Origin of the sequence: Candidatus Pelagibacter sp. HIMB1506 (genome assembly GCF_052047935.1) — a bacterium.
Lineage (GTDB): Bacteria > Pseudomonadota > Alphaproteobacteria > Pelagibacterales > Pelagibacteraceae > Pelagibacter.
The window spans coordinates 57,672-115,342 of record NZ_JBNAIS010000001.1 but is presented as its reverse complement, the minus strand read 5'-3'; the positions used below and the strand labels follow the sequence as shown (position 1 = coordinate 115,342).

52 protein-coding genes, 1 tRNA gene and 1 other RNA gene (2 of these 54 cut by a window edge) are annotated in these 57,671 nt (G+C 28.3%); 17 read left to right on the top strand and 37 right to left on the bottom strand.

Annotated elements, in window-relative coordinates; genetic code table 11:
- From ACTTA8_RS00590 to hflK, 19 genes are all read right to left on the bottom strand, one after another.
- On the bottom strand, positions 1–964 hold the 5' portion of the coding sequence (locus tag ACTTA8_RS00590; RefSeq protein ID WP_440647429.1) for an NAD(P)/FAD-dependent oxidoreductase. It extends 278 nt beyond the left edge of the window; only the first 964 of its 1,242 coding nucleotides appear in the window; its start codon is at positions 962–964; the stop codon falls past the left edge of the window.
- A 68-nt stretch (positions 965–1,032) separates the two neighbouring features.
- Positions 1,033–2,157 (bottom strand): rod shape-determining protein RodA, encoded by a 1,125-nt coding sequence (gene rodA / locus ACTTA8_RS00585; protein ID WP_440653761.1) that lies wholly within the window; start codon positions 2,155–2,157, stop codon positions 1,033–1,035.
- A complete protein-coding gene (gene mrdA / locus ACTTA8_RS00580) occupies positions 2,157–4,061 on the bottom strand; it encodes a penicillin-binding protein 2 (protein WP_440653759.1) in 1,905 nt (634 codons plus the stop codon). The genes rodA and mrdA overlap by 1 nt, the downstream gene beginning before the upstream one ends.
- Entirely contained in the window at positions 4,054–4,572 is a 519-nt protein-coding gene (gene mreD, locus ACTTA8_RS00575; protein ID WP_440653757.1) for a rod shape-determining protein MreD, read from the bottom strand. Before mreD ends, mrdA begins: the two co-directional genes overlap by 8 nt.
- Positions 4,572–5,417 carry a rod shape-determining protein MreC gene (gene mreC / locus ACTTA8_RS00570; RefSeq protein ID WP_440653756.1) on the bottom strand — a complete coding sequence of 282 codons (846 nt, stop codon included), beginning with the start codon at positions 5,415–5,417 and terminating at the stop codon, positions 4,572–4,574. The genes mreD and mreC overlap by 1 nt, the downstream gene beginning before the upstream one ends.
- A 3-nt stretch (positions 5,418–5,420) precedes the next feature.
- Positions 5,421–6,455 carry a rod shape-determining protein gene (locus ACTTA8_RS00565; RefSeq protein WP_440653754.1) on the bottom strand — a complete coding sequence of 345 codons (1,035 nt, stop codon included), beginning with the start codon at positions 6,453–6,455 and terminating at the stop codon, positions 5,421–5,423.
- Positions 6,455–8,026, bottom strand: coding sequence for a 2-isopropylmalate synthase (locus tag ACTTA8_RS00560; protein WP_440653752.1), 1,572 nt, complete (start codon positions 8,024–8,026; stop codon positions 6,455–6,457). Before ACTTA8_RS00560 ends, ACTTA8_RS00565 begins: the two co-directional genes overlap by 1 nt.
- Before the next feature lie 102 nt (positions 8,027–8,128).
- A complete protein-coding gene (locus tag ACTTA8_RS00555) occupies positions 8,129–9,808 on the bottom strand; it encodes a dipeptide ABC transporter ATP-binding protein (RefSeq protein WP_440653751.1) in 1,680 nt (559 codons plus the stop codon).
- Positions 9,805–10,737: an ABC transporter permease gene (locus ACTTA8_RS00550; protein ID WP_425321972.1), complete on the bottom strand. Its 933-nt coding sequence runs from the start codon at positions 10,735–10,737 to the stop codon at positions 9,805–9,807. Before ACTTA8_RS00550 ends, ACTTA8_RS00555 begins: the two co-directional genes overlap by 4 nt.
- On the bottom strand, positions 10,730–11,713 hold the full coding sequence (locus ACTTA8_RS00545; protein WP_440653749.1) for an ABC transporter permease: 984 nt from the start codon (positions 11,711–11,713) through the stop codon (positions 10,730–10,732). The genes ACTTA8_RS00550 and ACTTA8_RS00545 overlap by 8 nt, the downstream gene beginning before the upstream one ends.
- Before the next feature lie 62 nt (positions 11,714–11,775).
- Positions 11,776–13,338 (bottom strand): ABC transporter substrate-binding protein, encoded by a 1,563-nt coding sequence (locus tag ACTTA8_RS00540; RefSeq protein ID WP_440653747.1) that lies wholly within the window; start codon positions 13,336–13,338, stop codon positions 11,776–11,778.
- 80 nt (positions 13,339–13,418) lie between these two features.
- Positions 13,419–14,441 (bottom strand): ketol-acid reductoisomerase, encoded by a 1,023-nt coding sequence (gene ilvC / locus ACTTA8_RS00535; protein WP_075506263.1) that lies wholly within the window; start codon positions 14,439–14,441, stop codon positions 13,419–13,421.
- Between the two features lie 17 nt (positions 14,442–14,458).
- Complete coding sequence (gene ilvN, locus ACTTA8_RS00530) at positions 14,459–15,007, bottom strand: acetolactate synthase small subunit (RefSeq protein ID WP_440653745.1); 549 nt, start codon at positions 15,005–15,007, stop codon at positions 14,459–14,461.
- A 5-nt stretch (positions 15,008–15,012) separates the two neighbouring features.
- Entirely contained in the window at positions 15,013–16,779 is a 1,767-nt protein-coding gene (locus tag ACTTA8_RS00525) for an acetolactate synthase 3 large subunit (protein WP_440653744.1), read from the bottom strand.
- A 52-nt stretch (positions 16,780–16,831) separates the two neighbouring features.
- Positions 16,832–17,740 (bottom strand): tRNA (adenosine(37)-N6)-dimethylallyltransferase MiaA, encoded by a 909-nt coding sequence (gene miaA / locus ACTTA8_RS00520; protein WP_440653742.1) that lies wholly within the window; start codon positions 17,738–17,740, stop codon positions 16,832–16,834.
- 2 nt (positions 17,741–17,742) lie between these two features.
- A complete protein-coding gene (locus ACTTA8_RS00515) occupies positions 17,743–19,158 on the bottom strand; it encodes a Do family serine endopeptidase (RefSeq protein WP_440653740.1) in 1,416 nt (471 codons plus the stop codon).
- 1 nt (position 19,159) lies between these two features.
- On the bottom strand, positions 19,160–19,345 hold the full coding sequence (locus ACTTA8_RS00510) for a DUF2065 domain-containing protein (protein ID WP_440653738.1): 186 nt from the start codon (positions 19,343–19,345) through the stop codon (positions 19,160–19,162).
- Between the two features lie 7 nt (positions 19,346–19,352).
- The gene (gene hflC / locus ACTTA8_RS00505; protein ID WP_440653736.1) at positions 19,353–20,225 is read right to left on the bottom strand and encodes a protease modulator HflC; all 873 of its coding nucleotides are present in this window, start codon (positions 20,223–20,225) and stop codon (positions 19,353–19,355) included.
- Positions 20,226–21,332, bottom strand: coding sequence for an FtsH protease activity modulator HflK (gene hflK, locus ACTTA8_RS00500; protein WP_440653734.1), 1,107 nt, complete (start codon positions 21,330–21,332; stop codon positions 20,226–20,228). It abuts the gene before it with no gap.
- Positions 21,333–21,383: 51 nt separating this feature from the next.
- Here hflK and ACTTA8_RS00495 point away from each other — a divergent pair, with 51 nt between their 5' ends.
- Entirely contained in the window at positions 21,384–22,208 is an 825-nt protein-coding gene (locus ACTTA8_RS00495; protein ID WP_440653732.1) for an Mrp/NBP35 family ATP-binding protein, read from the top strand.
- Here the strand turns inward: ACTTA8_RS00495 and thyX are convergent.
- Complete coding sequence (gene thyX / locus ACTTA8_RS00490) at positions 22,189–23,136, bottom strand: FAD-dependent thymidylate synthase (protein ID WP_440653730.1); 948 nt, start codon at positions 23,134–23,136, stop codon at positions 22,189–22,191. The two genes, ACTTA8_RS00495 and thyX, sit on opposite strands and share 20 nt — an antisense overlap.
- A 128-nt stretch (positions 23,137–23,264) precedes the next feature.
- Between thyX and ACTTA8_RS00485 the strand changes: the two genes are divergently transcribed.
- The 3 genes from ACTTA8_RS00485 (at position 23,265) to ACTTA8_RS00475 (ending at position 26,963) form a co-directional block, all read left to right on the top strand.
- Entirely contained in the window at positions 23,265–24,662 is a 1,398-nt protein-coding gene (locus ACTTA8_RS00485; protein ID WP_440653728.1) for an oligosaccharide flippase family protein, read from the top strand.
- Positions 24,663–24,940: 278 nt separating this feature from the next.
- Complete coding sequence (locus ACTTA8_RS00480) at positions 24,941–25,888, top strand: O-antigen ligase family protein (RefSeq protein ID WP_440653726.1); 948 nt, start codon at positions 24,941–24,943, stop codon at positions 25,886–25,888.
- Positions 25,878–26,963 carry a glycosyltransferase gene (locus tag ACTTA8_RS00475; RefSeq protein ID WP_440653725.1) on the top strand — a complete coding sequence of 362 codons (1,086 nt, stop codon included), beginning with the start codon at positions 25,878–25,880 and terminating at the stop codon, positions 26,961–26,963. Before ACTTA8_RS00480 ends, ACTTA8_RS00475 begins: the two co-directional genes overlap by 11 nt.
- Here the strand turns inward: ACTTA8_RS00475 and ACTTA8_RS00470 are convergent.
- Both ACTTA8_RS00470 and ACTTA8_RS00465 read right to left on the bottom strand, forming a co-directional pair.
- Complete coding sequence (locus ACTTA8_RS00470; RefSeq protein WP_440653723.1) at positions 26,955–28,403, bottom strand: glycosyltransferase; 1,449 nt, start codon at positions 28,401–28,403, stop codon at positions 26,955–26,957. The two genes, ACTTA8_RS00475 and ACTTA8_RS00470, sit on opposite strands and share 9 nt — an antisense overlap.
- Positions 28,393–29,373 (bottom strand): NAD-dependent epimerase/dehydratase family protein, encoded by a 981-nt coding sequence (locus ACTTA8_RS00465; RefSeq protein ID WP_440653721.1) that lies wholly within the window; start codon positions 29,371–29,373, stop codon positions 28,393–28,395. The genes ACTTA8_RS00470 and ACTTA8_RS00465 overlap by 11 nt, the downstream gene beginning before the upstream one ends.
- Positions 29,374–29,964: 591 nt before the next feature.
- Here ACTTA8_RS00465 and ACTTA8_RS00460 point away from each other — a divergent pair.
- Both ACTTA8_RS00460 and ACTTA8_RS00455 read left to right on the top strand, forming a co-directional pair.
- The gene (locus tag ACTTA8_RS00460) at positions 29,965–30,903 is read left to right on the top strand and encodes a hypothetical protein (protein ID WP_440653720.1); all 939 of its coding nucleotides are present in this window, start codon (positions 29,965–29,967) and stop codon (positions 30,901–30,903) included.
- Positions 30,900–31,895 (top strand): hypothetical protein, encoded by a 996-nt coding sequence (locus ACTTA8_RS00455; RefSeq protein ID WP_440653718.1) that lies wholly within the window; start codon positions 30,900–30,902, stop codon positions 31,893–31,895. The genes ACTTA8_RS00460 and ACTTA8_RS00455 overlap by 4 nt, the downstream gene beginning before the upstream one ends.
- On the opposite strand, the gene ACTTA8_RS00450 is transcribed toward ACTTA8_RS00455, so the two are convergent.
- Both ACTTA8_RS00450 and ACTTA8_RS00445 read right to left on the bottom strand, forming a co-directional pair.
- On the bottom strand, positions 31,885–33,195 hold the full coding sequence (locus tag ACTTA8_RS00450; RefSeq protein ID WP_440653717.1) for a hypothetical protein: 1,311 nt from the start codon (positions 33,193–33,195) through the stop codon (positions 31,885–31,887). The genes ACTTA8_RS00455 and ACTTA8_RS00450 overlap by 11 nt on opposite strands.
- Positions 33,188–33,562 carry a hypothetical protein gene (locus ACTTA8_RS00445; RefSeq protein ID WP_440653715.1) on the bottom strand — a complete coding sequence of 125 codons (375 nt, stop codon included), beginning with the start codon at positions 33,560–33,562 and terminating at the stop codon, positions 33,188–33,190. The genes ACTTA8_RS00450 and ACTTA8_RS00445 overlap by 8 nt, the downstream gene beginning before the upstream one ends.
- Before the next feature lie 23 nt (positions 33,563–33,585).
- On the opposite strand from ACTTA8_RS00445, the gene ssrA reads away from it, so the two are divergent.
- Positions 33,586–33,881, top strand: a transfer-messenger RNA (tmRNA) gene (gene ssrA, locus ACTTA8_RS00440).
- A 214-nt stretch (positions 33,882–34,095) separates the two neighbouring features.
- Here ssrA and ACTTA8_RS00435 read toward each other — a convergent pair.
- Positions 34,096–34,818 carry an SDR family NAD(P)-dependent oxidoreductase gene (locus ACTTA8_RS00435; RefSeq protein ID WP_440653714.1) on the bottom strand — a complete coding sequence of 241 codons (723 nt, stop codon included), beginning with the start codon at positions 34,816–34,818 and terminating at the stop codon, positions 34,096–34,098.
- Positions 34,819–34,823: 5 nt separating this feature from the next.
- Entirely contained in the window at positions 34,824–36,092 is a 1,269-nt protein-coding gene (locus ACTTA8_RS00430; protein ID WP_440653712.1) for an FAD-binding oxidoreductase, read from the bottom strand.
- Positions 36,093–36,172: 80 nt separating this feature from the next.
- On the opposite strand from ACTTA8_RS00430, the gene ACTTA8_RS00425 reads away from it, so the two are divergent.
- The 3 genes from ACTTA8_RS00425 to ACTTA8_RS00415 are packed head-to-tail and all read left to right on the top strand — an operon-like array spanning position 36,173 to position 39,349.
- On the top strand, positions 36,173–37,375 hold the full coding sequence (locus ACTTA8_RS00425) for a glycosyltransferase 87 family protein (RefSeq protein ID WP_440653710.1): 1,203 nt from the start codon (positions 36,173–36,175) through the stop codon (positions 37,373–37,375).
- Positions 37,368–38,633, top strand: coding sequence for a hypothetical protein (locus ACTTA8_RS00420; protein ID WP_440653708.1), 1,266 nt, complete (start codon positions 37,368–37,370; stop codon positions 38,631–38,633). Before ACTTA8_RS00425 ends, ACTTA8_RS00420 begins: the two co-directional genes overlap by 8 nt.
- Before the next feature lie 23 nt (positions 38,634–38,656).
- Positions 38,657–39,349 (top strand): glycosyltransferase family 2 protein, encoded by a 693-nt coding sequence (locus tag ACTTA8_RS00415; RefSeq protein WP_440653706.1) that lies wholly within the window; start codon positions 38,657–38,659, stop codon positions 39,347–39,349.
- A gap of 8 nt (positions 39,350–39,357) precedes the next feature.
- Here ACTTA8_RS00415 and ppdK read toward each other — a convergent pair whose 3' ends face one another.
- From ppdK to ACTTA8_RS00395, 4 genes are read right to left on the bottom strand one after another with little or no spacing between them, the layout of a single operon-like run.
- Positions 39,358–42,015, bottom strand: coding sequence for a pyruvate, phosphate dikinase (gene ppdK, locus ACTTA8_RS00410; RefSeq protein WP_440653704.1), 2,658 nt, complete (start codon positions 42,013–42,015; stop codon positions 39,358–39,360).
- Positions 42,015–44,081 (bottom strand): glycine--tRNA ligase subunit beta, encoded by a 2,067-nt coding sequence (gene glyS, locus ACTTA8_RS00405; RefSeq protein WP_440653702.1) that lies wholly within the window; start codon positions 44,079–44,081, stop codon positions 42,015–42,017. Before glyS ends, ppdK begins: the two co-directional genes overlap by 1 nt.
- On the bottom strand, positions 44,081–44,977 hold the full coding sequence (locus ACTTA8_RS00400; protein WP_440653700.1) for a glycine--tRNA ligase subunit alpha: 897 nt from the start codon (positions 44,975–44,977) through the stop codon (positions 44,081–44,083). Before ACTTA8_RS00400 ends, glyS begins: the two co-directional genes overlap by 1 nt.
- Complete coding sequence (locus tag ACTTA8_RS00395) at positions 44,943–45,746, bottom strand: S49 family peptidase (protein WP_440653698.1); 804 nt, start codon at positions 45,744–45,746, stop codon at positions 44,943–44,945. Before ACTTA8_RS00395 ends, ACTTA8_RS00400 begins: the two co-directional genes overlap by 35 nt.
- 114 nt (positions 45,747–45,860) lie before the next feature.
- On the opposite strand from ACTTA8_RS00395, the gene ACTTA8_RS00390 reads away from it, so the two are divergent.
- Positions 45,861–46,874 carry a polyprenyl synthetase family protein gene (locus tag ACTTA8_RS00390; protein WP_440653696.1) on the top strand — a complete coding sequence of 338 codons (1,014 nt, stop codon included), beginning with the start codon at positions 45,861–45,863 and terminating at the stop codon, positions 46,872–46,874.
- Here the strand turns inward: ACTTA8_RS00390 and pdxH are convergent.
- Positions 46,871–47,497, bottom strand: coding sequence for a pyridoxamine 5'-phosphate oxidase (gene pdxH, locus ACTTA8_RS00385; RefSeq protein WP_440653694.1), 627 nt, complete (start codon positions 47,495–47,497; stop codon positions 46,871–46,873). The genes ACTTA8_RS00390 and pdxH overlap by 4 nt on opposite strands.
- 33 nt (positions 47,498–47,530) lie before the next feature.
- Here pdxH and aroC point away from each other — a divergent pair, with 33 nt between their 5' ends.
- Entirely contained in the window at positions 47,531–48,613 is a 1,083-nt protein-coding gene (aroC, locus tag ACTTA8_RS00380; protein WP_440653693.1) for a chorismate synthase, read from the top strand.
- Positions 48,614–48,617: 4 nt separating this feature from the next.
- Here the strand turns inward: aroC and dxs are convergent, their stop codons facing one another.
- Genes dxs through ACTTA8_RS00365 form a run of 3 tightly spaced genes read right to left on the bottom strand, consistent with a single transcriptional unit; the run spans position 48,618 to position 51,636 of the window.
- The gene (gene dxs, locus ACTTA8_RS00375) at positions 48,618–50,534 is read right to left on the bottom strand and encodes a 1-deoxy-D-xylulose-5-phosphate synthase (RefSeq protein ID WP_440653691.1); all 1,917 of its coding nucleotides are present in this window, start codon (positions 50,532–50,534) and stop codon (positions 48,618–48,620) included.
- Positions 50,531–51,403: a polyprenyl synthetase family protein gene (locus tag ACTTA8_RS00370; protein WP_440653690.1), complete on the bottom strand. Its 873-nt coding sequence runs from the start codon at positions 51,401–51,403 to the stop codon at positions 50,531–50,533. The genes dxs and ACTTA8_RS00370 overlap by 4 nt, the downstream gene beginning before the upstream one ends.
- Complete coding sequence (locus ACTTA8_RS00365; RefSeq protein WP_440653689.1) at positions 51,400–51,636, bottom strand: exonuclease VII small subunit; 237 nt, start codon at positions 51,634–51,636, stop codon at positions 51,400–51,402. Before ACTTA8_RS00365 ends, ACTTA8_RS00370 begins: the two co-directional genes overlap by 4 nt.
- Positions 51,637–51,656: 20 nt before the next feature.
- Here ACTTA8_RS00365 and ACTTA8_RS00360 point away from each other — a divergent pair, with 20 nt between their 5' ends.
- The 3 genes from ACTTA8_RS00360 to ACTTA8_RS00350 are packed head-to-tail and all read left to right on the top strand — an operon-like array spanning position 51,657 to position 54,105.
- Complete coding sequence (locus tag ACTTA8_RS00360) at positions 51,657–52,592, top strand: L-threonylcarbamoyladenylate synthase (protein ID WP_440653688.1); 936 nt, start codon at positions 51,657–51,659, stop codon at positions 52,590–52,592.
- Complete coding sequence (locus ACTTA8_RS00355; protein WP_440653686.1) at positions 52,589–53,317, top strand: ABC transporter ATP-binding protein; 729 nt, start codon at positions 52,589–52,591, stop codon at positions 53,315–53,317. The genes ACTTA8_RS00360 and ACTTA8_RS00355 overlap by 4 nt, the downstream gene beginning before the upstream one ends.
- Entirely contained in the window at positions 53,314–54,105 is a 792-nt protein-coding gene (locus tag ACTTA8_RS00350; protein ID WP_440653685.1) for an ABC transporter permease, read from the top strand. Before ACTTA8_RS00355 ends, ACTTA8_RS00350 begins: the two co-directional genes overlap by 4 nt.
- 1 nt (position 54,106) lies before the next feature.
- Here the strand turns inward: ACTTA8_RS00350 and ACTTA8_RS00345 are convergent.
- A tRNA-Arg gene (locus ACTTA8_RS00345) sits at positions 54,107–54,183 on the bottom strand.
- Positions 54,184–54,206: 23 nt separating this feature from the next.
- On the opposite strand from ACTTA8_RS00345, the gene ACTTA8_RS00340 reads away from it, so the two are divergent.
- Both ACTTA8_RS00340 and rpoH read left to right on the top strand, forming a co-directional pair.
- Entirely contained in the window at positions 54,207–55,187 is a 981-nt protein-coding gene (locus ACTTA8_RS00340) for an RluA family pseudouridine synthase (protein WP_440653684.1), read from the top strand.
- A 53-nt stretch (positions 55,188–55,240) separates the two neighbouring features.
- Entirely contained in the window at positions 55,241–56,122 is an 882-nt protein-coding gene (rpoH, locus tag ACTTA8_RS00335) for an RNA polymerase sigma factor RpoH (RefSeq protein ID WP_440653682.1), read from the top strand.
- Here rpoH and ACTTA8_RS00330 read toward each other — a convergent pair.
- Together ACTTA8_RS00330 and thiD are read right to left on the bottom strand one after the other, a co-directional pair.
- Entirely contained in the window at positions 56,119–57,411 is a 1,293-nt protein-coding gene (locus ACTTA8_RS00330) for an adenylosuccinate synthase (protein ID WP_440653681.1), read from the bottom strand. The two genes, rpoH and ACTTA8_RS00330, sit on opposite strands and share 4 nt — an antisense overlap.
- On the bottom strand, positions 57,411–57,671 hold the final stretch of the coding sequence (gene thiD, locus ACTTA8_RS00325; protein WP_440614001.1) for a bifunctional hydroxymethylpyrimidine kinase/phosphomethylpyrimidine kinase. 552 nt of this gene lie beyond the right edge of the window; 261 of the gene's 813 nt are visible here — the last part of the coding sequence; the start codon falls outside the window, past its right edge — the gene reads right to left on this strand; it ends in the stop codon at positions 57,411–57,413. The genes ACTTA8_RS00330 and thiD overlap by 1 nt, the downstream gene beginning before the upstream one ends.

Sequence of the window (57,671 nt, the reverse complement as noted above, 5' to 3'; positions counted from 1 at the left end):
ACAAAGGATTTTCCAATCCACCAAATTCAACTGTACCAACTACTCTTAATCCTTGTTCCATTGGTGTAATACCAAAACCACGGTTTGAAAATATTACTGGTCGGCTTAATAAATGATCACAGTTTTTAAAATGAACATGATATCCTCTTTCAGTATCTAGAGGAATTTGTTCATCTAAATTATCAGTCAATTTTTTAGAAAAAGCGCCGCAAGCAATTACTGCTTTATCAAAAACATAACTTTGTGTTTCAGTTTTAAAAATAGGTTTTTCATCATCAAATTTTATATCTTTAATATTTACTTTGTTAAACTTTCCACCTTTTTGTAAAAATAGATCAAATAATTTTAAAAGGATTCTTTTTGGATTTCGAGCATGTCTTGCATAAGGATAGTAAACTCCAGCATGATAGAAAGGTTTAATATGGGGTTCTAAATCATGAATTTCAGCTTTATTAACTAGTTGCTGCTTTACTCCCAATTCATCTCTAACTCTAATTTCTAATTCCCTACTTTTTAAATCCTGATCATTCCAGATATAAAGTATTCCTTTGTTTTCCACTAATCCTTCAAGATCTATTTCATCAAATAATTCATCATACGCCGGTAGAGCTAAATCTAAAATTTGATGCATATTTTTTGCTGTGTGCATCATCTTAGTTTTTGTGGTGTTCATGATAAATTTTATGAACCATGGAATCATTTTTGGAACATAATTCCATTTTAAAGCTAGAGGACCTGTTGAACTTAATAACATAGCCGGAACATCCGCTAAGACATCAGTTCTATTTAAAGAAAGTGAAGCATAAGGCGAAAAATGTCCTGCATTTCCATACGATGCTGCTTGGCTTCCAGGATTATCTCTATCAAATATTGTTACATTAAATCCCTTTTTTTGAAGGAACAATGCATTTGAAACACCTTGGATACCTGCACCAACTATTCCAACCTTAATGTTCTTATTCATAAGGACTTTATACAATTAAAAAATTAAAGTTTCATAGTGACAAATTATGCTTAATTAAATAAAATATTTTAAGCAATCATCTGTTTGTGATTTATCTTGGCGCTAAGAACAATACCAAATCCGATCATAGTTGCTAACATAGAGGAACCTCCGTAGGACATTATCGGTAATGGAGAACCAACAATTGGCAATAAACCTAAGACCATTGAAAGATTTACAACAATGTAAATGAATATTGCAAAAGCAAATCCAAAACAGAATAACCTTGAAAAATTACTTCTTGAGATAGCACCTATTCTCAAAATTCTGATAATAATAATTGAATACAAAATTAATAATCCTACTGATCCTATAAATCCAAACTCTTCAGAAAATAAAGTGAATATAAAATCAGTATGTTTTTCAGGTAAAAAATCCAAATAACTTTGCGTGCCTTTTAAAAAACCTTTCCCCTCTAAGCCACCAGAACCTATTGCTATTTTTGACTGAATTATTTGATAACCAGCGCCCAATGGATCTCTATCAGGGTCTAAAAAAGTCAATATTCTCAATTTTTGATAAGGCTTTAAGAAAGAAATTACAAAAGGTAGTGATATTAAAAAAACTATAAAAGAATAAATAAAATATTTTATCTTAACGCCTCCCAGCCATAAAACAATTAGTCCACTTAATGCAATGAGAATTGAAGTTCCTAAATCTGGTTGTGAGAGCACCATAATAATTGGTATTAAAATTATAGTAATAACTGTCATGATACTTGTAACTGAGTTTACATTTTCAATTTTAACCCTGTGATAATATTTTGCTAAGCAAAGTATAATTGCTATTTTCATTAACTCTGATGGCTGTAAATTAAATAAATATAAATCCATCCATCTTCTTGAGCCTGATGATTTTATTCCAAAAAAAGAAACATAAATTAGTAGAAGAATTACAGCTATATAAAACAAGTATGATAAGTTGTGCCACCATCTAATATTAAAAAACGCAATTAAAATCATTAAAGGGAAAAAAACTACTATTTTACTAAAATGACTTTTTGTATGAAATAGAATTTCTCCTCCATCTGTTGAGTACATCACAAATAAACTTAATATTGAAAGTAAAAATATACTTATCAGTAAAATATAATCTAACTCTTTAACCTTTTGCCAGAAAGTAAGTTCGTTATTTAATCTATCGTGTTGAAACATCAAATTTCTATTTCCTCAAAATTTTTTTGTTTATTTCTTAGATCGTTTCTATCAATTATTAATTTGAACAATTCTTTTGCAATTGGTGCTGCAGTTTTACTTCCTGAGCCACCATGCTCAACTATAATACTTAATGCGTATCTTGGATTAATATACGGACCATAAGCAACGAATAATGCGTGATCTCGATCTTTATAAGGGATTTGCTCAATTTTAAGATCAAGTTCTCTTTCTCGCATACTAATTCTCTTAACCTGCGCAGTTCCAGTTTTACCAGCAAATTGATATTTTGGATCGTCTATTCTAGATTTGTATGATGTGCCGTATAATTCATTAGTTGAACTAAACATGGCCTCTTGAACAATTTTTATATTTTTAGGATTCTCAAATAATTTTTTTTCTTCAGAAAATAAAGACCCTTCTTCAAATTTATTTTTAGCTTCTTCAAAAGAAACAGCATTATTATCAACTATTATTCTTGGTTTTATAGAGTAGCCTCCATTAGCAATCTGAGCTGTCATAAGGCATAATTGAAGTGGAGTTGTTTGAGTGTAACCTTGACCTATTCCAGTTATTAATGTTTCACCAAGAACCCAACCTTTTCCAAGATTATTTTTTTTCCATTTAGTGTTTGGAAATAAACCTGATTTTTCAAAATCAAAATAATCTCCTAACACTTTTTTACCAAGGCCAAATTTTTCAGCTGTAACATTTAATCGATCTACTCCTAGTAATCTTGCAACTTCATAAAAATAGGTATCACATGATTGTTTCATTGCATTTTTTAAACTTACAAATCCATGACCTTTTTCTTTCCAACAGTGAAAAGTTTGTCCATAGAGTTCCATCTTACCAGTGCATTTAACTTTAAAATTTGGACTAACAATTTTATTTTCTAAAGCAGATAAAGCTACAATTGGTTTTATTGTAGATCCTGGAGAATAAAGTCCTGCAAGTGTCTTATTTACCAGTGGTTTTAATGGATTATTTCTAATTAATGCCCAATCATCATTGCTTATACCAAATAAAAATTTGTTTGGGTCGTAGGATGGAGAAGAGTACATTGCTATGATATCACCCGTATAAATATCCATTACACTTATTGATCCAGCTCGGTCATTTAAAAGTTTTCCACAAGCTTTCTGAACCTCAGTATCAACAGTTAATCTTACTCTTAAACCTTGTTTTCCTTTTTGATGCTCAAGTTGATTAATTCTTTTCCCATAAGCGTTTACTTCATATCTTTGGATAGCATTTGTACCAATCAAGTAATTTTCTAAAGTTTTTTCTAAACCTAATTTTCCAATTTTCATACCTGGAACAAATCTTTCTTGAACAGTTTCATTAGCTAAAATCTCTTCCTCATTAGGTTGACTGACATATCCTAGAATATGAGTATAAGTTTCGCTAAAAGGGTAATTTCTTGAAATGGTCATAACTGGTTTAACACCAACTAAGTCATATAAATAATTATTTATTTTTAAAAAATCACTCCAAGATAAATTTTCAGAAACAATAATACTCTCCCAAGGTTTTAATTTATTTTTTGATTTTATAATTTTTTCTATTTTTTTATCACTCAGGTTAAGTAGAGTTTTTAATCGACTTAACAAATAATTGAAGTTCTCAACTTGTTCAGGAATTATATGAAGTTGATATACTTTTAAATTTCCGGCTATGACATTGCCAAAATAATCCACTATATCGCCTCTTATTGGTGGCAACTTCCACTCTCTAATTCTATTTTTATCTGAAAGAGTAAGATATTTTTTATTTTCATTAACTTGCAGAGAAAAAAGTCTGGCTATAATTCCTGTAAAAATAATTACTTTTGCAGCACCAATAATAAACATCCGTCTATTAATTACGTCTGTTTTTCTAATACCTGAATTACCACTAATCATTCTGTTTATTTGAAATATTGTTATTTAAAATGTTAAATAAAATAAAAAATAATGGGTAAAATAGAAAAGTAAAACCAGAGTTTATTAAGTAGTCCATATAATCTACCTGATATAAAAATACTAAGTCTAAAATTATTACTTGAATTGAATTGATAAGCAAAACAGCAATAATAAAAGAAAGCCAATCATTTATGAATTTTGGACTTAGTGTAATTTGTCTAATATACGAGGTAATGGCACAGATTAGTAAATAACAAAAACTGCTTATTCCAATTGGAATACCAATTACTACGTCGTTAATAATTCCTGCTAAGAAAATTGAGAAATATCCTAAGTAATCTGGATTTCTTAAGGTCCAAAAAAAAATTAAAATAAAAATGAAGTTAAATGAAAAATAATCTAACTTTAAATAATTAAAGTCAAATTCATTAAACACTGAAAAAAACAAAAGAATAATTGGCAAATATGAGGGGAATGATCTAAAAAATGTGCTTTTATTCAATGAAGCCATTATTGACCCTCCCCTATTTTAAATTGTACGATCTTTACAAAACTTAATTGTCCAAAATCAGAAAAAAAACTTAGTTGATCTGAACTATTCGTTATTTTACCAACTGGAATACCTGGTTTAAAAATACCGGCAAGACCAGAGGTATATACAACGGCCTCTTTTTCAATCTGATTTTCTTTGTACTCATCTTTGGTATATTCGATTACTCCATGATCCTTACCAGTTCCAGAGGCTACAGCTTGTAGAAATGGGGGCTGAATTAATACTGGTATTTTGCTATTTAAATCTGACAGAAGTAGAGCTCTTGAATTTGAATAATTTACCTCAATAATCTGACCGACTAAATAATTTCGATCCATTACTGCCATTCCCATTTTTACATTGTCTTTAGTCCCTCTATTCAAGACTATTGATTTTAAATATGGACTTTCTCTGTCAATTAAAACTCTTGCAAATATATCTTCTGAATTTATGCTTTCATCAATCAACTCTCTAAGTCTTTTATTTTCAGCAGTTAAAATAGTATTTAATACTTTAATCTCATCTGTATTCTCTATTTTAATTAATTGGTTTTGATGATTTTTATAAAAATCAAAGTGTGATTTAATTTTAGATATTACCTCTTCAATTTTATTTTCTGGTACAGATACAACATAGGAAGATCTATATATTACTTCGTTAATTCCTAACTTAACAAGTTGAATTGGTTTAAAATTAAAATTACTTAAAATTATTATAACAACAGATAAAACAATTAAGCTTATAAGCGAAAACTTTTGTTGATCTTTCTTTTTTAAAAAAACTGATCTTAAGGCAATTACAAAGTCGTCTCTGCCTTTTACCATCTTTTAATATTCAGATAACATAGTAGAAAAAGTTTCTTCCTGATCCAAAGCTTTACCAGTTCCAACTGCAACACAAGACAATGGATCATCAGCAACATGTACTGGTAAACCTGTTTCCTTTGAGAATCTTTTATCAATATTTTTTAATAAAGCTCCACCACCTGTTAAAGTAAGACCCATATCTACTAGATCAGCGGATAATTCAGGAGGAGTATTTTCTAAAGCATCTTTGATTGCACCAACCATTTCTTTCAATATATCATTTAATGCTTCAGCAGTATCTTCCTCGGTAATATTTACTTCTTTAGGAGTACCTGATCTTAAATCTCTACCTTTTACTGGGTAAGTGTTAGTTCCTGTTGGAACAGCTGTACCCATTTCCTTTTTAATTTTTTCAGCAGTAGTATCTCCGATAAGCAAATTATATTCTTTTCTCATATAATTAACTATTGCTGTATCCATTGCATCACCAGCAACCCTTAAAGATTTAGAATATACCAATCCACCTAGTGACATGACTGCTATCTCACTGGTACCACCACCTATATCAACAATCATTGACCCTGTGGCTTCAGAAATTGGAAGTCCGGCTCCAATAGCTGCAGCAATTGGTTCATCAATTAATTGAACTCTTCTTGCTCCCGCAGCTAATGCGCTGTCTTGAATTGCTTTTCTTTCAACTGGTGTTGAACCAGTTGGTACACAGATTAAAATTCTAGGATTAGCAAAAGTACTTCCTTTATGAACTTTTTTTATAAAGTGTTTGATCATCTCTTCTGTAACTATAAAGTCTGCTATAACTCCATCTCTTAAAGGTCTGATAGCACTAATATTCCCAGGTGTTCTTCCAAGCATTGTTTTGGCTTCATCTCCAACAGCTAAAACATTTTTCTTTCCACCTTGATCAACAATCGCAACAACAGAAGGTTCATTAAGAACAACACCTTTTCCTTTTAATACCACTAGTGTATTTGCTGTTCCAAGATCAATTGCCATATCTTGGCTCCATACTTTTTTAACGCTATCGAATAATCCCATTATATTCCCCTTACCTTTTGACTTTCTTGCTCCATTGGAGCTGTTTTATCTCGTTTGATTATCATTTTATTTAAAGCATTTATGTAAGCATTTGCAGAAGCAACTAAAGTATCAGTATCTGCTGCTTGTCCGACAGTAGTTTTTCCATTTTCCTCAATTTTTACACTTACGGTTGCTTGAGCATCAGTACCTTCGGTTACAGCATGCACTTGATAAAGCTGTAAATTTACATCATGAGGATAAAGAGTTTTTATACATTTAAATATTGCATCAACTGGTCCATCCCCAGTTTCTATAGCTTGTTTTACATCTCCGTATACATCTAAAGTCATCTCTGCTTTTTGAGGTTCTCCTGTACCTGCAAATACTTTTAGTGATTTTAAGTTAATTGCGCTAACTTTATTATCAACAATTAAACTATCATCAACAAGCGCAATAATATCTTCATCATAAACATGTTTTTTCTTATCAGCTAAAACCTTAAACTTTGCAAATGCATTTCCTACTACATCATCTGTTAAATCTGGATAACCCAAACTATTTAATTTATCTTTAAAAGCATGACGCCCAGAATGCTTACCCATTACCAATGAAGTTTGTTTAACTCCGACACTCTCTGGTGTCATAATTTCATAAGTCTGTCTATTTTTTAACATTCCGTCTTGATGAATACCTGCCTCATGTGCGAATGCATTTTTTCCAACAATTGCTTTGTTATATTGAACTGGAAATCCAGTTGCATTTGAAACTATCTTTGATGCCTTGCTTAATAAAGTTGTGTTAATTCCAGTTTCGTAAGGCATCAAGTCTGGTCTTGTCTTAATTGCCATAACAACTTCTTCTAATGCAGCATTTCCTGCTCTCTCACCTAAACCATTTATAGTACATTCAATTTGTCTTGCTCCTGCTTGAACACCAGCTAAAGAATTAGCTACTGCTAATCCTAAATCATTATGACAATGAGTAGATAAAATCGCTTTATCAATGTTAGGAACTTTATTTAAAAGTGTTTCAATGATTGTTGTGAACTCAGATGGTATTGTATAACCAACAGTATCAGGGATATTAATTGTTGTTGCTCCATTTTTTATTGCAAGCTCAACTGTTTTACACATATAATCTATATCAGTTCTTGTCCCATCTTCACATGACCACTCAACATCATCAGTAAATTTTCTTGCATAAGAAACGTGTTTACCAATTGACTCATAAACATCTTCGGGTGACATATTTAATTTATGTTTCATGTGTAGAGGACTTGTTGAAATAAAAGTATGTATTCTGAATCTAGGAGCATGTTTTAGTGCTTCGTAAGCTCTATCAATATCTTTTACTGAATGTCTAGATAATCCTGCTGGAATAGAATTTTTTAAAATCTTACTAACCTCAGAAACTGCCTCAAAATCTCCCGGTGACGCTATAGGAAAACCTGCTTCGATAATATCAATTCCCAATTCATCAAATACTCGAGCAATCTGAATTTTTTCTTCCAAACTCATAGATGCGCCAGGTGATTGTTCACCATCACGCATAGTTGTATCAAATATAAAAACTCTATCTTTGTTGCTCATATAAAAATATTTGGAAAATCTATAATACAATCTATGAGAGAGATTGCAAAATAATTAGTATAAATAGCTAAATTTTTTCGTCCATTTTAGGTGATACGAAAATTAATTATAAATAGACTCAATTTTAGGCATCAAGTGCAAAAGTTCCTTTGTGTATTCATGAGTAGGGTTCAAAAATAAATCCTCAGTATTTGAAACTTCACATAACTTGCCATCTTTTAGAACTCCAATTCTATCACACATTTGTCTTACAACTGGTAAGTCATGGCTAATAAATAAAATAGTTAAATTTAATTGCTCTTGAAGATCTTTTAATAAATTTAATATTTGTGCTTGAATGCTAACGTCTAATGCCGATGTGGGTTCATCACAAACTAAGAGTCTTGGCTGAGTTGCTAAAGCTCTCGCGATCGAAATTCTTTGTCTTTGACCACCAGAAAATTCATGAGGATATCTATCAGCTGATTTTTGAGACATCTCAACAGAGTCTAATAAATCGTAGACATAATTATTTAGATCAGAATTAGATATCGAAGGATTGTGAAGCGTAATAGGCTCAGCAATAATATCTTTTACTTTCAATCTACCATTTAGTGATGAATAGGGATCTTGAAAAATCATTTGTATTTGTTTTCTAAATTTCATTAGTTCAGACTTATTTTTTATCTTTGTAATGCAAGTGTTATCAAAAAATATATCTCCTGATGAAGGTTTAAATAAATTTACAATCATTTTCGCAATAGTTGATTTTCCACTACCACTTTCACCTACTAACCCAAATGACTCACCTTCTTTTATTTCGAATGAAACATTATTTACAGCTAACACAGAATTTTTAGAATTTTCTGTGAAAAAATTATCATCAAAACTTTTATTTAGATTTTTTACTTGAACTAAATCTTGATTGGTAATTTCTTTTTTAGTCCATCTATTCAAAATTTTGATATTATTTTCTTTATTTTTATTTTCTTTTTCTACTATTATAAATCTTGAAATTTTCTTGTTGGTAGGTGGAACCGAGCTTACAAGACTTTTAGTATAACTTTGTTGAGGAGTTGTTAATATTTTTTTTGTTTCTCCAATTTCAACTAAATTTCCACTTTTCATAACAGCTACACGATTGGCAGTTTCAGCAATAACACCCATATCATGAGTGATTAAAATCACAGCTAAGTTTCTTTCTTTTGTTAGTTTTTTAATTAAATCTAAAATCTGTGATTGAATAGAAACATCTAAAGCAGTAGTAGGTTCATCGGCAATTAGTAATTCTGGTTCACAACATAAGGCCAAAGAAATAACTACTCTTTGTCTCATTCCTCCTGAAAACTGATGAGGATACTCATTAAATCTTTTTTCAGCATCCTTAATTCCAACTTCTTTTAATAAATTAACAGATTTATTTTTTGCTTCCCCTTTGCTTAAATTTAGATGAGTTTGTATAGTTTCAATTAATTGTTCACCAACTGTTAATATTGGATTTAAAGATGTTTGTGGGTCTTGAAATATTAATCCAATTTTATTACCTCGATATTTGATTATACTCTCTGAGTTTTCATGAATATTTAAGTCTCCCAAAATTACTGATCCACTCGAGACTTTTCCTGGTTCATCAATTAAATTAATTATAGCATTTCCAACAGTGCTTTTTCCAGAACCAGACTCTCCAACCAATCCTAAAATTTCGCCTTTATTTACCTCAATATTAACGTTTTTGGCTGCGTAAACAGTCTCTTTGCGCATTTTATAATCAACACTTAAATTATTAATTTTTAAAAAACTCATTTTTTTAATTTTGGATTTAAAGTGTCTCTCATCCAATCTCCTAATAAATTAATGGAAAAAGCTAAAATCACCAAAAAAATTGCTGGAAAAAATGTAATCCACCATTCTCCTGAAAATAAAAAATCATTTCCTAATCTTATTAATGTACCTAAAGAAGGAGTTGTTGGTGGAACCCCAACACCCAAAAAACTTAAAGTTGACTCTGCTAAAATAGCAAGAGCTAGACCAATTGTACCGATGACCAAAACTGGTCTCATAATATTTGGTAAAATATGTTTAAACATAATTACTATATTTGAAACACCAATTATCGTTGAGGCAGAAACATAGTCTTTATTTTTTTCTACCAAAGTTGCTGCTCTTGATACTCTTGCAAACTGTGGCCATTCGGAAATTCCAATAGCAAAAATCAAAACATAGATCGCCATTTCATCATGCATTTCTCTTGAAATTAATCCTCTTGCTATTCCATCAACCAAGAGTGCCATCAATATACTTGGTACAGTCAATTGAACGTCTGTAAGCCTCATTACTACCATTTCATATTTGCCACCAAAATATCCAGCTGTTAATCCTAAACCAACACCAAGAACAAGACTAAATATAATTGCAGCAAAACCAACAATAAGAGATATTCTACATCCGTATAATATGGTTGATAACATATCTCTTCCTTGACCATCTGTTCCTAGAATAAATTGTGCTAAACCATCTTCTGTCCAAGATGGAGGTGTAAATGCATCCATCAAAGATAAAGATGATGGATCAAAAGGAGTGTAAGGTGTTAAAAATTCAATAAAAAAAGAACAGAAAAAAATAATAAATAAAATTGCTGAAGATATAATTGCTGTCGGAGATTTTATGAAGCTATGATAGATATCACTATCCTTGATTCTTTCCCATCTTGTTAAATTTAAATTATTATCCACTTGCGGCATCTCCTTTAACTCTAATCCTTGGATCAATAAAATAATATAGAATATCAACTATAAAATTTATCATCACAAAAACAAATGCAATGAAAACTAAATAAGCCGACATAATTGGTATATCTACAAACTGAACAGCTTGAATAAACAAGAAACCCATTCCAGGCCATTGAAAAACGGTTTCAGTTATAATTGAAAACGCAATTAAAGTTCCAATATTAATTCCAGCAATTGTTATTACAGGTATTAAACCATTTTTTAATGCATGTTTAAATTTAATACTGTCTTCACTAATTCCACGTGCTCTGGCAAATTTTATATAATCAGTTTGTAAAATTTCCATCATTTCAGCCCTTACTAGCCTGATGATATATGTCATTTGAAAAAGACTTAATGTAACTGATGGAAGAATTATCGCTTTAAGACCTGAAACTGTTAAAAAACCTGTTGTCCAAAATCCTATATCAACAACTTCTCCTCTACCAAACGAGGGAAGTACTCCTAGAATTACAGCAAATAAGTAAATAAATAATATTCCAATTACAAATGTGGGGAGTGACACTCCAAGCAATGAAATTGCTAAAACAAAGTCGCTTAAAAAACCTTTTCTATTTATACCCGTATAAACCCCTAAAAGAGTTCCCGTCACTAAAGCTATCAAAGCAGAAATTACAACAAGCTCAATAGTAGCTGGTAATCTTTCTACAATTAATTCTGATACTGGTCTTCTTAATTGATAAGAAATACCAAATTCTCCTTTAGACGCATTAATTACAAATCTTGAAAATTGAACATGAATTGGATCCATTAAACCCAGTGTTTCTCTTAATTCAGCTCTCTCTTCATCTGAAGTTTCTTCTCCAACCATGTTGTTTATTGGGTCTCCAACAAAATTGAACAAAGAAAAAGAGACAAAGGCAACAACTAGCATTACCAAAGCTGATTGAAATAATCTTTTAAAAAAATACTTTATCAATTTTTGAGGAGTTTAAATTTATAAACCCCTTATAAATTTAAGGGGCTTATAATAATTTTAATTTAATTTACGCTAGCAGCTCTAAATAACGGTTCGTTATTAGGTCTGATAGGAACGTTAACGTTACTTTTAGATGCCCAAGAAATTACTTGGTGGTGTAAAGGTAGATATGCGATATCATCTTTTACAATTCTCCAAGCTTTTGCAATTGCAGCATTTCTTTTATCTAAATCAACTTCACCTTCCATAACTCTAATTGCAGCATCTACATCAGGGTTACTGAAATTAACTTTATTCCAACTAGCACCTGTTTCATATAAATAATGAAATACATAATGACTATCTAAAGTTGGTACTCCCCATCCAAGCATATAAAAATCACCTTGGTCATCTTTTAGCTCTTTGAAGTGTTTACTTTTTGTTTGAGCAAACAAGTTAACATTAACTCCAATTTTTCCCAACATACCAACAACAGCTGTACAAATTGCTTCATCATTTACATATCTGTCGTTAGGACATCTTAATTCAACATCAAACCCGTTAGGATAACCTGCGCTAGCTAAAAGTTTTTTTGCAGCGTCAACATCATAAGGTAATCTTTTATCAAGTTCTGCTGTGTAACCATTTACACCTGGGAATGTAATTATTCCAGCTGGCTCACTTAGACCTCTCATTACTTTTTTCTTGATAGCCTCAATGTCAATTGCTTGATAAAGTGCTTGTCTAACTTCTTTTTTCTTGAAAGGATTATCACCAGTATTTCCAGTTCTTAATTTATCCGCTGCTTGATCCATTCCTAAAAAGATTGTTCTCATCTGTGGTGTACTTACAACTTGATGTCCTGAAGAAGAACCAATTCTTTTTAAATCTTGAACAGGTGCATCAGTCACTAAATCAATCTCACCAGATAGTAATGCAGCTACTCTTGTTGCAGCATTTTTAATTGGAAGTAACTCAATTTGCTTTATGCCATCATCTTCCATATCACCCCACCAATGCTTATTTCTTTTAAACACTGTTTTTGTGTTCGGTTCTCTCAAAGTAATTTTAAAAGGACCAGTTCCTAATGCATTAGTTGCTGAAAAAGTTTCTTGTCCAGCATCCCAATTCTGAGGAGACATTGCAAAGTTTGCCTCAGACCAAGCTCTAGACATTATAAATATGTTAGATAATTGATTTAATAGTATAGGGTTTGGTTTGCTTGTTGTTATTTTAACAGCATATTCACCAACTGCTTTAACATCAGATATCGTGCTGATATATTCTTTGAAATCAGATGTTCTTTGTTTAGCTCTTAATATACTAAACACAACATCAGCTGAAGTCATTTTAGAACCATCAGAAAATTTTACATCTTCTCTTAAATTAAAGATCCAAGTATTAGGATCTGTTGCTGTCCATTTTCTTGCTAACGCTGGTTCTATTTTCATGTCTACTGCTCTTTGAACAAGAGCTTCATAAACTTGTCTAGATACCTGAGTAGTCGGACCTTCGTTTTGTGCATGTGGATCTAGTGTAAGACTGTCTCCTTGCATTGACCATTTGATAGTTTTTGCCCATGCTGAAGAAAATCCAAATACTAGAACTAATGATAGTAATATTCTTACTAAATTTTTAGCCTTCATAATTAACCTCTTTTTTAAATTTATAAAAAAATTATAAGTGAAAAAAAAAGATTATTACAGATATAAAATTCTCTTAATAATTAACTTTTATCGCTATCTACTAATTTTTTCTTACTTATCCAAGGCATCATGGCTCTTAGCTCTGCTCCAACTTTTTCTACAGAATGTTCAGCCAATTTCGCTCTAGTTGCTAAGAAGTTTTTTTGACCAGTTTTGCACTCATCCATCCACTCTTTTGTAAATTTACCTGATTGGATATCTGCCAAAACTTCTTTCATTCTTTTCTTTGTCTCTTCCTTATTGATAATTCTTGGACCAGATTGATACTCACCATATTCAGCAGTATTTGAAATTGAATAATTCATGTTTGCAATTCCACCTTCATAAATCAAATCAACAATTAATTTAACTTCATGAACTGTTTCGAAATATGCCATCTCTGGTTCATATCCAGCTTCTACTAAAGTTTCATATCCATTTTTAATTAGTTCAACTAAACCACCACATAAAACAGTTTGTTCACCAAATAAATCTGTTTCAACTTCATCTTTGAAAGTGGTTTCGATAATACCTGATCTTCCTCCACCTACTGCTGATGCGTAGGAAAGAGCTAAATCTCTTGCCTTACCAGATCCATCTTGATGAACTGCAAACAAACATGGAACTCCACCACCTTTTTCATATTCGCTTCTTACTAAATGACCAGGTCCTTTTGGGGCAACCATAAATACATCTAAATCTTTTCTTGCTTTGATTAAATCATAATGAACATTTAAACCATGTGCAAAAGCTATACTTGTTCCTTCTCTTACTCTTTGTTCTATGTGATTTTTATAAATTTCTGCTTGTAGTTCGTCTGGAGTTAATATCATTACAACATCTGCCCAAGCAGCTGCATCAGATAAATTCATCACTTTTAAACCTTTTGATTCAGCTTTAGCAACACTTGATGAACCTTCTCTTAACGCAACAACAATTTCTTTAACTCCACTATCCTTTAGATTAAGTGCATGAGCGTGACCTTGGCTCCCATAACCAAAAATTGCAATTTTTTTGTTTTTAATTAAATCTACATCTGCATCTTTTTCATAAAACATTTTCATAATTTATCTCCTATTAATTAGTTAAAAATTTTTGCACCTCTTGTCATTGCAACGGCCCCTGTTCTTGAAGTGCTTATAAGTCCCAAGGGTTTTAATTTTTTACTCATTTTATCAATCTCTCTTCTAAGTGCTGTTATTTGAATAACTGCTGATGATTTTGTTTCATCCAATACTACTGGGTAAAATTTTTTACAAGCATTTAAACATTTTTCAATTTTATTTTTTTTACCTACAATTTTAAATAGTGCCATCTCTTTAAAAATCACATCTTTATCGTCTCTTTTAAATTCAGCAACTTTGTGTACAGGTACTAATTTGGTTAATTGTAGTCTAATCTGGTCAATTACTTGTGGAGTTCCAGTTGTTACAATTGTTATTCTTGAAATGTTTTTGATAGCATCAACCTCAGCTACCGCCAAAGACTCAATATTATAACCTCTTCCAGAAAACAGACCAACCACTCTTGCAAGAACACCCGCCTCGTTATCTACCCAAACAACAAAAATATAAGTATCTGATTTTTGTTTTATAGATGGAGAGCTATAAGCTGACTTTGATTTTGGCATTTTGATTAAACTAAGGCTTTGCCTTTTCCTTTTATTTTATTCTCTTCTTGATCATTTGGTCCAAGTATCATTTGATTATGAGGTTTGCCAGATGGTATCATTGGAAAACAGTTTTCATTTGGATCCACATGACAATCAAAAATAACAGGACCATTATGGTCAACCATTTCTTGAATTTTTTCATCAAGCTCTGATGGATCATCAGCTTTAATTCCTTTACAACCATAAGCATCGGCCATTTTCATAAAATCTGGTAGTGCTTCTGAATAACTCTCAGAATAATTTTTTTCATGAAGTAACTCTTGCCATTGTCTTACCATTCCCATGTACTGATTATTTAAAATAAATATCTTTATTGGTAAATTGTATTGAACAGCTGTAGACATTTCTTGCATTGTCATTAAAACTGAGGCTTCTCCAGCAATATCAATAACTAATTTTTCTGGATGAGCTACTTGAACTCCAACAGCTGCTGGTAATCCATAACCCATAGTTCCTAATCCACCTGAAGTCATCCATCTATTAGGTTTGTTAAATTTATAATGTTGAGCAGCCCACATTTGATGCTGACCTACTTCTGTTGTTACATAAGTATCTTTATTTTTTGTTAACTCATAAAGTCTTTGAACAGCATGCTGAGGTTTTATGCTGTCTTCACTGTTAATAAAATTTAAAGAGTCTTTACTTCTCCATTTTTGAATTTGTTCCCACCATTTTGCAATATTTGGTTTATTTGATTTACCATTACCATTTTTCTTTTTAACAATTGTTTTGTTTACTTTGTCAATTACTTTCGTTACATCACCTACGATTGCAAGATCTACTTTAATAATTTTATTAATTGATGATGGATCAATATCAATATGAACTTTTTTTGAATTAGGAGAGAACTCATCAATTTTTCCAGTAATACGGTCATCAAATCTTGCGCCAATGTTTATTAATAAATCACAGTCATGCATTGCATTGTTTGCTTCATATGTTCCGTGCATTCCTAGCATTCCTAAAAACTGATTATCGTCTCCAGGATAAGCACCTAGACCTTGTAAAGTTGAAGTAATTGGAAATCCTGTTAGTTCAACAAATTTTCTAAGAGCTTCACTTGCTTTTGGTCCTGAATTAATTACGCCTCCACCACTATAAATTATTGGCTTCTTTGCTTTACTAATTAAATTAATTAATTGGTCAATTTCATCAGTTGAAAACTTATTGTGAGATTTGCCATTTAAACTTTTTTCTTTTATTGGTTTTTTATATTTTGCTTTTGCAAATTGAATATCTTTTGGAATATCAATTAATACAGGACCTGGTCTTCCAGTTGTTGCAACTTTAAATGCTTCATGCATAATATCTGAAAGATCGTTTATATCTTTTACTAACCAGTTATGCTTTGTGCATGGTCTTGTAATTCCTGTTGTGTCACATTCTTGAAATGCATCTGTACCAATAAGGTGTGTTGGAACTTGACCCGAAATACAAACCATTGGAACTGAGTCCATGTATGCATCAGTTAAAGCTGTAACGACGTTAGTGGCCCCAGGGCCTGAAGTAACTAAAACAACACCAGGTTTTCCAGATGATCTCGCATATCCTTCAGCTGCATGACCTGCTCCTTGCTCGTGTCTTACAAGAATATGTTTAATAGATGGATGATTTTTTAACTCATCATATATTGGCAGTACAGCACCACCAGGATAACCAAAGATATGATTTACCTTTTGGTCTTCAAGACACTTAAATACGATTTCAGCTCCGGATAATAATTTTGGCATTTCGCAATCTAGCTGAAGTTGTGCTGATTGGTCAAGGTTAAGTATGGAAAATTTAAATTTTTTTTAAAAATTTATTTATCTGAGATGGCTTAAGTTTAACCCAATCGCTCATGTGTCCTCGAGCCCATGTGCTTTGTCTTTTGGCGTATTGTCTAGTTTTTATTGATATTTTTTCTTTGATTTCATCAATTTTTTTTTCTTTTGCTAAATAATCCTGAATTTCATTTATTCCGATTGCTTTGCGTGCAGTCATCTGCTCATTAATTTTTAGTTTTAAAAATCTTTTAACCTCATTCACAGCACCCATTCTAATCATTTTCCCAGTTCTTTGATGAATTCTTTTAACTAGCTCTTCACGAGGGTAATCAATATAAATTTTTAAAAAATCTTCTTCTAAATAGTTTGATTTAGTATTTTTAAACCATTCATGAAGAGATTTCTTTGTAAACTTTTTAACTTCAAAAGCTCTAATTGACCTTTGAGTATCAGTTGGATTAATTTTATTTTTTGAAAGCGGATCCAGTTTTAATAATTGCTTATAAAATTTATTTTGGCCAATTTTTTTATTAAGATTTCTAATTTGATTTCTAAACCTTACTGGAATGTTAGGAATTTGAACTAAACCATCAGTTAATGCTTTAAAATAAAGTCCAGTACCTCCAACAAGTATTGGAATTTTTTTTCTATTTTTAACTTCAATTATTTTTTTATTTGCAATTTTAAGCCAATCACCGGTTGAAAAACTTTTCTTTGCATCTTGGAAACCGTATAAATGATGTTTTATTGATTGATAATTTTTTGGACTAGGTCTTGCAGACAAAATTTTAAGTTGCTTGTAAACTTGCATACTATCTGCATTAACAATCTCTCCTTTAATTTTTTTTGCAAGTTTAATTGCAAAACTTGATTTTCCAGATGCTGTGGGTCCTGAAATTAAAATTATCTTGGATTTTAAATCCATTACTAATCTAATTTAACACCAATATATCTTCGTTGATTTTGATTGTTATAAATCGCAATTAAAATAGTTTTTTGATTTGATTTTATTGCTTTTTGAGTGATATCTCTTAAATCATCTGCTGATTTTATTTTTTTCTTTTGAGTTTCAATAATAATACTATTGATCTCAATTGAGTTTACTAAAGGACTGTTGTTGGCCATATTAGTAATTACTAATCCTGTGGTTTGGTTTGGTAATTTACGGTTTTTTATATCCTCTTTAGTTAAAGGTCTTACTGATATTCTTAAACTCTCAATAATTTCATCTAAATTATTTTCATCTTGTTTAGAATTTTCACTTACTTTGAAATCATCAGAGGTTTCTAATCTTCCTAACAAAACTTTTTTAGTTATTTCTTTTTTATTTCTCCAAATTTTTACATCTACATTTTTTCCAACTTCTGTTCTTGCAACAATTGCTGGTAACTCTTTCATTTGTTTAATCTCGACTCCATTAAACTCCAAAATAATATCTCCAGCCTGAATACCTGCCTTTTCAGAAGGACTATTTTCAGCAACACTTGCAACTAAAGCACCTTTTGGTTTATCTAGTTCTTCAACTTCAGCAATTTCTTTTGTAACATCTTGAATTCTTACACCTAGCCAACCTCTTTTTGTTTCACCAAACTCAATTAGTTGTTTAATTACTTGTTGAGCACTGTTTGATGGAATTGAAAATCCTATACCAATAGAACCATTTCTTCCTAGAATAGCTGTATTAATTCCAATCACATTTCCTTCCATATCAAATAAAGGTCCACCTGAATTTCCTGAATTTATTGATGCATCTGTTTGAATAAAATCTTCATATCTTGATAATCCAATTGATCTATTCCTTGCTGAAATAATTCCAGCAGTTACTGTTCCTCCAAGACCAAATGGATTTCCAATTGCTAAAACCCAATCACCAATTCTAGCTTTATCTGAGTCTCCAAAGCCAACTGGTTTAAATTTATCTTCTGTATCTAGTTGTAATACTGCAATATCCATTAAAGGATCAGCACCGAGCACTTTTGCTTTATATTCTTGGTCTCCGTTTACTCTAACAATAATATCATCAGCATCCTGAATTACGTGATTATTTGTAACCACTACTCCTTTCTCATCAATAATAAATCCGGAACCCAAAGCTGCTGATTTTCTCTCTTGGGGAGTTCCAAATTCTTTAAACATGTCTTCAAATGGAGAACCTGGAGGAAATTGAAATGGAAAAGAGTTATTATTTGTAACCACGGTAGTTGATGTAGAAATATTTACTACTGATGGCATCAATTTTTCTGCAAGATCTGCAAATGATGCTGGAACGGGTTTAGAGTTTGATTGTAATGAAAAACTTAGAGAAAATATAATTGTTAAAGCAATAAATTTTAATTTTTTCATATTAACTTTTAATAAAATAAATAATCACAAAACCTATAACTGCAAAAATAAGTCCACCTGTTCTTAATTGACTATCTTTAACAAGTTCAAGTTTTTTAAGCATACTTTTCATTTTTGCTGGAAATAAGGCATATAAAATTCCTTCTATAAATAAAAAAAGACCAAAAGCTATGACTAGCTCATTCATCTAAAAACTACTGTTTAATATCAGGATTTATATTTCCAAAAAATTTGAAAAATTCACTGTCAGGAGACAAGATCATTGATGTTTCTCCTGCATTAAATGCCTTACCATAAGCTTGCATAGATCTATAAAAAGCAAAAAATTCAGGATCTTTTCCAAAAGCTTCAGCGAAAATTTTGTTTCTTTCTCCGTCACCTTCTCCCTTCATAATTTCTGATTGTTTTTGAGCATCAGCTAAAATCACAGTTACTTCTTTGTCAGCAGTCGAAGTAATTGTTACAGCCATTTCAGCACCTTTTGCTCTAAATTCTTTTGCCTCTCTTTCCCTCTCAGTCTGCATTCTTCTATAAATCGCATCACTGTTTGCCGTAGGAAGATCGGCTCTTTTTATTCTCACATCCACAATATTAATTCCAAAATTTTGAGCTTCGTTATTAACACCATCTTTAATTAAAGACATTTGTTTGGATCTATCTTGTGATAGCAAGGTTTGTAATTCTTCTTGACCCAAAACATTTCTAATTCTTGAATTTATAATCGTAGATAATCTTGATCGTGCAACTCTTTCATCTCCAACAGAAATATAAAATTTTAAAGGATCAACTATTTGAAATCTTGCAAAAGCATCAACAATTAGTCTTTTTTGGTCAGATGCAATTACTTCTTCAGGCGGAGTGTCTAAATTTAAAATTCTTTTATCTAAGTAAACAACGTTTTGAATGAATGGAATTTTAAAGTTTAAACCTGGTTTCATTATAATTCTTTTTGGATCACCAAATTGAAGAATTATCGCTTGATTGACTTCTTTAACTATAATTACTGATAGGAATACTACAACACCAATTAAAACTAATATTCCAGCAACTATTTTTCCAGCTTTCATTTAATTTGTCTCTTTCTTTTTAAGCTCTGGTAATGGTAAATATGGCACAACACCTGAGCCAGACTCTTTATCTATAATAATTTTGTTTATGTCTGCTAGGACAGTTTCCATTGTCTCTAGAAACATTCTTTCTTGAGTAACTTGTTTTGCTTTTGAATACTCATTGTAAATAGCTAAAAACCTACTAGCTTCACCTTCAGCTTTAGCAACAACTTCTTTTTTATAAGCTTCTGCAGCTTGTAAAATTTTTTGCGCCTCTCCTCTTGCTCTTGGTATCACATCGTTTGCATAAGCTTCCGCTTCGTTTTTAGATCTTTCCATATCTGCTCTTGCAGCTTGAACATCTCTAAATGCATCAATTACCTGATCAGGTGGATCAGCTTTTTGCGTTTGTACCTGAGTAATTTGTACACCACTTTCATAATCATCTAAAATGCTTTGAATAATTTCTTGAGTTTCAATCTCAATACTTGATCTACCTTCTGTTAATATTGGTTGAATATCGCTTTTAGCAATTACTTCTCTCATTGCTGTTTCTGCAGCTGCTTTGACAGTTCCTACAGGATCCTGAATTTTAAATAAAAAATTTCCAGCATCTTTGATAACCCAAAATACCGAAAAATCGATATTTACAATGTTTTCATCTCCTGTAAGCATTAAACTTTCTTGAGGAACATCTGCAACTCCTCCACCTGTAGAAAAACCACTATCTCTCTCAGACCTAAATCCAATATCGATTCTATTTACTTTAGTTACTTTTGGAGTTTGAACAGTCTCAACTGGAAAAGGAATATGATAGTTCAATCCAGGTTGAGTAGTTTTAACAAATTTTCCAAATCTAAGAACAACACCTTGTTCATCAGGTAATACTCTATAAAGCCCGCTTGCAAGCCATACAAAGGCTAAGACTAATAAAATTAATCCAATAGACTTCCCTCCTGAAGATTTTCCACCGGGAAAAAATTTTTTTATTTTATCTTGAAACTCTCTTATAATTTCATCTATGTTTGGTGGTGTTGGCCCTCTTCCTGAACCATTGCCTCCACTACCTCCTCCTGGGGGTGCTCCCCATGGACTTCCGCCTCTGCCTCTGAAATCATCTGACATATGTAAAAGTATATAGTGTCTTTATTGCAAAAAACAAGTAAGGATACTTTTATGACAGATAAAAAGCCAGAACTAAGTGACGCAATGAAAAAGAAGGTGGAGCCTAAAGTTTTTAAAAAAAATCCAATTCTAGGAACTAAGTTTACTATTGCAATCTCAAGTGCAAAAGGTGGTGTAGGAAAATCTACATTTGCGACGAATCTAGCTTTAGCTTTAAAAAAAGTTGGATGCAAAGTTGGATTGTTAGATGCTGATATTTATGGCCCTTCCATTCCTAAAATGTTTGATATTGATGAAAAACCAAAAAGTGACGGTCAAAAATTAGATCCCATAACAAAATATGACATTCAATGTATGTCAATTGGATTTTTAGCAGATCAACAAACTCCAATGATTTGGCGTGGCCCGATGGTGACTAGTGCAATCAAAACTTTTACTCAGAAAGTTAATTGGAAAGATTTAGATTTTATAATTGTTGATATGCCTCCAGGAACTGGTGACACTCAATTAACATTTTCACAAGAAATTAAAATGGATGGTGCAATCATTGTCTCAACTCCACAAGAGGTTGCTCTTTTGGATGTAAAAAGAGGAATTAAAATGTTTGATAAACTTGGAGTTAAAATTTTAGGTTTAGTTGATAACATGAGTTTTTTTGTTGGAGACGATGGAAAGAAGTACAAGATATTTGGAGAAGGTGGAGTAAAAAAAACAGCTGAAGAATTTCAAAAAGATTTTTTAGGGGAAATACCAATAAATCCTGAAGTTGGAAATTCTGGCGACCAAGGAAAACCGATAGTTGAGTCAAACCCAGAACATGAGATTTCAAAAATATATTTGGGTTTTGCTGAAAAGATTAAATCAATTTATCTTTAAGATCAAAAGCAGTCATTAATTCATTCCATTCTCTTCTAGATAGACCTGAACTCTCAAGATCTACATTTTCACCTTTAATAAGTTTTTGAATTATAACTTTTCCTTTTGCAGAAACCTCTGTTCCTCCTACTCTATAATCCATAAATGCGTCATAAGTTATTGGTACCCATTTTTTAACTGTGTCTAACATTATATCTGCATAAACTCTAATCTCATATTGGGCGTGACTGTCAGCTCTTAACCTTAAAAAATTCATTAAATTTAATAAATCAGTTTTCCAATACCACTGAGTATATGTATTTAATGTTAAGTTCATTCTTGCAAGTTCCCTTGCTAATCCATTTTTATTATCATCAATTGTTGAACCATCATATCTTTCATTAAGCATTGTTTCATAATTATTGTAAGTTCTTTCCGCATCATTTTTTAATAGTTCTAAAACTTCTTCTGCTTGTTTGCCTTCAAGGACATGTCCTCTTCCTTGTCTGTTACTAGTCGATTGCGTAGCTAAATTTTCTTTAGATGGTAAATAAAATTCTTTATCTAAAATTGAATATCTTGCAGAGTATTCATTTACATTTGCAGTTCTATGTCTGATCCACTGCCTCGCAATAAATATTGGGAGTTTAATATGATATTTAATTTCACACATTTCAAATGGAGTACTATGCCAATGTCTCATTAAATATTTAATCAAACCTTTATCTGTTGAAACTTGTTTTGTTCCTTTGCCATATGATACTCTAGCTGATTGAACTATTGATGTGTCATCACCCATATAGTCAATAACTCTAACAAAACCATGATCTAAAGCAGGAATTGCTTCATATAGAATATTTTCTAATTCTGGAGCAGTAACTCTTTTTGTTTGGTTAACTTGAGATTGCTGATTTTTAATCTCATTTATCTGTTCATTTGTAAGTTTCATTTATAAAAATAAGGTTAATTTATAAAATTATTTAAGAAATTTTTAACCATTGTAAAATAGTATTTTTGGTGAATTTAGAAATATACACAAAACAAAAATTATGTAATTTGTAGCTTTAACAAAAACATATGATATTTAACAAAAATTTAGGTAATATTATCATAAGTTCAACTCCAGGATTTATATCAATTTTTTTGTCTTTTTTTACCATCCCAATTTACCTTAACTATTTGGGCTTTGAAAAATATGGAAATTTCTTAATTCTCCATATTTTGCTCTCAGTAGTTATGATAACCAATTTTAACCTAGGAAAAATTGCATCAATCAAAATGCAAAAAGTTTTAAAAAAAAATAAGTCTTCAATTATATCAACTACAATTGTTACAAGCATTATTTCAAGTGCTTTGGTATGTTTGTTGCTTTATTTATTTTATATAATTTTAATTAGTTTAAACAATAATTTGATTTTAAATAATTATAAAATTCTTTTTTTTGCTCTTTTTTTTTCTAACGTATACGTAACTTTAGAAAATATATCAAAAGGACTAAAGTATTATTTCTTAAGTAGTTTTGGTAATTTAATATTTTATAGTCTTTCTTTATCTTTGCCTGCTTTATTTATCTTATTAGATTTTAATATTTATCAGGATGTAGCTACTTTATTTAATATTTCATTATGTATTAAAATTTTTGGGATTTTAGTAATATTTTTTACTTTAATTTATAAAAAATATATAGAACTCAAGTTTTCTCCACAAATTCTCAAAGATTTCCTTGATTATGGAAAATGGCAAACCTTATCATCAGCCTATATTCAAATATTTGATTTTTTTGATAAATATTTAATTAAAATATTTTTAGGAGCAGCTAGTTTAAGCACATATTCCATACCACAACAAATTGCTGGTAAGTTATCTGTTATATCTGATGGATTAATATCAGTTTTTATTCCAAAAATTTCCTCAAGTAAAAATAAAAAAAAAACTTTTGAAATTTTAAATTCAAATTTTTATAGTTTTTTTTATTTAATAGGTTTTTTATTAATATTAATAAATCCTTTTATTAATGAAGTTTTAATTTGGTGGTTGAGAGTAAGTGCAAATTTGGAGATTCTATTCTTATTTAAAATATTTTTAATGATTTCATTTTACATATGTATTACTCATATAATTTCGACTTTTTTAGATACACAAAAGCTTTCTAAAAAAAATTCACAAATAGAAACTTTTGTTTTAGTTGTTTTTGTGATTGGATTAATCATATCTGTTTATTATAAAAATATTAATTTCTTTGCATACACAATGCTAATAAGGTCATTGATCGCATTTTTTATTAAAGCTTTTTATATAAAAAAATTTTTAATTAATTTTAATATCTTGATATTACAAAATATTATTTTTATTTTAATATTTTTATTTAGCATTAATGAAAATTTTCAATTATTCTATTTTCTTTCTGGTTTATTCTTATTATTGTTATTATTTTATTTTCCTAAAGAGATTATTAAAAAAGAATTTTTAAAATGATATATGGATATCACAAATTAATCTACTTTTTACCGTTAGCTTTAATTTCGGGACCATTCTTGCCAGATTTAATTGTAATTATTTGTTCATTACTTTTTATATATGATAGTTTTAGGTTAAGACTATTTGAATATTACAATAATAGTTTTTTTAAGATTTTTTTTATTTTTTTTATAATTCTAAATTTAAGCGCATTATTTTCTGATAATTTATTACTATTTAAATATTCCATCGGATATGTTCGATACGGTATATTTTCAATCTTAGTATTCTATGTTTTGAAAAATATAGATAACTCAAAATTATTTTTGAGTTATTCAATCATATTTACTTATATTTTGCTGTTATTTGATGGGTATTTTCAATTTATTTTTGATAAAAATATTTTTTTATTTGAATTACAAGAATATCGCGAAGATTCATTTTACGTAACAAGTTTTTTTAATGATGAAAAAAAATTAGGTAGTTTTTTAGCAAAAATGTTTCCTTTATTTATTTTTTCAATAATCGTATTTAAAGATAAATTTAAAAAAATAAAATTAGAAAAAATAGCTTCATCTTTCATTCTTCTGATTTTTTTATTAATAATTTTAACAACTGAAAGGGTTGCGATATTCATAATCTCATCGTTTGTTTTATTAATATTTTTTAAATCAAATTTTTTTTTAAAGCCTAAAATTTTATTTTTAATTATTGCTATTTTTTTGACCGTAATTTTATTTTATTACCAGCCTGAAATTTTCAGCAAAATTAAAAGTGTTTTGTATTCAACAGGGTTGTTGCATCCTGGTTATTCAGATTCAGGTAAAATTTTAGGAGAGTACGATGAAGGTAAATTTATTTTTTCTAAATACCATCACCTCCAAATTGTGACTAGTATAAATTTATTTTTAGAAAACCCACTTTTTGGAATTGGTCCAAAAAATTTTAAAAATTTAGTTCTTACAGGTTGGCATCCACATAATTATGCATTTCAAATACTAGCGGAAATAGGAATTTTTGGTTTCATCATATTTATTTCTATTTTATTTTTTTTGTTGTTTAGATTTTTCATGAATTTTTTTAATTTCAAAGATAGAGATATAAATAGTGAGCTAAATATATATTTGATTGCTGGTTTTTTATTAAATTTATTTCCTATACCTAGTGGTGATTTTTTCAATAATTGGGTAAATATTTTAATTTACTTTCCAGTAGGATATTATTTACACCTAAATGAAAACTAAATTTATTGTAATAAATTTTTTTAGAGTAACAGACCCTTATTCTGGTGGATCCGAGGTTTCTTATAATTTTTTTAAAAACATACCTAGTAAAAATAAAATATTGTTTCAGTACTCAGATAATAAAAAAAAACACAAAAATGTTAAGTCAATTTTTATTAAAAATTCAAAGATACATAAAATTTTAAATTTAATTAAATTAGCAAATGAAATTAAAAACTATTGTAAAAATAAAAAAAAAATTGTTATCATAATTGAAGGTGCTAGTTGGGCTGGTTATACATATTCACTTTACAAATTGTTGAAAAATGATCTACCAAATGCAAAATTTATATATCACTCACAAAATATTGAATATGTAATTCGAAAGCATAAACAAAATTTTTTGATAACTTATTTAACAAAATATTTTGAAAACTATATTGCTAATAACTTTGAAATTTTTACATGTACATCAAAAGAAGAAAAAAAAATTGTTGATAAAATTTATGGTATAAAATCCCATGTTCTCTCAAATGGATTGGAATTACCTAAAAATTTAAATAAATTAAAATCAATAAAAAAAAAATATGATTATATTTTTTTTGGAGGTAATATTGATTTTTATCCAAATTACGATGCTCTTAAAACTTTAGTGAAAGAGATAATGCCAAAAGTAAATTATCAAAACTCATATATAAAACTAGTTGTAAGTGGAAACAGATCTTTGCCATTTAATGAAAATTTTATTGTTAATGTGGGATTTGTTACAAAAGATAAATTTTTGCAATATCTTAAAGGTGCATGTTTATTTGTTAATCCAATGCAAATTACTTTTGGGGTGCAAACCAAAACTCTGCATGCTCTAGCTCTTGGAAAGACTATAATTGCTACAAAAGATGGGGTTGCAGGTGTAAAAATTAACCCTAAATTTAAAAATATCTTTATTTGCAAAGATAACAAATATTTTGCAAATAAAATCTTATTAAAATTGAATTCAAAAAAAATTGATAAGAGAGTGAGTAGATATTACATAAAATTGTATAAAATGAAAAATATCGTAGAAAATTTTTTTTTAAAACACAATTTATTAAACTAATTCTTTAAAATTAACCTTACTAAAATATTTGAAAATTTTTTTGAAGGCAAAGACTGAACCTGTTCTAATTAATCTTTTTAATCTAAAAAAAGTATCTGATTTCAGTCTCCATAACCATTCTAGATTTAATCTTTCAATAGCATCAGGTACAATTTCTTCTTCACCAGCTGCCATCGCTATACCCCCTCCTAAACAAAATACAAAAATTTTTTTAGAAGAATTGTATTTTAATATATTTTTAGCAATGATTTCTTGTTTTGGAGTTGATATGTTAATAAATACAGTTGAATTATTTTTTAATTTTAATTTAAATTTAGATGTATCTTCTAAACTATTAAAATATGGAAGTTCGATGAATTCAACTTTTTTTCTTAATTTGTCCTGAATATAAAGTAACTGATTGTTACTTTTCTTGCCACATAAATAAACATTTTCTATTGATGATGGTAGAGAAATTTTTTCTATAACTTTTCTTCCAGCAGTTTTAACATAATCTTTAATTATAAATTTTGCACAAACACCATCAATCCAAAAAATCACATTATTATAATTTTGATATAATAAATTCATATAGGATAATGATGCCATATTTAGCGCTACTAAAATAAATGAATTTTCAAAACTTAGATTTTTAAAATTTAATAGATATCTAAAATCGATAGGATATATATATTTATTCCTTATCAAATTTTCTTTTAATAAATAATAAATCGATAGTCTAAAAGTATAAATTATTGATCTAATGTGTCCAAATTTTTCAAAATTATGGTAAACTTTATATGCATTAACAAATTTAATTAAAAAATTTGATGAAAGAGATTTTCCTCTTCTTCGATAAATTGTTGTAACTTCTTTATCACTGTGCAGATTATTTATCTTCCTAACGATTTTTAACCAACATACATAATCCTCTTTTGTTGATATATTTGGAAATAAATTTTTTTTTGCTAATTCTGCACTAAGGAGAACTGTCGAAAGACCTATATCACAAGATTTAATCAAGTTTTCATACCTCAGATCGGTAGGTATAAATTTACCAATAATTCTTTCATCTTCACCTAGAACTAGGTAGGAGTTGTGTATAAAATTAATTTTTTTTTTTTTAATAATATTCAGTTGATATTCAATTTTATTTGGTAGCCAAATATCATCGGAGTCTAAAAAACTAACATACTTTCCATTTGCTTTTTGAATCCCTAAATTCCTTGCAGAACTTACTCCTTCATTTTCTTTATTTATTAAAAAAATTCTATCTGGATTTTTACTTTGAATTCTTCGAAGATATTCAATATATTCATTATCGCTACCATCATTGATAATGATTATTTCAATATTTTTATAACTTTGATTCAAAACAGAATTAATACATTCATCAAAATAATTTTTTTCATTGTAAAAGGGTATGATTATTGAAACTAAATCTTCTTGATTAGATTTCATTTTTCATTTTTTTATACTCTGAATTAACAAAGTTAAAGAGTTTTTCCATTCCTATTTCTGTAGAAATTTTAGGCGACCAATTTAAAACTTTTTTGACAAGTGTGTTGTCACTTGATCTAGAATTTACACCTTTAGGTTTTGATGTGTCATAGATTCTTTCAACTTTATGATTTGTTATTTTTTCTAAAATAGATACAAGTTTATTTATTGTAACATGCTTGTCATTTCCAATATTAATTGGGTCTCTGAATTTACTTTTAAATAATAAATCTGTACCTTTAATACAATCATCAATATACAAGAAGCTTCTTATTTGATTTCCATCTCCCCATATTTGAATTTTATTTTTTTTTTTATGTATAGATTCAGCAAATTTTCTTGCCAAAGCAGCTGGGGCTTTTTCTCTTCCGTCTCTCCAACTTCCATATTCTCCATAAACATTATGATATCTAGCTATTCTCACTTCTAATCCATAGTCTTCATAAAAATGTCTACACATTCTTTCATTGAATAATTTTTCCCATCCATATCCGTCCTCTGGGTCAGCAGGATAAGCATCTTTTTCTTTTAACTTAGGAAGTTTATAATCTTTTTGCGCATATGAAGGATAAATACATGCCGAAGATGAGTAAAGAAATTTTTTTACTTTATTTTTTTTTGCTGACTTAAGTAAATTTATGTTTATTACAGAAGAAAGCATGCATAAAGCCTTATTATTTTCTATGAAACCCATGCCTCCCATGTCACATGCAAGGTTAAAGACATAATCTACCCCTCTTGTAAGCCTATCACAAACAATAGGATCTCTACAATCTGCTACCACGTTATTTAGTTTACTATTAATTTGAAACCAATTTTTTTTTTTTTTTAAATCAACACATATTATTTTATAGCCTCTTTTTTGATAATGATTAGTCAAATGCCCGCCAATAAAACCTCCTGCGCCTGTAATTAAAATTTTCTTTTTCATTAAGTTTTTAAATTAATATACTATCTTATGTATAATTATTTTAAATTTTACAAGTGTCTTTTTAGGTATCGATATTATCTCATTGTATTTTTTCTTTTTTGGTTCTCAATCAACACAGGTTCAAAATATATTACCAATGAATTTATTAAAAATGAATTTTTTGAAAATAAGTTTAATTTTTTAAGGGCAATTTTACCCTATTTAATATTATTTAAATTTATACTTTATGATTTTTTTTATAATAAAAAAAAATTATTAAATTTTGATAGTTTTTCCACACTATTTTTTTTATACAGTTTCGTACAACTTACAGGATTGTTATATTATAAGCAAAATCTTTATGAACATTATTGGTTAATTTGCATATTTGCATTAATGCTATTCTATAATTTAGTTAATTACGAGAATAATATTGTGCTTCTCAAATTAATAAAATTAACGAGTATTTCTTTACTATTAATATTATTTTTTATTTTTTTATTTTTGGTTTTAAAAGAAAATATCTTATCTATAAATTTATTATATCACAGCAACGCTTTTAATTTACTTTTTCAAAATGAACAAATTCCTAGATCTTCTGGCTTATCAAGAATGGCATTAGTCTTATTTATTTTTTTTAATTGTTTGTATCTTACTGATAAAAATTTTAGTTATTTTAAAAACTTTGCACTGATTATTAATATTATTTTTGTTACTACAATTTTCACTTTACAATCTAGAGGCACAATTATTTCTTTTTTAATAATTGTAACATTAAATATTTATTTATATGAAAATATAAATTTCTATAACAAATTAAAGTATTTAATTTTAATATTACTTTTACCAGCATTGTTTTTTATTTCTTATCCTTACTTAAAAGTTTTTTTAATAAAAAATATTGAAATAAACAACGTTCACGAAAAGAATTTAAACCATGAAATTAATGAGAATGATTTTAAATTTCATTTAAGACAAGATTTTTTTATAATTGAAGAAAAAAGTGAAGAAGATTTAAAAAATAAAATTATATCTTTTTCAAATAATAGATTGGACGCGTGGAATTATTTACTACAAATATTTTTTAATAATAAAATAAATCAAAATATGAAAAAAAAATTAATTTCATTTGATTTGGAAAAATTCTTAATTAAAAATAAAAAAAACTTAATTACTGGACATGGCCCACAAGCGGATCGACATTTTTTACATAATAAACTTAATAATATGGCAGACTCTATTAAAGGTCCATTCGGTGCTCATGCTTCTAATGGTTATATTTATAGTTTAATTTGCTCAGGTATCCTTGGATTTTTTATTTTTGTTGCGATAAATATTTTAGTATTTTTTAAGTATACAAAATTAATAATTAATAAAAAAAAAATCGGTTTAATTTCTGATCCGTTCTTAATTGCATCAATTTTATCAATAATATTTTTACAATTTAGAATTTTATTTGAAAACTCATACAGTGTGTTTGGTGTAGATCTTCTAATATTTTGTTCATCTTATTTGATAATTAATAATAAATATAAAGAAATAAAAAATTGAAAAAAAAAAAATTATATATTTGGTTTTCAGATTTAAAAACAAGTAGTGGAGAAGGTATTCTTGGTAAAAAATTTCTGAAAGATTTAAAAAAATATAATAAAAATTTAATATTTAAAGTTCAAAGATCTTTCTTAGAAAATATTAATTTTTCAATTAATATTTTAAATATATTAAAAGATAGAGTAATTTCACCTTTATCTGGAATAATATATTTATGGTTTATTTTTATATTTAAAAAAAATAAAAAATTATGCTACGTAAACTATCTACCATTGTGGAATTTTTTATTATTTTTATTTTTACCACCAAATACAATTTTAGGACCAATAACAGGAGGAAGTAAATATTCTAAAAAACCTGTATTAAATTATATTTTAAGAAAATTTGTATTAAATTCTTTTTGTTATTTAAGTCTTAAGGTAATAAATTTTAGGCAAAAAAAATTTTTATTTTCTACCGACTTGCTAAAGAGTAAATTTAATAATCTCAACAATCCTAGATACAACTATGTTTTTAAAGATTTCAAATATAAAGATGAAAATTTATCACGAAAAATTGATATCATATTTTATTTAAGATCTCATAAGAATAAAAATACAGATCTAATGATTTACCTTGCTAACTATTTGTGCAAAAAATTTAGAGTGGTCACAATAGGAGAAAAAATTAATAATAAACAGATTACTAATATGGGAAAAGTTAATAAAAAAAAATTATGTAATATATTACAAAATACTAGATATTCATTTCTTTCCGGTGAAAATATATACTCTTTTTTTGCATTAGACTGTCTTAGTAATGGTGTTCATGTTTTCCACAATATATCTAACAATCCACTTTCCTGTTTGAAAAAAAATATGACACCTGTAAATTATTATAGAAGAGATCTTGTAAAAAAATTGTTAGAAAAAAAATTAAAAAATAAATTTAAAAAACAGTGTGTAATAAAATTAAAAAATAATAATAATTTTTTAGATTATTTTAAACTTTAATTTTTATATTATTTATAGAAATTATTATACCAATTACAAATAATCCTGAAATCTGGTAAATTATTCTGTCAAGTGAATTATCAATCCACCAGCTTAAGCCATAATCGTGATTAATTACACTAAAGTATATCCCAAATAATAAAATAAAAAATAATATTAAATTTATTTTAAGTACGTTAATTAATTTTTTTGAGTCTTTAAAAAGTTTTTTATTTTTAAAGAATAAATAAAAACTTAGTAAAATAAAAATCCAAATTTTGTATTTTAGCAATGCAACAATTAAGCCAAATGTAAATAAATTTATAAATGAAATAGTTTCAGCAAGATTTGGAAAATAAAAATTACCACCATGAACTAAATTAGTTTCATAATAATTAGCAAATAATAAATGCTTAATTATTAACATCGAAAAAGAAAATAAAATAAATGTCAATATTTCATTTTTCTTTGAGAATTGCTTAATTAAAATTAATAATGAAAGACAAAAAATAATTAAAAATATATAACCCTCATTTTTAAACCATGGTAAAAAATTAAAGCAAACAAAGCTTATAATTAAAAAAAATTTTCTTTGATTTTGCAAATAATAAAAAAAATTTTTTAAAGCAAAAATTAAAAAAGAAAATATTAAAACCTCTTGGTATCCTTTAAATAAAAAGCTGTCAAAACAAATCAAGATTAATCCAGTTATTGTAATTATTTTCAAATTATTTTTATTTTTTATAAGATTGGAGATAGAAAAAATGGACAGAAGAAAGACAAATACATAAATAAATCTCCCACTGTATTCGTATTGTAATAATGAATTTTTCCAAAAAAAAGCCCATAAGAATGAACCGAAGTGAGGATAGTAATCAACGCCTCTAATATTTTTTAAATCAAAAAAACTATGGTTATAAAAAAAAGCTTGAGCTTTATAATACCAATTTTCTAAACCATCCCAACTTAAGGTTGGATCTTTAGATAAATAAGTGAAAAGAAATAAATTAATTATTAAAAAAAAGACAAAATTTAAATTTTTGAAGAATTTAAATTTTGATTTAAAATTATCAAAATAATATATGATATTTAAGATTAAAGATGAAATTACGACAAATAAAAAGTAATTAAAATAATCGATGTTTGTAAATGAAATTAAAAAAAGTATTACAAAATTTATTAATAAATTTAAAAATAAATAATCATATATACAGTTTATTTTTATTACTAATATTTTTTCATATGTTTTTGTATTAAGTGGAAAAAAAGAAAAAGATAAGAATATTAATAAACTTAAAAAAATTCCAATAATCTCAATCATTTTTTTTTAAATAAAAACAGTTTTTATTTTTTTCAATTATATCAAAATTTTCCAAATTAATTTTACTATCATTTTCGTTGTAATTTAATAAAATTAAATAATCTTTATAATAAGATACACCAGGCTTGTGAATAAAAGTATCTGAGGAAGGATGAGTTTCATCATTAATTATTTTTATATTTTTTTCAAAATTAAATTTTTTATCTAAATATTTAATAAATCCATAGGACGTTTCATGGCAAAATCCATAATTATTAATAAGTCTTAAATGGTGATTATATTTATAAATTATATATGTATTTTCAAAATAATTAAAAAAAATTACTAATACAAATATTGTTAAAAAATAAATATATTTTTTTTTCATTATAAAAATGCCATTTATTCAATTAACTTGTATTAATTTTTAATACTCTTATATTAAAGTAGTTGGTTTTCCAACTATAGCGATAAACGAATTTCGTAATAACCATTTCGGACGTGGGGGCAGTACCCACCACCTCCACCAAAAATAAAATACTTGGGGGTGAACTAGTTTCGACGGGTGTCTAAAAGTTATTCTTTCGTTCGGAATAGCTCCACCGCAAAGGGCTAATTTATAATTGCTAACGAAAGTTATGCACTTGCAGCTTAATTAATATTAAGTTGACGGGGTTTGGGGCACCTGGCAACAGAACGCCCCCTTTCCAATATTTTATGTTAACCCAGCTCATTTTCTAAAAAAATTTAAAAATAAAATTTAAATTGTAGTATTTCAAAGTGTCATTATTCTGTTTTCTTAGATTTAGTTATAGAAAAAAATAGAACTCTATTCACTAATAAAAAATTAATGTGATTTCATTAAGTGATTTTAATTAAAAAATTAAGAAATTATTCTTAGCTGATGATAACTTAATAAAATTAAAATTTTAATTTTTTAAAAATTTTTTCAGGTATAATTTTAATAATCAACATTATAAAACGCCAAATACTACCAACATAAATAATTTCTTTTTGCTTTTTAAGTGCCTGATAAATTTTTTTACTCATAATTTCTGGTGAGGAAATTAGAAATTGATAACTTTTTTCATTAAAACTATTTGTTGAAATATATCCTGGTATTACGGTCAAAACATTTATTTTTCCGTTTAGCAGTTGTCTTAAACCTGATAAAAAATTAATTAAACCAGATTTAGCTGAACAATAAAAAAGTTTTCTTTTTCTTCCTCTTAAACCAGCTACAGAGGTAATAACACATATGAAAGATTGTTTAGAAACTTTAATTTTTTTTACCAAAAAAGAGAGGCATAACACAACATTTGTAAAATTAACTTTTAAATTAAAATTGGCTTTTTCAACTGAATTAAGTTCTTGTTGTGCATCACCTGTATAACCAGTTACCCAAAATATTCCATCAAAATCATCTGGAATTTTATTTAAATCTGCAAAAGTTTCTTCTAAATTTTCTAAATTATTTTCAAAAAAATAAAATTTTGCTTTTTTTAATGTTTCTCCAAGTATTAATTTCGTTTTTTTGATATCTCTGCAAAATATATAGAATTCACTTGTCTCATCTTTAAATTTATTAATTAAAGATTTTGATATTAATGATGAACCACCATGTATGAATATTTTTTTGTTCATAAAAATTATTTTTTAACAACTATTCTTTCAAAAATATTAGAATTAAAATTTTTTATAAAATATCTTTGATTTTTATTATTAAAAATTTGGTTGTGTTTCAAAGTTATCATATTTATTTTTTTCAATGAAATGTCTTTGGACAACTCCACTTCTAATTGATATTTGTTAACAAATTCATTAATAAATTTATTAATTTCATTTTGATTATTTTTAATTGGAAAATCAAGAGATAATGAAACTCGATTAATTCCATGAAACTTTAAAATCACAAAATTCGAATAAATATTTCTTTTTGCCAAATAAATTTTTAAAGAATTAATAATTTTATTTAATCTATTAATTTTAAAATAAATTTGAAATTGTATAAATCCAGTATTTTTAAATATAAAATTCCAATTTTTTATTTTATTTTGTGGAAATAAAAAACTATTTATACCAACCACTCTATTTTGAAAAAAATGAAATTTTTGAAAAAAGATAAAATTAAATAATTTAACAAACCATTTAGAAGTTACCAGTCTTGAAAAGATTAATAAGAAATAATTAGGTATATATGTATCTTTATAATTAAAGGATAAATTATTTTTTTTTTTATTTAAATGATTTCCAAAAAAAAATATACCCTTTAGTGAAATATTTGTAAAATCTAGCCAAACTACACAATAATTATATTTTTTTAAATAAAATAAATTTTTTTTAAAATCTAAGTAGTTCTTAAAACTAAAATTATTTTCAAAAAATTTATCTGAATTTATTTCCATGAGATATATTTCTGCTGAAATAATTGGACCAGTCCTTCCCTTGCCTCCAATTGTTAAATCAAACAATTTTTTATTTTTGATTTTTGAACATTTGATTATTTTTCCATTTTCATTAATCAATTTTAAAGATTTAATAAAATGTTTAATATTATTTTTTTTTACTAGTTTTCCAGATATATTATTTGCAATCATTCCTCCAATTGAGACATACTTACAGCCCGGCATACAACTGAGAATTAAGTTATTTTTTAAAGTAAATTTCAAAAGATCAGCTAATAATAGACCTGACTCAACTTCTATTAATTTTTTTTTTGGATCAAAGTTTATAATTTTTTTAAATTTTAATAATGATACATGGCTATACTTACCGATTGCTGTATCTCCATAAGATCTTAAATTTCCTACAAGTGTAAATTTTGATTTAATCCTTTTTTTTAATTCATGAAGATTTTTTGGATATATTATTTTGTCTTTAATTGATCTGGTAAATGAAAAATTATTAATAATTTTCATAATTTAAATTTTAAATTATTGGATATATTATTTTATCTTATCAAAAATTATAATATAAGTTTTATCTCTTGAAATTGAAAATGAAAATTATTCAAAAAAAAATAGATTTCATCCTATTTATATTATTAAGTTCAATAGCTGTTAGTATTTATATTCCTGTAATTAAAGAAATTTTTTCTATCTCTGGACATCATGACTTCCAATGGTCCCCAACAAAAATTATGTTGGAAAATATAAATCACTATCAGTACATGCTTGAAGGAAACACTGAAAAAATTCTAATGTCGCAATATGGAGAATATCTTCATGGATTATATGTGATTTTAATACCTTTTGGATTATTGGAATGGCCTGTAGCTAAAATTTTTTGGTTTGCAACAAACCTTTTCATACTAATCTTTTTACCAATAAAATTATGTCAAAAATTTTCATTATCAAAAATTGAAAGCTATTTAGTTATATTTTTTTTTAGCTGCTGTATTGTTACCAAAGTTCAACTCATTACAGGACAACATACACTTCTTATTTTATTATTTTTTTCTATGCCATTTTTATTTAATTCCAAATTAACGTCTTTTCTATCAGGTATATGTTACTTTAAATACACAATTGGATATTCCCTTTTTTTTTATTTTTTATTTTTAAAAGATTTTAAAAAGCTATTTTTGTCAGGGTTACCTGTTCTTATTGGTTGGATTTTTTACAGCTTTTTAACAAAATCAAATCTATTTGACACAATGTTTCAACCTTTTCAATTAGCTATAGAAAATCAAATAATTGGTGAGACTTTAAATGACATGCCTAAAAACAAATTTTTATTTTCAATTTTAGAAATTATAAACATTGAAAATTTTAATTATAATGGTGTTTTTTTAATTCTTCTGTCTTTAATTGTGAGCATTTTCTTTATACAGAGAATATCAAAAATTAAGGACGATTTACAAAAATTATCCTGCTTAACTCTTATTTCTCTTATTTTTTTACCGCATTATCCACATGACTATGTTTTACTGTTACCCATGTTAATTTTTTCGATTAAAAACTTTTCCAATTTAAACTCAAAGATTTCATTGATTATAATAATTTATTTTCTTCAGTTTTTTAAAGGTTTTGAAATTTACATAGTTAAATTCATGAAATTATTAAATTATCAAACATCATCATTAAACTTTTTTGAATATTTAATTTCTTATGCAAACATTTTGATATTATTATTTTTATTAATTATTAACATTGATAACAAAATCTATCTTACTGAAAGCAATAAAAACGAAAATGACTAAAAACAAAACATTATTTTATATTTTATTTTTTTTTGTATTATCATTGTTTATTTATTTATTTTACTTATCTACTCAATATATAATAAATTTTTGGACTTTTTCTCAAGCTCATATTAATTACAGTGACGGTTTTGTAAAAAGAGGTTTATTTGGAACATTCGCAATTTATTTAGAAAATAAATTACAAATTGAATTTATTAATACATTTAATTTATTTTTTATTTTTTTTTATTTAATAAATATAATTTTATATTTTCTTATCATTAGAAAATATATCAAATATAATCTAATTTTAATTTTTCTTGCATTATCGCCAACATTAATAATATTTTCTTTTAATGATTTAGGTGGTTTTCAAAGATTTGACGTTATTTCAATATTTTTAATATTATTTCACAGTTACATTGCAAATTTATTTAGAGCAAAAAAAATTAATTTTAAAGAATACCATAAGCGATTCTCGCTGATAGTATTTCCTATTAGTCTCTTCTCAATTTTTATTCATGAAATTCAATGTTGGTCAATCCCATTTCATTTTTTTTTAATTAGATCAATTTACAAAGAGGCAAGCAAAAAATTAAATGAATTAACATATTTTTTCAGTACTCTTATTTTAGCATCTATTTTAGTTTTCACTATTCCAGTTGAATTAGAAATAATTAATTCAATGATTGATAAGTTAGATGGTAGAGGTCTATGGGCAAGCGCTATAACAGTCGCGTCAAGCTCAGAAGGAAATATTAATATTTTAGCTCATGAATTAAATACTAATTTATTTAATACTTATAATTTAAAAATAAACTTATTTTTTTTAATCTTAGGTGTGCTTCCATTTCAAATTTTATTTATCAACTTTAAAAAGAGAAATTTGATTAATATAATGAAAGATAACTATACCTATTTTTATTTAAGTTTAATTCCCTACCTTACTTTTTTTGCAATCGGAGATACTGGTAGATGGTTACACATAATAAGTATGATAAGTTTTGCTTTTTTTGCACAATATCCAATACAAAATTCAAATACTGATTTATCAAAAATAAAAACTTCAATTCCAAAAATTATTTTATTAATATTTGTAATTATTTATTGTTTTTTCATTAGATTGCCACACGGTGGCAACTTAGAGGAGAAAAAGATCAGTATTTGGGGAGGCCTTTACAAAAAATTTGAAGCTGCATACAAAATATATTTTGTTGATATTAAAGAGGACAAATTTATGTTTGAAAAAAGATTTAAAAAAAATGACCAAAAATAAATAATCTAAAAATTAAATATATAATGGCAAAATTAATTTCAATAATTATTCCTGTTTATAATGAGGAGAATACTATAAAAATAATTCTTAATAAGGTCTTAAAACAAAACAACTTTGATAAAGAAATAATTGTAATAAACGACTCCTCAACTGATAATACAAAATCTTTAATTGAAGAATTTTTTTTATCAAAAATTAAGTTGATTAATAACGAAAAAAATTATGGTAAAGGCTTTTCAGTTAAAAGAGGAATTGAAGTAGCTTCAGGTGATATTATTCTAATACAAGATGGTGATCTAGAATATGATCCAAGTGACTATGAAAAAATTCTAAAACCTATAATTGAAAACAGAGCTGATGTAGTTTTTGGATCTAGATTTTTAGGTAGTGGTGAAAAAAGAGTTTTGTTTTTTTGGCATAGGATTGGTAATTATTTATTAACTTTGTTCTCTAATGCTCTAACAAACCTTAATTTAACCGATATGGAAGTGGGATATAAAGCGTTTAAGAAGGAGGTGCTTGCTAACATTGTTTTAGAAGAAAATCGGTTTGGTTTTGAACCAGAAATAACTGCTAAAATTGCAAAAAAAAAATTAAAAATTTTTGAAGTGGGAATAAAATATTATGGCAGAACTTATGAAGAAGGTAAAAAGATTAGTTGGAAAGATGGTTTTGCGGCAATTTACTGTATTTTAAAATATAATCTTTTTAAATAATTTAAAATTTAATTTCTTAGTTCAGCCTGAGCTGCTGCTAATCTTGCTACTGGAACTCTATAAGGAGAACAAGAAACGTAATTCAAACCTGCTTTTGAACAAAATAAAATACTATTAGGATCACCACCGTGTTCTCCACAAATTCCAAGTTTTATATTTTTATTTTGACTTTTTCCCCTTTCAACAGCTATTTTTATTAAATCTCCAACTCCATCATCTATCGAAATAAACGGATCAATTGAAAAAATTTTATTATCTATATAATCATTCAAAAATTTTCCACTATCATCTCTACTTATTCCAAATGTAGTTTGGGTTAAATCATTAGTTCCAAAGCTAAAAAAATCAGCATGTTTTGCAATATCTTTGGCTTTTATAGCCGCTCTAGGAAGCTCAATCATCGTACCTACCATAAACTCAATATTTAATTTATGCTCTTTTTGAACTTCACTTGCAATTTTAATTACTAAATCTTTCATAATTTTTATTTCTGCTTCAGTAGACACTAATGGGATCATAATTTCTGGAAAAGCAGATTTAATTTTTTCTTTTTTAAGCTCAGCTAAAGCTTCAAATATTGCTCTACATTGCATTTCATATATTTCAGGAAAAGATATTCCAAGTCTACATCCCCTATGACCTAGCATAGGATTTTGTTCATGCAATTCGTCAATTCTAGATACTACCTCTTTTGCTGGAAGATTAACAATATTTGCTACTTCATTAATCTCTTTCTCTGTTCGAGGCAAAAACTCATGAAGAGGTGGATCTAACAATCTTACTGTAACTGGTAATCCATTCATAATTTTAAATATTTCAACAAAATCCTTTTTTTGATGAGGTAAAAGTTTTTTTAATGCAATTGATCTATCTTCTTTTGTTTTCGATAAAATCATTTCCCTTACTGATAAAATTCTTTCTTCATCAAAAAACATGTGTTCTGTTCTGCAAAGACCAATTCCTTCTGCTCCAAAATCTTTTGCTGTTTTGGTATCCTTAGGTGTTTCAGAATTTGTTCTAATATTTAATTTTCTAAAACTATCTGCCCAAGTCATTAACTTGGAAAAATCTCCAGATATCTCCGGTTTAACTGTTGCCACACTTCCTGATATAATTCTACCGGTTGATCCATCTATAGTAATGATGTCCCCTTCTTTAATTTCCATTGAAGATGTTTTAAATGTCTTCATCTCATAATTTATATCAATTTCACTTGAGCCAGATACGCATGGTCTTCCCATTCCCCTTGCAACTACTGCAGCATGACTCGTCATTCCTCCTCTAGCTGTCAAAATTCCTTTTGCAGCATGCATTCCTTGTATATCTTCAGGTGAGGTTTCTACTCTTACTAAGATAGTGTCTTGCATCATCGAAGTTAATCTTTCAGCTTCCTCTGAAGTAAATACCACTTTACCACTTGCTGCACCTGGTGAAGCAGGTAAACCATTTGCTATTACATTGATTGTACTCTTTTCATCAAGTGTAGGATGCAAAAGTGTATCTAAAGAATTTGGATCAATTCTTAATACTGCTTCTTTTTTTGATATTAATTTTTCCTTAACCATATCAACTGCAATCTTTACCGCAGATTTTGCAGTTCTTTTCCCTGATCTAGTTTGAAGCATCCACAGTTTATTATTCTCAACCGTAAATTCTACATCTTGCATATCTTTGTAATGTTTTTCCAATTTTTTTAAAATTTTTTTTAATTCTTTGAAAACTTTTGGCAAAGACTCCTCCATTGAAGGTTCTTCAACTTTAGCATTTTTTCTTGCCTTCTTAGTTATGTATTGAGGTGTTCTTGTACCAGCAACAACGTCCTCGCCTTGTGCATTAATTAAGTACTCACCATATATTTCATTTGATCCATCTGATGGATTTCTTGTAAATACAACTCCAGTAGCACAATCATCACCCATATTACCAAAAACCATTGATTGAACGTTGACTGCTGTTCCCCATTCTGCTGGTATTTGATTTAATTTTCTGTAGACTTTTGCTCTATTGCTTTCCCATGATAAAAATACAGCACTAATTGCTCCAAATAATTGTTGAAATACATCTTGAGGAAATTCTTTTTTTGTTTTTTCTTTTACTGTTCTTTTGAAATCTTCAATTAAACCATCCCAATCATTTTCATCTAAGTCTGTGTCTAACAAAACACCTTTTGTTAATTTGTAATTTTCAATTAATTCTTCAAAATGATAGCTCTCTACACCCATCACAACGTTTCCATACATTTGAATAAATCTTCTATAACTGTCTTTGGCAAATCGCCCATTGGAAGTTTTCAAAGCTAACGCATTTACTGTTTTATCATTTAAACCTAAATTAAGAATTGTATCCATCATTCCTGGCATAGATACTCTAGCACCCGATCTAACAGATAATAACAAAGGATTTTTTAAGTCTCCAAATTTTTTAGAAACATCCTTTTCTATAATTTGTAATTCTTTTTTAATTTGAGAAATTAAATTTTTATTCAATTTTTTCTTATCTTTATAAAAAATCTCACAAACTTTAGTAGATATTGTAAAACCAGGAGGAACTGGCAAACCCATTCTGCCCATTTCAGAAAGGTTAGCACCTTTTCCGCCTAAAAAATTTTTTGGATTTTTAATACTTTTAGATTGTTTCGAATTAAAGTTTAATATGAGTTTCTTCATTAGCTAGACTCGATTAAAGAAAAATTAACATAATTGTCGAATGTTTTACACATCATTTGAATTAGTTCCAGCCTATTTTTCTTAATTACCAAATCATCCTCATTTACAATTACATTATCAAAAAAATCAAATACCTCTTTTTTAATACTTGCTAAATTGTCCAATGTTTGAACAAAATTTTCATCATTATTAATTCTTGAAAAATATTTCCTCAATTCATTAATTTTTTTAAATAGATTTTTTTCAAGTTCAGTTTTAAAAATACCAGGGTCAGTTGTGTTAGATAATTCAATTTTATCTTTTTTTAATTCACTTTCTAGAATATTTGATGCTCTTTTATAGCTTGAAATAATATCTATTCCGTTTTGTTTATTTATTATTTTATTTAAATTTTTTGCTTTATTAAAAATAGTTACAGATTGATCTAAGTTAGAAGAGTTTATTGAAGCTTGTATTATGTCGTTTCGGATATTTTCCTCTTTCATATAATATTTTAATCTCTCTAATAGAAAATCTAGTAATTCTTTTTGTAAAGATTTATTCTCAAATTCAAACCCTTGATCCTGATACAAGCTTGAAGAATAATTTATTAAATCTCTAATTTTAAAATCTTTTTTATTTTCAATTATAATTCTAACAACACCTAATGCTAATCTTCTTAAGGCAAAAGGATCCTTGGAACTTGTTGGTTTTTGATTTATACCAAAAAATCCAACTAAAGTATCAATCTTGTCAGCTAAGGATAAAGCAATGCTATAAGGTTTTTTTGGAATTTTTGTTCCAGATCCAACGGGCAAATATTGCTCGCTAACAGCAAATGATATTTCTTTATCAAAACCTTGCACATTTGCAAAATAACCTCCCATAATCCCTTGAAGTTCTGGAAATTCACCAACCAATTCAGATAACAAGTCTACTTTGCTAATCGATGCTGACAATTCCACTTTTTCTTTACTAATTAATAACTCATCAGAAATAATAGCACCAAGCTTTCTCATTCTTTGAGCTTTATCAAAATAATTTCCAAGACCTTTGAAATAATTCATTAATTTTAAATTAGAAATTTTTTTGACCATGTTTTGAGCTTTATCTTTCTGCCAGAAAAATTCTGCATCACTTAATCTTGCATCAACGACTCTTTCATTTCCTAGTTTAATTAATCCTTTTTTATCTTTATTGTTTGCTACTACCAAAAATTGATTTGTAATGTTTCCTTTTTTATCAAAAGTAGGAAAATACTTTTGGTGATACTGCATGGTTAGTATTAAAATCTCTTTAGGTATATTTAAAAATTTTTTATCAAATTCACAAACAATTACGTTAGGTTGGTCAGTTAAATCAACTACTTCCTGAAGAAGCTTAGAATTGATATCAATACTTATATTTCTTTTTTTTAAAATAATATCGAATTTTTTTTCTATTAAATTTTTTCTCTCAGCGTGATCGATAAGTATATCCTTTTTTTTAAAAAAATTTTTATATGTTTTAAAGTCTGAAAATAGTTTTTTCTTTTCTTCAAATTCTTTATCTATAAATGTCGAATTAGATGAAATGAAATGATGAAATTTAAAATTTAGTTTTTTTTTATCAAAGATGGATAATATAGATTTTAACGGCCTACCCCATAACAGCTCGTAATTTGACCATTTCATTGACTTTTTCCATTGAATTTTATTCAGTATTTGAGGTATGGCTTCTTCTAATAATGTATGAGTATCTAATTTTTTTGATCTAGTTTTGTAAAAATAGAACTCACCTTTATCTGTTTTTTTTATAAACAACTCTTTTTTTGAAACACCATTTGATCTCGCAAATCCCTCCAACGCAGCATCTGGAGACTTTGTGCTCGGACCTTTTATTTCCTCGGATTTTAAAACTATCTTCTTTTCAACCCCCTCAAACAAAATTAATAACCTATTGGGTGTCGAGTAAGACGAACTTTTTTTAAATTTAATAGATTTTTCTAAAAAAAATTCATTAAAACTTTTTAGTAAATTTTCTCTTAAATTTTTTTGTAAATTTGAAGGTATTTCCTCGCTAAACAATTCTAAGAAAAATTCAGACATTATTTTTGACTATCTAACCAAATACTAGCAGTTGATTTTGTAATATCTCTTATTCTTGCAATATATTCTGCTCTTTGAGCAACACTAATTGCTCCGCGTGCATCTAATATATTAAATACATGACTTGCTTTTAAACATTGATCGTAAGCTGGTAGTGAAATTTTTTTTTCAACTAATGACTTTGCTTCCAACTCGTGCATATCAAACATTTTAAAAAGTGACTCTATATTTGCATGTTCAAAATTATATGCTGAAAATTCTCTCTCAGCTTGATGAAATACTTCTTTATATTTTACACCATCATCATTCCATAACAGATCGTAGACATTTTTTTGCTGCTGAATAAACATACATATTCTTTCTAATCCATATGTAATTTCTACAGAAACAGGTTTGCACTCAAATCCTGCCATCTGTTGAAAATAAGTAAATTGAGTAATTTCCATGCCATCACACCATACCTCCCAACCAAGACCAGCAGCGCCCAATGTTGGACTTTCCCAGTCGTCTTCTACAAATCTAATGTCATGTTCTGAATGATCAATTCCTATAGATGATAAACTATTGAGGTAAAGTTTTTTAATATTTTCAGGCGAAGGTTTTATAAGAACTTGAAATTGATAATAATGTTGAAGTCTATTTGGATTATCTCCATACCTTCCGTCTGTAGGTCTTCTTGATGGTTGCACATATGCTGTCTTCCAAGGTTTAGACCCTAATGACCTCAATGTAGTTGCTGGATGAAATGTGCCTGCTCCTACTTCCATGTCATAAGGTTGGAGAACTACACATCCTTTTTTACTCCAAAACTTTTGAAGATTTAAAATTGTATCTTGAAATGTAAGAATTTTCTCTTTTGATTTAGAAACCATATCTTTGCCAGATTGATCTTTCATCTAAAATATTTGCAAATTGGTCAACATGATTTGAAGATGAAAGTTTTTGACTTAACCATCCTTTTGTTTTTTCAAATTTTTTAATTACGACATCTTCACCAAACTTTTCTTTTAAGATTTCATGAGCATCTCCTATGTCATCTATTAATCCTAAGTTTTTAGCTCTAGAGCCTGACCAAAATTCACCAGAAAATAACTCCACTTCCATTTTATTTAATTTTGCTCCACGACTTTTTTCAACCACATTTATGAAATCTTGATGTAAATCTAATTGAATATTTTTAAGTCTTTGAATATCTTCTTCCTTTTCTTCCATAAAAGGATCGAGTGTGCTCTTATTCTTTCCAGCTGTGTGAACTCTTCTCTCAACACCTATTTTCTTAATTAATTCAGTAAAACCAAATGATGAATATATAACACCTATAGACCCAATAATTGAACTTGAATTTGCATAAATTTCGTCTCCAGCACATGCAATAAGATATCCCCCAGATGCAGCAACATCTTCTGCAAAAAAAATCACTTTCTTATTACTTTTTTTGGCTTGCTGACGAATAAAACTATAAATTAAATGTGACTGTACAGGTGAACCTCCTGGAGAATTGATTGATATTGCTACTGCAGCAGCTTTTTTTATTGAAAAAGCTTTTTTAATAATTTCTTCCTGTCCTGCAAAATCAATACCTTGTTTAAATTTACCTGCATTACCAATGACACCATTTAATTTAATATGTGAAACAATTTTTTTCTTTTTTAAAAAGGAGAACATATTTATCTCTTACAGAATATTTAATTGATTATAAAGACTACTTATAATTGAAGAAATAGGTGCGTCAAATGATAAGTAATAAATATAGCTTATTTATATTAATTTAAAATTAATATGGGAACTGTAGTACAGCTTAAAAACCAGATAAATAATTCATATTTTCAATTAAGGGAATCTGTTGAAGAAAAACTAGCTTTGACTGAAGAAAGAATAAAATCCAAATTAATTAGCGATGTTCAATTAGTTCAAAAGATGACTAATTATCATATAGAAACTGGTGGCAAAAGACTTAGGGCTTTATTGACATTAGGAAGTGCTAAATTATGTGGTTATTCAAAAGGTTCAAGAGACATAAATTTAGCAGCTTGTGTAGAACTTATTCACAGTGCAACTTTGATGCATGATGACGTTATCGATGAAGGTGAGATTAGAAGAGGTAAAGAAACTTTAAATAAAATTTGGAGTAATCATTCTTCGGTTTTAATTGGAGATTATCTCTTAAGCAGATGCTTTGAGATGATGGTAGAAGATGGAAACATAGAGGTTTTAAAATTATTATCATCAACTTCATCTAAAATTGCCCAGGGAGAAGTATTACAACTACAACATAATAATGAAGTTGATATGCTTGAAGAAACATATCTAAAAATTATCTCTGCCAAAACTGCAGTACTATTTGCTGCCTCAACAAAAGTAGGTGCAATTTTAGCTGAAGTAGATAATAAAGAAAAAGATGCGCTAGAATTTTATGGAAGGAATTTAGGGTTAACTTTTCAAATTGCAGATGACACATTAGATTATAATTCTGAATTAAAGCTATTTGGAAAAAAAATAGGAAAAGATTTTTTTGAAGGAAAGGTTACTTTACCAATAATCTTGCTTTACCAAAAATTAGAAAACAATGAAAGAAATAGCCTAAAAGAAGTATTTAATAAAAAAGAGAGAACAAAAGAAGATTTTAATAATATTATATCTTTAATTAATAAACATAAGATTATAAATGAATGCTATCAAAAAGCTCAGCACTATATTAATTTAGCATCAAATTCATTAAGTGTATTCAGGGATACTAAAGAAAAAGAAATTCTTAAAAAACTTACATCTTTTAGTTTAGCAAGAAATTTTTAAGGACTTAATAAAGATTTATTCCATAATCCATTCTGGCTTTTTGTATAGAGCAATCTTTCATGAATTCTATTTTCTCCATCTAACCAAAACTCTATATTTTGTGGATTTAAATTCCATCCAGACCAGTGTTTTGGTCTAGGAACTTTTGTTTCATCAGAATATTTATTTTTATATACCTTAATTGAATTTATTAATTCATCTCTATTTTTTAATTCTTGGCTCTGATTTGATGCCCATGCACCAATTCTACTTTCATATGCTCTTGAAGAATAATATTCATCTGCAACATCATCAGAAACTAATGATACATTTCCAGTAATTCTAACTTGTCTTAAAAGACTTTTCCAATGAAAGCACATTGAAGCGTTAGGATTTTCATTTAGTTCGTTACCTTTTCGACTATTTAAATTAGTGTAGAAAACAAATCCCTCTTTATTAAAACCTTTAAGGAGTACCATTCTGACAGATGGAACATTATTTTTACTTGAAGTTGCTAGCGCCACAGCATTTGGATCATTTGGTTCGGTCTGTTTAGCTTTTTCCATCCATATTTCAAATAACTTAATAGGGTCATCTAAATTTAAAAAGCAGCTATTGATACCAAGTTGGTTTTTTTCATTCATAATTTAAACAAAATAATCTATATAATATAAATAATGTCATTTAACACTTTTGGAAAGCTATTTCGTTTCACAACTTGGGGCGAATCTCACGGTCCTGCTATTGGCTGCATAGTTGACGGTTGTCCTCCAAATATAAATCTAGATGAAAAAGATATTCAATTAGAATTAGACAAAAGAAAACCTGGACAATCAAAATTTACTACACAAAGAAAAGAAGACGACAAAGTTCAAATACTTTCAGGTGTATTTGAAGGAAAAACTACTGGCACACCAATTTCTCTAATTATTTATAATAAAGACATGAGATCTAAAGATTATGGAAATATAAAAGATAAATTTAGACCAGGTCATGCGGACTTTACCTATTTCAAAAAATATGGCATTAGAGATTACAGAGGTGGAGGAAGATCTTCAGCTAGAGAGACAGCTTCAAGAGTTGCGGCCGGTTCTATAGCTAGACTAGTACTAAAAAAAAAATTGGGAAAAAAATTTAAAGTTATAGGTGCTGTCACTCAATTAGGAATCTTAGGATGTGATACGTCACAATGGAATGATAAAATTATTTCAAAAAATCCATTCTTTTGTCCAGATAAGTCCATGATCAAATTATGGGAAAAATATTTACTTGGTGTAAGAAAATCAGGGTCATCATGTGGAGCAGTAATAGAGGTTAGAGCAAGAGGTATCCCAGCGGGTCTTGGAGCGCCAATTTACTCAAAATTAGATTCTGATATTGCATCAGCTTTTATGAGTATTAATGCAGTTAAAGGAGTAAATGTTGGTGCTGGGATGAATTCTGCACAACTGAGTGGTGAGCAAAACTCTGACGAAATAACATCAAAAAATAATAAATTAAAATTTAACTCTAATAATGCAGGTGGTATCTTGGGTGGAATTTCTTCTGGACAAGAAATAATAGCATCATTTGCAGTTAAACCGACATCTTCAATTTTAATTACAAGAAAAACGATTAATAAATTTGGAAAAAATACCACAATATCTGTTAAAGGAAGGCATGACCCGTGCGTAGGAATAAGAGCTGTTCCAGTTGGAGAAGCTATGATGAATTGTGTTTTATTAGACCACTATCTAATGAATCAGGCTCAGTGCAGATAAGTATTTAGTTTTTTACCACTCTAATTGAGTCCTTATTAAATAAAACTTCTAAAACTTTTTTTGTAATTTGTGGACTATTCAGCCCAGCAATATCATACATTTTTTTTGGATTATCTTGCTCTAAGAATTCATCTGGAAGTGTCATGGATCTAAATTTTAAACCTTTATCAAATATTCCTTTTTCAGCTAATAAATTTTTAACATGGGATCCAAATCCTCCAATAGAACCTTCTTCAATTGTAATCATTAATTCATGTTCTCTTGCAGATTTTAAAATTAAATTTTCATCCAAAGGTTTGGCAAATCTTGCATCTATAATTGTTGTTGAAATACCCTTTGCTTTCAATTCTTCTGCAGCCAATTTGCATTCCTCAAGTCTAGTTCCTAAACTCAATAAACAAACCTGAGTTCCTTGTTCAATAATTTTTCCTTTACCTATCTCTATTTTTTCCTCTAGTGAAGGAAGTTCAACTCCAACGCCTGTTCCCCTAGGATATCTTATTGCACAGGGTTTATTATTAATATCAACTGAAGTATTAATCATTTTTACTAACTCTGCTTCATCACTAGCTGCCATCACAATGAAATTTGGTAAAGTTGACAAATAAGTAATATCAAAAGACCCTGCGTGCGTTGATCCATCTGCACCAACTAATCCAGCTCTATCTATTGCAAATCTTACAGGTAGACTCTGTATTGCTACATCATGTACAACTTGATCATAAGCTCTTTGAAGAAAGGTAGAATAGATTGCTGCATAAGGCTTGTACCCTTCTGTAGCAAGACCCGCAGCAAAAGTAACTGCATGCTGTTCAGCAATACCAACATCAAACATTCTTTTTGGAAATTCCTTACCAAAGATATCCATACCTGTTCCACTTGGCATTGCCGCAGTTATTCCAACAATTTTGCTGTCTTTTTTTGCATGCTTAACAAGTGAATTTGCAAAAACTTTTGTATAAGCGGGTAAATTAGAACCACTTTTTTGTTGCTCTCCAGTTTCAACATTAAATTTTGATACTCCATGATAGTGATCGCTAGCTTTTTCAGCATATGAATATCCTTTTCCTTTTTGAGTTTTAATATGTATCATAATTGGACCCTCATGCTTTGAATCTCTAGCATTTCTTAAAATAGGGACAAGTGTGGAAAGATCATGTCCATCTATTGGTCCTGCATAATAGAAACCAAGTGAGCTAAATAGTGTTCCACCAGTGACAGCAGAACGAAAAAAATCTTCTGCCTTACCAGCTTTAGCACTAAATCTTTTTGAAAAAGCTGAGGTGATTAATTTTAAAGTTTCTCTTAAGCTAAAATAGATTTTTCCAGTAAATAACTTTGCTAAATATGTTCTCATTGCACCTACTGGTTTTGCAATAGACATATCATTATCATTTAATATAACGATCATTTTAGTTTTAGATGCGCCAGCGTTATTCATAGCTTCGTATGCCATACCAGCACTAATTGCACCATCTCCAATAACAGCTATTACATTTGAAGATTTATTTTCTAATTTATTTGCTTCAGCCATGCCAAGTGCAGATGATATAGATGTGGAACTATGAGCTGCACCAAATGGATCATATTCACTTTCAGATCTTTTGGTAAAACCTGATAAACCGTTGCCTTGTCTTAAGGTTGTAATTTTTTGTTTTCTTCCCGTTAAAATTTTATGTGGATATGCTTGGTGTCCTACATCCCAAATTAATCTATCATTAGGTGTGTCAAAAACATAGTGCAGAGCTACAGTCAGCTCAACAACCCCTAGACCTGCACCTAAGTGTCCACCAGTTTTAGATACTGCACTGATCATCTCTTCTCTAACTTCATCAGCTACTTGTTGTAAATCATTTTCAGAAACTTTCCTTAAATCGGATGGAAAGTTAATATTATCTAAAAACTTATAATTATTCTTCATTTATTTCTATTCAATATAAATTCTAATGTATCGTTTAAATTTTTTGATTTTGAACCATAAAGTTTTAAATTTCTATTAATATCTGAAATAATTTTACCACAATATTTAATTGAAGCATCATAACCTAACAAACTTATAAGTGTAGCTTTGCCTTTTTTTTGATCTTTTTTTGTTCTTTTCCCAGCAATTTTAGAATTACCTTTAAAATCTATTAAATCATCTGCTATTTGAAAAAGAAGACCAATATTAGAGCCAATACTCTCAAAAAATTTTATTTCCTTTGTACTTTTCTCTTTAATGATTGCTGGGACTGCACAACAAAAACTAAAAAGTTTTCCTGTTTTTTTAATTTCCATATCTATAATTTGTTTTTTTGAAACTTTCTTTTTTTCAAAATCTAAATCTAAATATTGACCACCCGCTATACCCAAATGTCCTGAACACATAGAAAGTTTATCTACTAATTTAACTTTAATTTTGTTCCTCAACTTTAACTTTGAGCTAGTTAAAATTTCAAACGCCATTGTTAATAATGAATTTCCAGCGAGGACAGCTGTTGACTCACCAAATTTAATATGAGCTGATGGTTTACCTCTTCTCATATTATCATTATCCATGCATGGTAAATCATCATGAATAAGAGAATAGGCATGAATACATTCCACAGCAGCTCCTATTGTAATTAATGTTTTGTATTCAATTGAGAATAACGATCCAATATCAATTAATATTTTAGATCTAATTTTTTTTCCTCCGGGAAATAATCCATACTTCATTGCATAAATTAATTTGGAATTTTCTTGTTCCTGAATGTATTTTTTCAAGAAAAAATTAGTATCTTTTGCAATTTTATTAAGTTGATTTTTCACTTTCTCTTAATGATATCCTTAATTTTTTTATTCGTATTCGCACTAATAGATCTTAAATTTTTTTGAAATTTTTTTTCAATTAAATTATTTAATTTTAGTAACTCTTGATAGCTCTCTACAGAATTATCTAAATCATCTTTTTCTTCTAATGACTTTATCATTTGATTTGCTTCATCTGTTAACTCTTCAAGCGTTCTATTATCATAATCGAGTGGTAAATTTTTATCTTTCATATATTAATCATTACTATTACATGAAAAATATTCAATCAAACATCAAAAAAGCAAAAAATTACTTAGATAAAAGTCATTGTGTAGCTGTTCCAACAGAAACTGTATACGGACTAGCAGGTAATGCATACTCGGACACCGCTGTTAAAAAAATTTTTAACCTAAAAAGAAGACCTACTAACAATCCGTTAATTGTTCACTACTATAATTTGAAAAAAATTTCAGAAGACTGTGAGATAAATAATAATTTTATTAAACTTTATAAAAAATTTTCTCCAGGACCAATAACATATATATTGAAGCTGAAAAAAAATTCTAAAATATCAAAGTTTGTAACTAATAATAAAAATACAGTTGCTATACGATTCCCAAAACATCCTCTATTTAGAAAGTTACTCAAAAATCTGCAATATCCAGTTGCAGCACCAAGTGCTAATATTTCTTCAAGATTAAGTGCTGTAAAAGCAGCAGACGTCAGAGATGAATTTGGGAACAAAATAAAATTTATTTTGAATGGTGGTGTTTGTAGAATTGGTGTCGAGTCTACAATATTAAATATAACAAATAAACCAAGATTACTCAGATATGGAGGATTGAGTGTTTCAAAGATTAAAAAAACTTTGAATCAAAAAATAATAATTAATATAAATTCAAAAGATAAAATTTCTCCTGGTCTTTTTCCTTTACACTATTCTCCAGGAATACCTTTAAGAAGGAATGCAAAAAAAAACAAAAAAAATGAAGCTTTTGTACTCTTAAAAAAAAGAGAAAATACATCTAAAGACATTTATTATTTAAGCAAAACAAACAACTTAAATGAAGCTGCCAGAAACCTGTATAGTGTTTTAAGGAGAATAAAAAAAGATAAATATAAATCAATAGCTGTAGAAAAAATACCAAATGAAGGAATTGGAAAAACAATAAATGACAGACTCAAGAGGGCATCAAACTTCAAATGAAAAACTCAATAGAAGTCATAAATCTATCAAAATCATATAAGACTAAAAAAGCAGTTAATAATATTAATTTTAAAATTAATGAAAATGAAATAGTAGGACTTTTAGGTCCAAATGGTTGCGGAAAAACAACAACAATCGGAATGATACTAGGATTATTAAAACCAACAAGTGGTCAAGTCTTAATTAACGGTAAAAATATTGAAAGTAATAAAATTTCAATTCTACACAAAATGAATTTTATTTCTCCCTACATTGAATTGCCAAAAAAATTAAAAGTAAACCAAAATTTAATTGTGTATGGTAAACTATATAATATTCAAAATTTGAATGAGAGAATTAATTTTCTCTCAGAAAAATTAAGACTGGGAGATCTTTTAGATAAAATTACAGGAGAGCTGTCATCAGGACAAAAAAATAGGGTCAGTCTTGCGAAAGCATTAATTAATGATCCTACTGTGCTCTTGTTAGATGAGCCAACTGCTGCTCTAGACCCCGAAACAGCAGATTTTATTAGAACCTTTTTAGAAAAGTATAAAGAAGAAAAAAAAATATCTGTTTTGCTGGCTTCTCATAACATGGATGAAGTAAAAAGATTATGTAATTCTGTTATGATGATGAAAGATGGTACTATCGTAGACAGTGGCACTCCAGAAGATTTGATAAAAAAATATGGACAAAAAAACCTGGAAGAAGTTTTTTTAGAAATTGTTAGGAAAGATAAATGAATATTACAAGAATATATGGATTATTTTTAAGGCATTTTTATTTAATTACTAGATCGTTCCCTAGAATACTTGATTTAATATATTGGCCTTCTATCCAGATAACTCTTTGGGGTTTCATTTCGAATTTTTTTGCAGAACACAGTTCATACTATAGTGGAGCCGTTGGAGTTATATTGTCTTGTGCAATTCTTTATGATTTTCTTTTTAGAACAAGCATTGGTTTTAATATGTTATTTTTAGAGGAAATTTGGAGTAGGAATTTTACTAATTTGTTTATTGCTCCAATGAAAATTAGTGAAATAATTACTGCACTTGTAATCACCGCTTTAATAAGAGCTTTAATCGGATTAATTCCAGCGATACTTTTAACCTCACCATTGTTTGGCATATCTATATTAAACTTAGGATTACCATTAGCTTTTCTTTTTTTAAGTTTGTACATTTTTGGAATTACTTTGGGGCTTTTTGTATCAGCTGGGTTGCTAAGATTTGGGCCATCTTTTGAGAATATTGCATGGTCTACAATGTTTTTATTGGCACCTTTTGGCTGTATCTATTATCCAGTTGAAATTTTACCTGAAATATTTCAATCAGTAGCTTTCGCATTGCCATTAGTTTATATATTTGAAGAAACCAGAAATATCTTGGTCAATGGAATTGTTAGCTATGAAAATATTCGTATTGCACTTTCATTAAATGCATTTTATTTCACAGTCGCTATAGCAACTTTTTATTTTTCGTTTGATAAAGCTAGAGAAAAAGGGACATTAATTAATATTGGAGAGTAAATGGTGCGCCTGCAAGGAGTCGAACCCTGAACCTCCAGAGCCGAAATCTGGCGCTCTATCCAGTTGAGCTACAAGCGCATTTAGTATTAATATTATATTTTATGGAAAAAAGCATTAATTTTATAGTTGAAGAAGAAGAAGGGAATTTAAGAGTAGATGTATTAATTAACAAAAGAGACGAAATTATTAGTAGAACCAGAGTTAAAAATTTAATTTTAAAAGAAAAATTAAAACTAAATAATGAAATAATTAAAAGTCCATCTAAAAAAGTTTCAATTGGTGATGTTGTAAATCTTACGATTCCAGAACCAGAGATTGCATCTCTAAAGCCTTATGATTTTAAATTAAATATTGTTTATGAAGATTCTGATTTATTAATAATCGATAAACCTTCAGGAATTATAATGCATCCTGGAGCAGGCAATTATGACAAAACAATTGTAAATGCATTGATGCATTACGATAAAGAATCTTTATCAACTATTGGGGATGAATTAAGACCTGGAATTGTCCATAGAATTGATAAAAATACTTCAGGTTTAGTTGTCGTGGCAAAAAATAATGAGACTCATGAAAATTTATCAAAACAATTCAGTAAGCACACAATTATTAGAGAATACCAACTTTTAATATGGGGAAAGCTAAGACCATCTTTTGGTAGGATAGAAACATTTATTACTCGTAGTTCAAAAAACAGACAACTTATGGAAGTGAGCAGTTCAAAGGGTAAGAAAGCTGTAACAAACTATAAAACAATTGAAATTTTCGAAAATAAAAAAATACCTACATTAAGTTTAGTCGAATGCAAATTAGAAACTGGCAGAACTCATCAAATCAGAGTGCACATGAACTATAAAGGAAATAGTTTAGTTGGTGATGACAAATATAAAAAAAAATATAAAAAATTAAAAAACGTTGATTTTGACATTCAAAATTCAATTACAAATTTAGACAGACAATTTCTACACGCAAAGACTTTGGGCTTTGTTCATCCTAGAACCCAGAAAGAGCTGATTTTTACCTCAATTTTGCCTCAAGAACTAAATAATATTTTAAAAATGCTTAGAAACATTGAGGAATAAATTATTGAAAATTAAGTATAATTAACTAAATAAACTCTGTTATGAGCACAACTATGAGCAACAATCTTCCTACACTATCCAATGAGGGTGGTCTTTCTGCATATTTAGAACAGATTAAAAAATTCCCAATGTTGGCCGCAGAAGAAGAATATATGTTAGCCAAAAATTGGAAAACAACTGGAAATATTAAAGCTGCTGAAAAATTAGTAACTAGTCACTTAAGATTAGTTGCAAAAATTGCTATGGGATATAAAGGCTATGGTCTGCCAATTAATGAAATGATTTCAGAAGGAAATGTTGGTTTGATGCAGGCTGTTAAAAAATTTGAACCTGAAAAAGGTTTTAGATTAGCAACTTATGCTATGTGGTGGATTAAAGCATCCATCCAAGAATATATTTTAAGATCTTGGAGTCTTGTAAAAATTGGAACAACAACTGCTCAAAAAAAATTATTTTTTAATTTAAAAAAAATTAAAAACCAAATTTCCCCCGAAACTGAAGGTGATTTAAGGGACGAACACGTAAACCATATTGCCAACAAACTTGATGTGAGTAAAGAAGAAGTTGTTTCAATGAACAGAAGACTTTCTGGAAAAGAGTTTTCATTGAATGCTCAAGTTGGAGAGGATGGTGATGAATGGCAAGACTGGTTAGTAGATAAAGAGCTTGATCATGATTTAAAATTTGCTCATCATGAGGAAATGGAGCAAAGAAAAGACTTATTAAAAGATTCTATTACAGTGCTTAATGATAGAGAAAGAGAGATATTGTATTCAAGAAGACTTAATGATGATCCAACTACCCTGGAAGATTTAAGTAAAAAATATAAAATTAGTAGAGAAAGAGTTAGACAAATAGAAAATAAAGCATTTGAAAAACTTCAAAAACAAATGCTACTTCTTGCTAAATCTAAAAATTTATTACCAGCAAATTAAGCTTCAAAAGGATTTTCAATTAAAATAGTATCATCTCTTTCAGGACTAGTAGAGACACTAGATATTTTTGCACCAATAAAATCTTCTACTGCAAAAATATATTTTTTTGCATTATCAGGTAAGGAGTCCATATTTTTAATTCCACTAGTAGACACTTTCCAGCCTGGAAAAGATTTGTAAATTGGTTTTATTTTAATTTGATCCTCTACAGCAGCAGGCAAATAATCTAATTTTTCTCCATCGAGTTCATAAGCAACACACATTTTAATTTCATCTAATTCATCAAGAACGTCCAATTTTGTTAAAGCTATACCATCTATACCTGAAACTTTAATTGTTTGTCTTACTAGAACACCATCAAACCACCCACATCTCCTTTTCCTACTTGTAACAGTTCCAAATTCTTTTCCACGTGTGCCCAAAAGTTCACCTACTTCATCAGTTAGTTCTGTTGGAAAAGGCCCTTCCCCTACTCTTGTTGTATAAGCTTTTGTAATTCCTAAAACATAGTTTATTGAATTAGGACCACAGCCTGTTCCAGTAGCTGCGCTCGAAGCAACTGTATTAGATGAAGTTACAAAAGGATAAGTTCCATGATCTACATCAAGTAAAATACCTTGGGCACCTTCAAATAAAATTTTCTTTTTTTGCTTTTTAAATTGATCAATTTTAAGCCATACAGGCTGTGAAAATTTTAATATTTTAGGAGCAATTTTGAGTAAATCAGATTTAAGTTGATCTTTTTCAAAAATTTTTTTTCCAAGTCCTTTTCTGATTGCATTATGATGTATCAATACAGAATCTAATCTTTGATCTAAATTTTTTTCTGATCTTAAATCCATAACCCTTATTGATCTTCTTCCTACTTTATCCTCATAAGCAGGACCAATTCCTCTTCTGGTAGTTCCTATTTTGCTTTTTCCTGCCGTATCTTCTCTAATTTCATCCATTTCTCTATGGAATGGCAAAATCAGATTTGCAGATTCTGATATTATGAAGTTATCTACATCTACTTCTACACCTTTAGATTTAATCTCTTCAATTTCTTCCAATAAGGCCCAAGGATCTACAACAACACCATTACCAATTATTGATATTTTACCTTTTCTAACAATGCCAGATGGAAGTAATCTCAGCTTATAAGTAACGCCATCAATAACAAGAGTGTGGCCCGCATTATGACCACCTTGAAATCTAATAACTACATCTGCCTGTTCAGATAACCAATCAACAATCTTACCTTTTCCTTCATCACCCCATTGAGATCCAACAACAACTATGTTTTTCATTAATTAAATTTTTTATTTACTTTTATAGAAGTGAGATGGTTAATTGGACCATGACCTCTTCCATAATTTGGGTTTGTTTTAATAGCTGAATTTACATACTTAATTCCAAGCTCACAAGATTTCTTTGCTGGTTTTCCACACGATACAAATGTAGTAACCGCACTTGATAAAGTACAACCTGTACCATGAGTATTATTTGTTTTATAACGCGTACTATTAAAAATCTTAATATCTTTTTTATTAACAAAAACATCCTTAAC

Coding starts and splice junctions, on each gene's coding strand:
- ACTTA8_RS00510 (WP_440653738.1), bottom strand. CDS start 19,345: ATGAATGAGCTAGTCATAGCTTTTGGTCTTTTTTTATTTATAGAAGGA.
- ACTTA8_RS00495 (WP_440653732.1), top strand. CDS start 21,384: ATGACAGATAAAAAGCCAGAACTAAGTGACGCAATGAAAAAGAAGGTG.
- ppdK (WP_440653704.1), bottom strand. CDS start 42,015: ATGAAGAAACTCATATTAAACTTTAATTCGAAACAATCTAAAAGTATT.
- ACTTA8_RS00330 (WP_440653681.1), bottom strand. CDS start 57,411: ATGAAAAACATAGTTGTTGTTGGATCTCAATGGGGTGATGAAGGAAAA.
- ACTTA8_RS00340 (WP_440653684.1), top strand. CDS start 54,207: ATGGAAAAAAGCATTAATTTTATAGTTGAAGAAGAAGAAGGGAATTTA.
- dxs (WP_440653691.1), bottom strand. CDS start 50,534: ATGAAGAATAATTATAAGTTTTTAGATAATATTAACTTTCCATCCGAT.
- hflC (WP_440653736.1), bottom strand. CDS start 20,225: ATGAAAGCTGGAAAAATAGTTGCTGGAATATTAGTTTTAATTGGTGTT.
- hflK (WP_440653734.1), bottom strand. CDS start 21,332: ATGTCAGATGATTTCAGAGGCAGAGGCGGAAGTCCATGGGGAGCACCC.
- ACTTA8_RS00470 (WP_440653723.1), bottom strand. CDS start 28,403: ATGAAATCTAATCAAGAAGATTTAGTTTCAATAATCATACCCTTTTAC.
- ilvC (WP_075506263.1), bottom strand. CDS start 14,441: ATGAAAATGTTTTATGAAAAAGATGCAGATGTAGATTTAATTAAAAAC.
- ACTTA8_RS00390 (WP_440653696.1), top strand. CDS start 45,861: ATGGGAACTGTAGTACAGCTTAAAAACCAGATAAATAATTCATATTTT.
- ACTTA8_RS00485 (WP_440653728.1), top strand. CDS start 23,265: ATGATATTTAACAAAAATTTAGGTAATATTATCATAAGTTCAACTCCA.
- ACTTA8_RS00400 (WP_440653700.1), bottom strand. CDS start 44,977: ATGAAAGATCAATCTGGCAAAGATATGGTTTCTAAATCAAAAGAGAAA.
- rodA (WP_440653761.1), bottom strand. CDS start 2,157: ATGTTTCAACACGATAGATTAAATAACGAACTTACTTTCTGGCAAAAG.
- ACTTA8_RS00560 (WP_440653752.1), bottom strand. CDS start 8,026: ATGAGCAACAAAGATAGAGTTTTTATATTTGATACAACTATGCGTGAT.
- ACTTA8_RS00430 (WP_440653712.1), bottom strand. CDS start 36,092: ATGAAAATTATTAATAATTTTTCATTTACCAGATCAATTAAAGACAAA.
- rpoH (WP_440653682.1), top strand. CDS start 55,241: ATGAGCAACAATCTTCCTACACTATCCAATGAGGGTGGTCTTTCTGCA.
- ACTTA8_RS00540 (WP_440653747.1), bottom strand. CDS start 13,338: ATGAAGGCTAAAAATTTAGTAAGAATATTACTATCATTAGTTCTAGTA.
- glyS (WP_440653702.1), bottom strand. CDS start 44,081: ATGTCTGAATTTTTCTTAGAATTGTTTAGCGAGGAAATACCTTCAAAT.
- aroC (WP_440653693.1), top strand. CDS start 47,531: ATGTCATTTAACACTTTTGGAAAGCTATTTCGTTTCACAACTTGGGGC.
- ACTTA8_RS00445 (WP_440653715.1), bottom strand. CDS start 33,562: ATGAAAAAAAAATATATTTATTTTTTAACAATATTTGTATTAGTAATT.
- ACTTA8_RS00365 (WP_440653689.1), bottom strand. CDS start 51,636: ATGAAAGATAAAAATTTACCACTCGATTATGATAATAGAACGCTTGAA.
- ACTTA8_RS00465 (WP_440653721.1), bottom strand. CDS start 29,373: ATGAAAAAGAAAATTTTAATTACAGGCGCAGGAGGTTTTATTGGCGGG.
- ACTTA8_RS00415 (WP_440653706.1), top strand. CDS start 38,657: ATGGCAAAATTAATTTCAATAATTATTCCTGTTTATAATGAGGAGAAT.
- ACTTA8_RS00395 (WP_440653698.1), bottom strand. CDS start 45,746: ATGTTCTCCTTTTTAAAAAAGAAAAAAATTGTTTCACATATTAAATTA.
- ACTTA8_RS00460 (WP_440653720.1), top strand. CDS start 29,965: ATGGCATTAGTCTTATTTATTTTTTTTAATTGTTTGTATCTTACTGAT.
- mreC (WP_440653756.1), bottom strand. CDS start 5,417: ATGGTAAAAGGCAGAGACGACTTTGTAATTGCCTTAAGATCAGTTTTT.
- thyX (WP_440653730.1), bottom strand. CDS start 23,136: ATGAAACTTACAAATGAACAGATAAATGAGATTAAAAATCAGCAATCT.
- ACTTA8_RS00555 (WP_440653751.1), bottom strand. CDS start 9,808: ATGAGTTTTTTAAAAATTAATAATTTAAGTGTTGATTATAAAATGCGC.
- ACTTA8_RS00360 (WP_440653688.1), top strand. CDS start 51,657: ATGAAAAATATTCAATCAAACATCAAAAAAGCAAAAAATTACTTAGAT.
- mrdA (WP_440653759.1), bottom strand. CDS start 4,061: ATGATTAGTGGTAATTCAGGTATTAGAAAAACAGACGTAATTAATAGA.
- miaA (WP_440653742.1), bottom strand. CDS start 17,740: ATGGATTTAAAATCCAAGATAATTTTAATTTCAGGACCCACAGCATCT.
- ACTTA8_RS00525 (WP_440653744.1), bottom strand. CDS start 16,779: ATGCCAAAATTATTATCCGGAGCTGAAATCGTATTTAAGTGTCTTGAA.
- ACTTA8_RS00355 (WP_440653686.1), top strand. CDS start 52,589: ATGAAAAACTCAATAGAAGTCATAAATCTATCAAAATCATATAAGACT.
- pdxH (WP_440653694.1), bottom strand. CDS start 47,497: ATGAATGAAAAAAACCAACTTGGTATCAATAGCTGCTTTTTAAATTTA.
- ACTTA8_RS00450 (WP_440653717.1), bottom strand. CDS start 33,195: ATGATTGAGATTATTGGAATTTTTTTAAGTTTATTAATATTCTTATCT.
- ACTTA8_RS00475 (WP_440653725.1), top strand. CDS start 25,878: ATGAAAACTAAATTTATTGTAATAAATTTTTTTAGAGTAACAGACCCT.
- ACTTA8_RS00420 (WP_440653708.1), top strand. CDS start 37,368: ATGACTAAAAACAAAACATTATTTTATATTTTATTTTTTTTTGTATTA.
- ACTTA8_RS00515 (WP_440653740.1), bottom strand. CDS start 19,158: ATGAAAAAATTAAAATTTATTGCTTTAACAATTATATTTTCTCTAAGT.
- ACTTA8_RS00350 (WP_440653685.1), top strand. CDS start 53,314: ATGAATATTACAAGAATATATGGATTATTTTTAAGGCATTTTTATTTA.
- ACTTA8_RS00565 (WP_440653754.1), bottom strand. CDS start 6,455: ATGGGATTATTCGATAGCGTTAAAAAAGTATGGAGCCAAGATATGGCA.
- ilvN (WP_440653745.1), bottom strand. CDS start 15,007: ATGCCAAAATCAAAGTCAGCTTATAGCTCTCCATCTATAAAACAAAAA.
- mreD (WP_440653757.1), bottom strand. CDS start 4,572: ATGGCTTCATTGAATAAAAGCACATTTTTTAGATCATTCCCCTCATAT.
- ACTTA8_RS00425 (WP_440653710.1), top strand. CDS start 36,173: ATGAAAATTATTCAAAAAAAAATAGATTTCATCCTATTTATATTATTA.
- ACTTA8_RS00435 (WP_440653714.1), bottom strand. CDS start 34,818: ATGAACAAAAAAATATTCATACATGGTGGTTCATCATTAATATCAAAA.